The sequence below is a fragment of the Lysobacter sp. Soil_C_15 genome (assembly GCF_057657315.1).
Window position 1 is genome coordinate 449,493 of sequence record NZ_JBDGIR010000004.1, and the last position, 54,465, is coordinate 503,957.

Sequence of the window (54,465 nt, forward strand, 5' to 3'; positions counted from 1 at the left end):
CGCCGCCCAGGCACTCGGTGACGTCCTCGCCGGTCAGCTCCAGGTGCACGCCGCCCAGGCGCGTACCGGCCGCGGCGTGCAGCTCGAACGCGGTCTCGATCTCGGCGCGGATGTTGCGGAAGCGGCGGGTCTTGTAGCCGTTGCTGGTGCTCTCGGTGTTGCCGTGCATCGGGTCGCAGACCCACAGCACGCGGCGGCCGTCGCGGCGCATCGCCTCGAGCAGGGTCGGCAGCTTGTCGGCGATCTGGCTGGCGCCCATCCGGTGGATGAAGGTCAACCGGCCCGGCTCGTCGTCCGGATTGAGCAGGTCGACGGTCCGCAGCAGTTGGTCCGGCGTCACCGACGGGCCGACCTTGAGCGCGATCGGGTTGCGGATGCCGCGGAAGTATTCGGCATGGGCGCCGTCGACCGCCGCGGTGCGCATGCCGATCCACGGGTAATGGGTGCTGAGGTTGAACCAGCCCCAATGGCGCGGCACCTGCCGGGTCAGCGACTCCTCGTACGGCAACAGCAGGGCTTCGTGCGAGGTGTAGAAGTCGACCCGGTTGAGGTTGTGCACTTCCGACCCGGACAGGGTCTCCATGAAGCGCACCGCGTCGCCGATCGCATTGACCATGCGCCGGTATTCGTCGGCCAGCGGCGAGTGGCCGACCCAGCTCAGGTTCCAGTACTCGGGGTGGTGCAAGTCGGCGAAGCCGCCGTCGATCAGCGCGCGGACGAAGTTCATCGTCATCGCCGAACGCGCATGCGCCTTGATCATCCGGCGCGGGTCGGGCTTGCGCGCGGTCTCGTTGAAGGCCGGGCCGTTGACCATGTCGCCGCGGTAGCTCGGCAGAGTCACCCCGTCGATGGTTTCGGTGTCGGCCGAACGCGGCTTGGCGTACTGGCCGGCGAACCGGCCCACCCGCACCACCGGCTTGCGCATGCCGTGCACCAGCACCAGGCTCATCTGCAGCAGCACCTTGAGCCGGTTGGAGATCACATCCGAGCTGCACTGGTCGAAGCTCTCGGCGCAATCCCCGCCCTGCAGCAAAAATCGCTTGCCCTCCTGCGCCTCGGCCAGTTGCTGCTTCAGCGACAGGATTTCCCACGAGGTCACCAGCGGCGGCAGGTGGCGCAGTTCCTGCAGGGCGCCGTCCAACTCGGCCGCGTCCGGATAGTTCGGCAACTGCAGTGCGGTGCGCTCGCGCCAGGAGGTCGGGCTCCAGTCGGCGGGCAGATTGACGGCACGGAGGTTGCTGCGATCGGAGGCGCTCATTTCCTTGGTTCCGGTTGGACTTGCGAGAGAGGGATGGGTCGGGGGTGGATGGAAGGGTGGCGGCGAAACGGGTGACGCTATATCCGGGTCAACGGCCGCGGAACGCGGCATAGGCCGCCCACAGCGCGAGCACGATGAAGCAGATCAGGCTCCAGGCCGGCATCGCCAAGCCGAGGAAGCTCCAGTCGACGGCGGCGCATTCGCCCGAGCCGGTCATGACCTTGCGGATCACCCCGGCGATCGGCATCGCCTCGAGCATGTAGTCCAGGCCCGGGCCGCAGGCCGGAACCTGGTCCGGCGGCAGGTGCTGCAGGCGGACGTGGTTGCCGGCCACGGCGATGCCGCCGAGCGAGGCCAGCAGGGCCAGCACGCCGTAGGCACGGCGGCCGCCGGGTTTGCGCGGGCCGTGGATCGCGCCGAGCAGGAACACCAGCCCCAGGGCGAAGAAGCCCACGCGCTGGAAGATGCACAGCGGGCACGGTTCCAGGTGCTGATAGAGCTGGAGGTAGAAGGCATAGCCCAGCAGCCCGGCACAGGCCAGGAAACCGAGCAGAAACTGGACGCGGAAGGAGGCTTTGAAAGGGTTCATGTACACACCATACGGGTCGGGGTCGGGTCGTGCCAATGTCCGATCGGCATCAGTCGGGGCAAACGCTGTGTCGCGCCGCAGCCCAGATGGACTGCGCCAGCGGCGCGAAAGTTGCCGCCCTGCGACGATGGGTCCGGCGACCCGAAATGGCGGACCGAAGCGGCCCGCGACCGTCTTCCCGAAAACCTCCTGCGTGCGTGGCTGCGACCATACCGGCTGGCGACGTTTACTGCGGTAACCGTTGCCGGCGTAACCGTCGCCGGAAAGCAAAAACCCCGACCTTTCGGCCGGGGTTCTCGCTCGCAAGGACCCCGACCGCCGTGCGGCCGAGACCCAGTGTGCTGGCTGTTCGTCGCGCCGGCTGCGGCGCGGACGTTATTACTCGGCCGCCGCTTCCGGACGGTCCACCAGTTCGACATAGGCCATCGGCGCGTTGTCGCCGGCGCGGAAACCGCACTTGAGGATGCGCAGGTAGCCGCCCGGACGGCTCGCGTAGCGCGGGCCCAGGGTGGTGAACAGGGTGCCGACGGCTTCCTTGTCGCGCAGGCGCGAGAAGGCCAGGCGGCGGTTGGCGACGCCGTCCTGCTTGGCCAGGGTGATCAGCGGCTCGGCGACGCGGCGCAGTTCCTTGGCCTTGGGCAGGGTGGTGCGGATCAGGCCGTGCTTGATCAGCGAGGCCGCCATGTTGGTGAACATGGCATCGCGGTGGGCGCTGGTGCGGCTGAACTTACGACCGGCTTTCTGGTGGCGCATGACTGTGGTTCCTGATGAATGTTGGGACGGTTGGACTTCGCTGTCGCCATCCAGGCGTTGGAGCATTGGACTGCGGATGGTCCGAACCGGCCTTCCTTGACCGGCGGGCCGCGGACTTGGGTCCGTCGGCGGTGGTGCGTGTTGCGGTGTTGCGGTGCTACTGAGGCAGGGAATCCACGCTTCGGCTGACCTCGGCGTGGACTCCTGTCGTTCCCCGGCCCGGCGCAGCGCGCCGGGCGTTCGCCCCGGCCGCGCGGCAGTGCCGCGCAGCGAGGCCGGGACTCACCCCATCATCCCGTGCGAAGCGATGCCGGCCGGCGGCCAGTTCTCGAGCTTCATGCCGAGGGACAGGCCGCGCTGAGCCAGCACTTCCTTGATCTCGGTGAGCGACTTCTTGCCCAGGTTCGGGGTCTTGAGCAGTTCGACTTCGGTCTTCTGGATCAGATCGCCGACGTAGTAGATGCTCTCGGCCTTGAGGCAGTTGGCCGAACGCACGGTCAGCTCGAGGTCGTCGATCGGACGCAGCAGGATCGGGTCGATGCCGCTGGTGGCCGGCTTCTGCGCACCGCGGTCGCGGTGGGTGAAGTCGCCGAACACCGACAGCTGGTCGGTGAGGATGTCGGCGGCGGTGCGCACGGCTTCCTCGGCGTCGATCGTGCCGTTGGTTTCGATGTCCAGCACCAGCTTGTCGAGGTCGGTGCGCTGTTCCACGCGCGCGGCTTCGACGGCGTAGGCGACGCGACGGACCGGCGAGAAGCTGGCGTCCAGCATCAGGCGGCCGATGGCGCGGGTTTCTTCGTCCGGACGGCGACGCGCAGCGGCCGGCTGGTAGCCGAAGCCGCGCTCGATCTTCAGACGCATGTTGATCGCCGTATCCTTGGTCAGGTGGCAGATCACATGGTCGGTGTTGAGGATTTCGACGTTGTGGTCGGTCTTGATGTCGCCGGCGGTGACGATGCCGGGGCCCTGCTTGGCCAGCGACAGCGTCGAGGACTCGCCGGTGTGCATGCGGATGGCGACGTCCTTCAGGTTCAGCAGAACCTCGAGCACGTCCTCTTCCAGACCTTCGACCGTGGTGTACTCGTGCAGCACGCCGTCGATTTCGACCTCGGTGATGGCGAAACCCGGGATCGAAGACAGCAGCACGCGGCGCAGCGCGTTGCCCAGCGTGTGGCCGTAGCCGCGCTCCAACGGTTCGATCACGACTTTCGCGCGATTGCCGTTGAGGCGTTCGATCTGCGGACCACGCGGGCGCAGTACCTGGTTGGCGGTAACCGTCATGTTTCGGTGTCTCCAATGACCTCCGCCGGGGGGCGACGGAAGGCTTTAGCTCTTGGAGCCCCCTCGGTTCGAGGGAGCGGCCGGCGCGTATGCCGCGCCGACCTGGGTTGCCGGCGGAGGCGGTGCCGTTGCGGAACCGCCTGCGCCCTGCACTATTACTTGCTGTACAACTCGACGATCAGCGCTTCGTTGATGTCGGCCGGCAGGTCCGCGCGATCCGGGACAGCCTTGAACACGCCGCTGAACTTCTTGCTGTCGACTTCGACCCACGACGGCGACAGGTCCATCTGCGAGGAAACGGTCAGCGATTCCTGCACGCGCAGCTGCTTCTGGGCGCGTTCGGAAAGGGCGATCGCGTCGCCGGCCTTGACCTGGTACGACGGCAGGTTGACCGACTTGCCGTTGACCGTGACGCCGCGGTGCGAGACCAGCTGGCGGGCGGCCGGACGGGTGACGGCGAAGCCCATGCGGTAGACGACGTTGTCCAGACGGGTTTCCAGCAACTGCAGCAGGTTCTCGCCGGTGTTGCCCTTCTTGGTCGAGGCCTTCTTGTAGTAGTTGCGGAACTGACGTTCCAGCAGACCGTAGATGCGCTTGACCTTCTGCTTTTCGCGCAGCTGGGTGGCGTAGTCGGACAGCTTGCCCTTGCGGGCGGTCGGGCCATGCTGGCCGGGCTTCTGCTCGAGCTTGCACTTCGAGTCGAGCGCGCGCGCGGACGACTTCAGGCCGAGGTCGGCGCCTTCGCGACGGGCGAGCTTACAGGTGGGGCCAATATAACGAGCCATGGTTCTTCAGCTCCTCAGACGCGACGCTTCTTCGGCGGACGGCACCCGTTGTGCGGGATCGGCGTCACGTCGATGATGTTGATGATCTTGTAACCGACGTTGTTCAGCGAACGAACGGCGGACTCACGACCCGGGCCCGGGCCCTTGATGCGGACTTCCAGCGACTTGACGCCGTAGTCGAGCGCAGCACGGCCGGCCTTTTCGGCGGCGACCTGGGCGGCGAACGGGGTGGACTTGCGCGAACCGCGGAAACCCGCGCCGCCCGAAGTCGCCCACGACAGCGCGTTGCCCTGGCGGTCGGTGATCGTGATGATGGTGTTGTTGAAAGAAGCGTGGACGTGGGCGATGCCGTCGGTGACGACTCGCTTGATCTTCTTCTTGGTCTTGGCAGCTGCCGGCTTGGCCATGGTCTAGGTCCCCTTACTTCTTGATGGCCTTGCGCGGACCCTTACGGGTGCGAGCATTGGTCCGGGTACGCTGACCGCGCAGCGGCAGGCCGCGACGGTGACGCAGGCCGCGGTAGCAGCCCAGGTCCATCAGACGCTTGATGGCGATGCCGATTTCGCGGCGAAGGTCGCCTTCGACCACGAACTTGCCGACTTCGGCGCGCAGACGCTCGACTTCCGGCTCGGACAGGTCACGGATCTTGGTCGTCGAGGTCACACCTGCGGTTTCGCAGATCTGCTTCGAACGGGTACGGCCGATGCCGTAGATGCTTTGCAGCCCGACCCAGACATGCTTCTGGGCAGGCAAATTGACGCCCGCAATACGCGCCATAACGCGATCTCCAACTGGTTTGGCGGCCAGGACGGATTAATCCTGGCGGAGTGAACTGGAAATTGTATCTAGGTCTCGGGTTAATAGGAAGCCCCGCGGCACCAGAGGCGCCACGGAACTCCGGCATGGGGAGTGTGCCCATGCTCCGGCGACGAGTCTGAACTGGCTGAACGAGGCGATGCCCTGCCCCCCTCAGCCCCGCGCGCTACTCTGGCGCGCGAACCGGTCCTGACTCACCCGCGCGCGAGACCGCCGCGCGAGCCGCCCTTCAAGTTCGCTTTCTTCAACAGGCTTTCGTACTGATGCGACATCAGATGAGCCTGGATTTGAGCGATGAAATCCATCACCACGACCACCACGATCAGCAGCGAAGTGCCGCCGAAGTAGAACGAGGTGCCCAGTTGGGTACGCATGACCTCCGGCAGGAGGCAGACGATCACCAAGTAAATCGCGCCGGCCGCGGTCAAGCGGGTCAGCACGCCGTCGACGTAATCCGCCGTCGCCTTGCCCGGGCGGATGCCCGGAATCAGCGCGCCCGACTTCTTCAGGTTGTCGGCGGTTTCCTGCGAGTTGAACACCAGCGCCGTGTAGAAGAACGCGAAGCCGATGATCAGACCAGCATACAGGATCATGTGCACGGGTTCACCCGGATTCAGCCATTGGCTGAGCCGCTGGAGGAACCCGGAGAAGCCGCTGCCGCTGTTGTTCTGGGCGAACCAGGTCGCGGCGGTGGCGGGGAACATGACGATGCTGGAGGCGAAGATCGCCGGGATCACGCCCGCCATGTTGAGCTTCAGCGGCAGGAACGACGCCTGGTTCATGTAGGCGTTGCGCCCGCCCTGGCGCCGGGCGTAGTTGACCGTGATCCGGCGCTGGCCGCGTTCGACGAACACCACCAGGTAGGTGAAACCGACCACCAGCAGGACCACGGCGATGGCCGCGATCGCGCTCATGTCGCCGTTGCGGATCTGCTCGAACATCTGCAGCAGCGCGGCGGGCAGGCCCGCGACGATACCGGCGAAGATGATCAGCGAAACGCCGTTGCCGACGCCGCGCTCGGTGATCTGCTCGCCCAGCCACATCAGGAACATGGTGCCGGCGGTCAGCGCGATCACCGCGGTCAGGATGAAGCCCATGCCCGGCGCGTACACCACCGGAACGCCGTTGGGCGCCATGCTGGACTGCAGGCCGGCGGCGATGCCCCAGGCCTGGAACACCGCCAGCGGAATCGCGCCCATCCGCGACCACTGGTTGATCTTGCGCCGGCCCGACTCGCCTTCCTTCTGGATGGCCTTCAGGCTGGGCACGATCTGCACCAGCAGCTGGACGATGATCGACGCCGAGATGTACGGCATCACGTTCAGCGCGAACAGGCTGAAGCGATGCAGGGCGCCGCCCGAGAACATGTTGAACATGTCCACGATCGTGCCCTGCTTGGTCGACATGAATTCGACCATCGCCTGAGGGTTGACGCCCGGCACCGGGATGTAGCTGCCGATGCGGTAGACGATCAAAGCGCCGATCACGAACAGCAAACGTTGACGCAGCTCGGTGAACTTACCGAGCCCGCCACCGAGGCCAGCCATCGCGTTGCCGCTCCGCGCCATGCGTCGTTTACTCCTCGACCTTGCCGCCGGCCGCTTCGACGGCGGCCTTGGCGCCGGCCGTAGCCAGCACGCCCTTGAGCACGAACTTCTTGGTCAGCTCGCCCTTCTTGACGATCTTGGCCTGCTTGGCCGTGCTCGGAACGAGCTTGGCGGCCTTGAGGGCGGCGAAATCGATCTCGCCGGCTTCGAGCTTGTCCAGCTGGTACAGCAGCACTTCGGCCGTGTCGTTCTTCAGCTTGGAGCGGAAGCCGATCTTCGGCAGGCGACGCTGCATGGGCATCTGGCCGCCTTCGAAACCGGCCTTGATCTTGCCCTTGCCGGCGCGCGCGAACGAACCCTTGTGACCGCGACCGGCGGTCTTGCCCAGGCCCGAACCGATGCCGCGACCGACGCGAGTACGCTCCTGACGAGCGCCGTCGGCCGGCTTGAGAGTGTTGAGACGCATGTTGATTACTCCTCGACCTGGACGAGGTAGTGAACCTTGTTGATCAGACCGCGCACCTGCGGGCTGTCCTTCAGTTCACGCACATCGTTGAGCTTGTTCAGGCCCAGCGCCTTCACCGACAGGCGGTGACGCGACTGGGTGCCACGCAGACCCTTGACCAGACGCACCTTGACGGTGCCGGTACCGGCTTCGTTCTTAGCCATTGAGGAGTTCCTCCACCTTCTTGCCGCGCTTGGCCGCGATCTTGGCCGGCGAATGCATGTCGGTCAGGCCCTTGAGCGTGGCGCGCACCAGGTTGATCGGGTTGCGCGAACCCACGGCCTTGGCCAGCACGTTCTTGACGCCGACCGCTTCGAGCACGGCGCGCATCGCGCCGCCGGCGATCACGCCGGTACCTTCCGAAGCCGGCTGCATGAACACGCGAGCAGCGCCGTGGCCGGCCTTGACCGAGTGCCACAGGGTGCCGTTGTTGAGCTCGACGTTGGACATGCTCTTGCGGGCGTATTCCATCGACTTCTGGATCGCGACCGGCACTTCGCGCGCCTTGCCGTAGCCGAAGCCGACCTTGCCGTTGCCGTCGCCCACCACCGTCAGCGCGGTGAAGGTGAACTGGCGACCGCCCTTGACGGTCTTGCTGACGCGGTTGACCGCGATCAGCTTCTCGATCATGCCGTCGTCGATCTCTTCGCGGTTGCGATCGCGATCGCGACCCCGCGGTTCACGTTCGTTAGCCATTGCTATATCTCTGTAGTTGAAAGGATTTGCGGCTTGGCCGCTTATCGTTGTGAGCTGCAGCGGGTGCTTCGCCGTCGGGGCACGAATCCCGGCGGCGCCCGACCCAAGACCCGGGCCGGCGGGGAATGCATTGAGGCGTGGGGGCGAGCCCCCACGCCTTCAAGCCTTAGAACTGCAGGCCGCCTTCGCGGGCGGCTTCGGCCAGCGCCTTGATGCGGCCGTGGTAGCGGTAGCCCGAGCGGTCGAACGCGACCTTCTCGATGCCCGCGGCCTTGGCGCGCTCGGCGATGACTTGGCCGACCTTGGCCGCGGCGTCGGCGTTCTTGCCGTTCTTCAGGCCTTCCTTGACTTCGGCCTGCACGGTCGAGGCCGAAGCCAGGACGCGCGAGCCGTCGTGGGTGAAGACCTGGGCGTACAGGTGCTGGCCGGTGCGCAGCACGGTCAGGCGCGGCACGCCGAGTTCACGGATGTGCGCGCGGGTCGACTTGGCGCGGCGCAGGCGAGCGATGTTCTTCTTCATGATCTGGTCTCCGAAAGCTGAAAGCTTGGTGTCTCGGGGCCGGTCCGGGACCGGCGCCCTACCCGTTAGGCCTTCTTGGCTTCCTTACGGATGATGACTTCGCCGGCGTACTTCACGCCCTTGCCCTTATAGGGCTCCGGCGGACGGAAACCGCGAATCTTGGCGGCGACTTCGCCGACGCGCTGCTTGTCCGCGCCCTGGACCAGGATCTCGGTCTGGGTCGGGGTGGCCAGCGTGATGCCTTCCGGCGCCTTGAACACGACCGGATGGGAGAAGCCCAGGGCCAGGCTCAGGTCCTTGCCCTGCATCGAGGCGCGGTAACCGACGCCGACCAGCTCGAGCTTGCGCTCGAAGCCTTCCGACACGCCCTTCACCATATTGGCGAGGATGGCGCGCAGGGTGCCGGTCAGCGGGATCAGCGCGGCGTCTTCGGTAACGAAGAGCGCCTCGTTGTTCTCGACCTTCAGGTTGATGGCGGCGGGCTTGGCGATCGACAGCGAGCCCTTCGGGCCCTTGGCGACGACGGCGTCGGCCTGCACGTTGATTTCGACGCCCTTCGGCAGGGCGATCGGCTTCTTGGCAACTCGGGACATGGGTCTATTCCTCCCTTAGGCCACGAAGCACAGGACTTCACCGCCGACGCCCTGCTGGCGCGCCTGCGCATCGGTCATGATGCCCTTCGAGGTGGAGATGATGGCCACGCCGAGGCCGCCGAGGACCTTGGGCAGCGCGTCCTTGCCGCGGTACTGGCGCAGGCCCGAACGGGAGTAGCGCTCCAGGCGCTCGATCACCGGCTTGCCTTCGTAGTACTTCAGCGAGATTTCGAGTTCGGACTTGCCGCCACCGAGTTCGGTGACGCGCGAATCCAGGATGTAGCCCTCGTCCTTCAGCACGGCGGCGATGGCCACCTTCACCTTGGACGACGGCATCTTCACCGTCTGCTTGCGCACAGCGGCCGCATTCTTGATGCGGACCAGCATGTCGGCGATGGGATCAGTCATGCTCATTAAAAGTCACCTATGAGTAGCACCGATATCCGCGGAATTGCGAATTTCAGTTGTGTTTGCAGCGTTACAACAACGCCAGCGCGGCCCGGAGGCCGCGCTGGGTGATCCGTCCCCGGGCCGGAGCCCGGGGAGCCGGCAAGCATAACAGACTTTTACCAGCTTGCCTTGCGCAGGCCCGGAACGTCGCCGCGCATGGTGGCTTCGCGCAGCTTGTTGCGGCCCAGGCCGAACTTGCTGTACACGCCACGCGAGCGGCCCGACAGGGCGCAGCGGTTGCGCTGACGGCTCGGCGAAGAGTCGCGCGGCAGCTTCTGCAGCTTGACCACGGCGTCCATCTTGTCTTCGTACGAGGCCGATTCGCTGGAGATGATCTTCTTCAGCGCTTCGCGCTTGGCGGCGAACTTCTTCACCAGCTTGGTCCGCTTGAGGTCGCGGTTGACCATGGAGGTCTTAGCCATTGTTCAATCCTAGCCTCAGTTGCGGAACGGGAAGCGGAAGGCTTCGAGCAGGGCCTTGGCCTCGGCGTCGGTCTTCGCGGTCGTGGTGATCGCGATGTCCATGCCGCGCAGGGCGTCGACCTGGTCGAAGTCGATTTCCGGGAAGATGATCTGTTCCTTCACGCCCATGTTGTAGTTGCCGCGGCCGTCGAACGAACGGCCCGACACGCCGCGGAAGTCGCGGACGCGCGGCAACGAGATGTTGACCAGGCGGTCAAGGAACTCGTACATCTTGGCGCGGCGCAGGGTGACCTTGGCGCCGATCGGCCAACCGTCGCGGATCTTGAACGAAGCCACCGACACGCGGGACTTGGTCACGATCGGCTTCTGGCCGGCGATCTTGGTCATGTCGGCGACGGCATTTTCCAGGATCTTCTTGTTGGTGGCGGCTTCGCCCACGCCCATGTTCAGCGTGATCTTGACGAGGCGCGGCACTTCCATCGGGTTCTTGTAGCCGAACTTTTCAGTCAGCGCCGGAACCACTTCTTTCTTGTAGAACTCTTCGAGCCGGGTGGTCATTTCAGCATTCCTCAGGCGTCGACCGCCTCACCGCTGGAGCGGAACACACGCAGTTTGCGTCCATCCTCCAGCACCTTGAAACCGATGCGTTCGCCCTTGCCGGTGGCCGGGTTGAACAGCATGACGTTGGAAATGTGGATCGGCGCTTCGCGCTCGACCACGCCGCCCGGCTGGTTGGCCTGCGGGTTCGGCTTGGTGTGGCGCTTGACGACGTTGATGTTCGCCACGACGACCTTGTCGCCGAGCACGCGCACCACGTCGCCCTTCTTGCCCTTGTCCTTGCCGGCGGTGACGATCACCTGATCGCCCTTCTTGATACGGTTCATGGTCTAGTTCCTCCGCTCAGAGCACTTCGGGCGCGAGCGAAACGATCTTCATGAACTTCTCCGAGCGCAGCTCGCGAGTCACGGGCCCGAAGATACGGGTGCCGATCGGCTCATGCTTGTTGTTGAGCAACACCGCAGCGTTGCCATCGAAGCGGATCAGCGAGCCGTCCGGGCGGCGAACGCCCTTGCGGGTGCGGACCACGACGGCGTCGTAGACGTCGCCCTTCTTGACCTTGCCGCGCGGAATCGCGTCCTTCACGGTGACCTTGATGATGTCGCCAATGTGCGCGTAACGGCGCTTGGAGCCGCCGAGCACCTTGATGCACATCACTTCCTTGGCACCGGAGTTGTCGGCCACGTCGAGGTAGCTTTGCATCTGGATCATGGTTCAGCCCTCCTCTTATTCGGCCGCGCGGCTGACGATCTCAACCACGCTCCAGTTTTTGGTCTTGGACAGCGGAGCGATCTCCTTCACGCGCACGATATCGCCTTCCTTGCAGGCGTTCTCGGCGTCGTGAGCGTGGAGCTTGGTCGAGCGACGGATGTACTTGCCGTACAGCGCGTGCTTGACCTGGCGCTCGACGAGCACGGTGACGGTCTTGTCCATCTTGTTGCTGACGACCCGGCCTTCAACCGTGCGCAGCGCCTTCTCTGTCTTGTTGTCGGTCATGGCGGATCCTTACTTCTTCTCGCCCAGCAGCATGTTCACGCGAGCGATCTCGCGGCGAACACGGCGGGCCTCGTGGGTCTTAGCGAGCTGACCGGTGGCCTTCTGCATGCGGAGGGCGAAGCCCTCCTTGTGCAGCTCGACCAGGTGAGCCTTGAGCTCGTCGGCCGACTTCTCGCGCAGTTGCTTGAGTTCCATTAGCGCACCGTCCGGGTAACGAAAGTGGTGGTCACCGAGAGCTTGGCGGCGGCCAGGCGGAACGCTTCGCGCGCCACGTCTTCGGCCACACCTTCGATCTCGTAAATCATTCGACCGGGCTGGATCTGGGCGACCCAGTACTCGACGTTGCCCTTACCGGAGCCCATTCGGACTTCGATCGGCTTCTTGGTGATCGGCTTGTCCGGGAACACGCGGATCCACATCTTGCCGCCGCGCTTGACGTAACGGCTGATCGAGCGGCGGGCCGCTTCGATCTGACGCGCGGTCAGCTGGCCGTGAGCGGTCGCCTTGAGGCCGTATTCGCCGAAGCTGACGGCGTTGCCGTTCCAGCTCAGGCCCTCATTGCGGCCCTTGTGTACCTTGCGGTACTTGGTTCGCTTGGGTTGCAACATGGCGGATTACCTCTGTTCGCGGGCAGGACGGCCCGGGCGGTCGTTACGATCACCGCGATCGCCGCGGTCACCACGCTCGCTGCGCGGCGAATCGTCCTGCTTCTCCTGGCCGACCTGGGAGAAGTCGAACACTTCGCCCTTGTAGATCCAGGTCTTGATGCCGATGATGCCGTAGGTCGTCTTGGCTTCGGCGAAGCCGTAGTCGATGTCGGCGCGCAGGGTGTGCAGCGGCACGCGGCCTTCGCGGTACCACTCCGAACGCGCGATCTCGGCGCCGTTCAGACGGCCGGCGACGTTGACCTTGATGCCCAGGGCGCCGAGGCGCATCGCGTTGCCGACAGCGCGCTTCATCGCGCGGCGGAACATGATGCGACGCTCGAGCTGCTGCGCGATCGACTCGGCGACCAGCTGCGCGTCGAGTTCCGGCTTGCGGACCTCGGTCACGTTGATGTGCGCCGGGACGCCCATCAGCGCGCTGACTTCCTTGCGCAGCTTCTCGATGTCCTCGCCGCGCTTGCCGATCACCACGCCCGGACGGGCGGTGTGGATCGTGACGCGGGCGTTGTTGGCCGGACGCTCGATGAAGATCTTCGAGATGCCGGCCTGAGCCAGCTTCTTGCGCAGCATTTCGCGAACCTTCAGGTCAGCCGCCAGGTACTCGGCGTACTGCTTCTTGTTGGCGAACCACTTGGAATTCCAATCCTTGGCGATGCCCAGGCGGATTCCGGTCGGATGAACTTTATGACCCATTGTCTACTCCGCCTTACTTGCCGGCGCCCACAACCACAGTGATGTGGCTGGTGCGCTTGAGGATGCGGGTGCCGCGGCCCTTCGCACGCGCCATGAAGCGCTTCAGTGCGGGACCCTCGTCAACCATGATGGTCTTGACCTTGAGATCGTCGACGTCGGCGCCCTGGTTGTTCTCGGCGTTGGCGATGGCGGACTCCACGACCTTGCGGATCAGTGCAGCAGCCTTCTTGTCCGAGAACTTCAGCAGGTTGACGGCGCGCTCGGCGGACAGACCGCGCACCTGGTCGGCGACCAGGCGGGCCTTCTGCGGGGAGATGCGCGCGGTGCGCAGGATGGCTTTCGCTTCCATGGTCATCTCCTTACTTGCCCGACTTCTTGTCGCCGCCGTGACCCTTGAACGTACGGGTCAGGGCGAATTCGCCAAGCTTGTGGCCAACCATGTTCTCGTTGACCAGCACCGGGATGTGGTTCTTGCCGTTGTGGACGGCGATCGTGAAGCCCACCATCTCCGGCAGCACCATCGAGCGGCGCGACCAGGTCTTGATCGGCTTCTTGTTGTTGCCCGCCGTTTCGACCTTCTTCATCAGATGATGGTCGACGAACGGGCCCTTCTTCAGTGAACGTGCCATGTTCGATTAACCCCTGCGATCGCGCACGATGAATTGCGTGGTGCGCTTGTTCTTGCGCGTCTTGTAACCCTTGGTCGGAACACCCCACGGGGTGACCGGATGCGGGTTGCCCTGGCCGGCCTTCGCCTCACCGCCACCGTGCGGGTGGTCGACGGGGTTCATGGCCGCGCCGCGAACGGTCGGCTTGATGCCGCGCCAACGCTTGGCGCCAGCCTTGCCGAGCTTCTCCAGGTTGTGCTCGTCGTTGCCGACTTCGCCGATGGTGGCGCGGCATTCGACCGGCACCTTGCGCATTTCGCCGGAGCGAAGACGCAGCGTGGCGTAGCCCTGCTCGCGAGCCACCAGGTAGGCGCTGGCGCCGGCCGCGCGGGCCAGCTGGGCGCCCTTGCCCGGCTTCATTTCGACGCAGCACACGGTGGAGCCGACCGGGATGTTGGTCAGCGGCAGCGTGTTGCCGACGCGGATCGGGGCGTCGCGGCCCGCGATCACCTGGTCGCCGTCCTTCAGGCCCTTCGGGGCGATGATGTAACGGCGCTCGCCATCGACGTAGCACAGCAGCGCGATGTGCGCGGTGCGGTTGGGATCGTATTCGATCCGCTCCACGCGCGCCGGAATGCCTTCCTTGTCGCGCTTGAAGTCGATGATGCGGTAGTGCTGCTTGTGACCGCCGCCGATGTGGCGGGTGGTGATGCGGCCGTGGTGGTTACGACCGCCGCTCTTGCTCTGCTTTTCGACCAGCGCCGCGTGCGGCGCGCCCTTGTGCAGGCCCGGCGTCACGACGCGAACCGCGTTGCGGCGGCCGGCGGAAGTGGGCTTGAAAGTCATCAATGCCATGGATCTTTCCTCAGGCCTTGGCCATCACGTCGATCGACTGGCCTTCGGCCAGCTTCACGTACGCCTTGCGCCAGTCGCCGCGACGGCCCATGCGGAAACGGAAGGCCTTGTTCTTGCCCTTCACGTTGACCACGTTGACCGCCTCGACCTTGACGTCGAACAGCTTTTCCACGGCGACCTTGATGTCGGCCTTGGTAGCTTCCGTCGAGACTTCGAAGACGTATTGGTTGGAAACTTCCTGCAGGCGCGCGGTCTTTTCGGACACGCGCGGCGCGCGGATGATGCTGTAGAGCTTGGCGTCGTTCATGCCAGCCACTCCTCGATCTTCTTGACCGCCTCGGCGGTGAACACGACCGAGTCGGCGCCGACGAGGGCGACCGGATCCAGGCCCTGGACATCACGCACTTCGACGTACGGCAGGTTGCGGGCCGAGAGGTACAGGTTCTCGGTCGCGTCTTCGGTGACGATCAGCGGACGCTGGCCGACCGACAGACCCTTCAGCTTCTCGATCAGGCCCTTGGTCTTCGGAGCGTCGAGATCGAAGCTCTCGACGACCGTGATCCGGCCCTGGCGGTTCAGCTCGGAAAGGATCGCGGCGATCGCGGCGCGATACATCTTGCGGTTGACCTTCTGCGCGAAGCTGCGCGGCTTGGCCGCGAAGGTCACGCCGCCGCCGACGAAGATCGGAGCCGTCAGCGCGCCATGACGCGCGCCGCCGCCCTTCTGCTTCTTCGACTTCTTGGTCGTGCCGTTGACTTCGGCGCGGGTCTTCTGCGCCTTGGTGCCGGCGCGACCGGCGTTGCGGTAGGCAACGACCACCTGGTGGACCAGGTCTTCGCTGAACTCGCGGCCGAAGATCGCGTCGGAGACCGACAGCGTCTTGCTGCTGTTGTTGATGGTGAGTTCCATCGTCATCTCTCCTTATGCCTTGCTCGAGGGACGGACGATGACGTCGCCACCCGGCGCGCCCGGCACGGCGCCCTTGATCGCGATCAGGCCGCGCTCGGCGTCGACCTTGACCACTTCAAGACGCTGGGTGCTCTGCTGCACGGCGCCCATGTGGCCGGACATCTTCTTGCCCGGGAAAACGCGGCCCGGCGTCTGGCGCTGGCCGATCGAGCCCGGAGCGCGGTGCGACAGCGAGTTACCGTGCGTCGCGTCGCCCATGCGGAAGTTCCAGCGCTTGATCGTGCCCTGGAAGCCCTTGCCCTTGGTGACGCCCTGGACGTCGACCAGCTGGCCGGCCTCGAAGATGTCGGCCTTGATCTCGCCGCCGACTTCGAAAGCGCCGATCTGATCGGCTTCCACGCGCAGCTCCCACAGGCCGCGACCGGCTTCGACCTTCGCCTTGGCGAGGTGACCGGCTTCCGGCTTGTTGACGAGCGCAGCGCGGCGCACGCCGACCGTGACCTGCACGGCGCTGTAGCCGTCGCTGTCTTCGGTCTTGATCTGGGTGATGCGGTTCGGGGTCGCCTCGATCAGGGTCACCGGAACCGACTTGCCGTCTTCAGTGAAGAAACGGCTCATGCCGGCCTTGCGACCGACGATGCCCAACGAATACTTCTTCGCGGTCATGGTGGTTGCCTCAGGTCAGCTTGATCTGGACGTCGACGCCCGCCGCGAGTTCGAGCTTCATCAGCGCGTCCACGGTCTTGTCGTTGGGGTCGACGATGTCGAGCACGCGCTTGTGCGTGCGGGTCTCGTACTGGTCGCGCGCGTCCTTGTCGACGTGCGGGGAGACGAGAACGGTGTAACGCTCGATCTTGGTCGGCAGCGGGATCGGGCCGCGCACTTGCGCGCCGGTCCGCTTGGCCGTCTCGACGATCTCGCTGGCCGAGCGGTCGATCAGACGATGATCGTACGCCTTCAGCCGGATCCGGATCTTTTGGTCCGCCATGACGGAATTCCTTGGTTAAAAGAGCGACGGGACGGCTTCTGGGTGCGCCGGCCCCACGAAAACGCAAACACTCCAGAGCAACACCCTCGCTCCGGAGCTTCCTTGCCTGGAAAAGCTAAGGCGGCCCGGTCACCCGGCCCGCCCAGACTGAGTAGAACGCACGAAGCGCCCCGTCTAGCGTTCCTTGGAAGCCCCTGGGGGCCCGGAACGTACGGAGCGCGGCCGTGCGACATATCCCTGTCTGGCGAATACGAGGCGCGTCCTGCCCCTCATTTCGCTGGTTGCGCCGCCCGGAAAAGCAAGGACGGCACAGTGGTCGCGCATTCTACACGCACTCGTGCGGGCAACGCAACACATGGCTTCGGTGGGCGCCAGGCGGGGCGTCCAGGGGCGCCGGCGTGGGTTCCTGCACGACCGGAAGTCGGCGGCGGCGTCGGGATGGCCGGCACTCGACCGTCTCGCCCACGCGCCCGGCCCGGGCTAGAGCGGCAGGGACTCGACCGCGGGCAGCCACGCGGCGGCTCGGCATTGGGCTCGCGGCTTCGATTCGCCCGGGAGGCGGGCGACGAGCGGGCCAGGCCGTTGCGGCGGGCGCGCATTGTAGCGGCAGCGCCGGCCGCCCGGGAGACTCCGCCGCGCCGGCCCGCCGAACGGGCGCCCCGAACCCGGGGCGCCCGCGGCGGATCGGACCGCCGGCCTTAGCGGTACGCCGTCAGCGAATGGGTCCAGGTGTGGCCGCCGCCCTTGATCGCCCAGTCGTGGCGTACCCAGGAGTTGCCCTCGCCCGGCCAGGGGTCGGCCAGGGTCACGTGGCCGACCCCATCGAAGGTCTGGTAGCCGTAGATGGCCAGGATGTGCCCGCCGCCGCCGTCCCAGCCCCAGCGCACCGCCAGCGGCCCGCGGGTGTCGATCTGGGTGGCGATCTCGGAATAGCTCAATGAGCGGCCGTAGCTGACGGTCGAAACGCCCCAGTTCCACAAGATCCGGTCGACGCCGTCGCTGGAATGGCCGTACAGGTAGTTCGGCCGGTTGGCGCTGTCGTTCCAGTCGAACGGCTGGCTTTGACAGGCGTAGTTGATGCCGTAGTCGTAATTGACCGTGGCGCACTGGCTGACGTTGGCGCCGTGGAAACGCAGGATGGCGGTGGCGGTCGCCGCCCAGCACCACTGGCTGTGCTGCTGCTCCTGGGTCGACCAGTTCACCAGGTAGCCGGCCTGGGCCGGGACCAGCGCGGCCAGGGCCAGCGCCAACGGCGCGAGGACGGAGCGGATGCGGTTGCGATTGGACATGATCGGTTGCTCCTGCGGGCTCATGGACGCTTGAGGGCTGCGGCCACGGCGGCACGCAAGGCGGGGGTGGCCTGGGCGGCGGTCAGCGCTCGCGAGGCGTCGGCGTTCGCATCCAGGGCCAGGTTGGCGCGCGCCGCGGCCAGCGGCACATAACGCGCGGCCCGGCCGGCGTCGCGCAGCTCGAGGAAATCGGCTACGCCCTGGCGGCTGCGCACCAGGCGCAAGCCGCCCTGCCCGCGTTGCTGCAGGGCGACGGCCTCGATCTCGTTGGCCAGGCCGGCGGCGCCGATGCCGACCACCTGGTAGCGCCCCTTGGCGTCGGGCTCGAGGGTGGCCAGGCCGACCGGGGTCTGCCCGTTCCACAGCACGTAGCGCAGGGTCGAGGCGCTTTGCGCGGCCTGGGCGATATCGCGGCCCGTCAGCAGCAGCTGCGGATCGACGAATGCGACCGACACCCCCCGGCCGACCCGCAACCCGCGCAGCGACTGCTCGCCGTCCAGGCTCAGCACGCTGACCAGGCTCGCCGCCTGTTCGGCCGAGACCGAGCGCGCGGCGATCCAGCCCTGGATCAGGTGACGGGCCTGCGCATCCGCCAGGACCGGGGCGGCCGCAGTCGCGCGGGCCTGCTGCGCCTGCACCGGCGATGGCGCCTGCAGCGCCAGGCCCAAGGCGAGGGCATAACCGAGACACACATACTTCATGGAAAAACTCCTTTCGTCGTTCAGGGGAAAGTGCGCGGCCGCGCCCCGCGACGAAAGTTAGTTTCTCCGTAACGACGGTCAAGCGAAAATTGATTAACTACGTGAACACCCTGGAATTACCATTATTTAATCGACCCTCTGCTCAATGACACCGTGACGCGCTAAGCCAAACGCTCAACCCCGGCATTGCCGCGCAGCATAGTTTCAATTGAGTAGTAAATGAAGCGCATTAGGGGAAAACCCCTATGGAATCAGGCATTTTTTGAAAATGATTATCGAACCAAATAACCGCAAGCGCGCTGCGGCCGAGCTTCCATATTCGCCGCCGGTCGATAATCGCTCCCCTGCGGCCCAAACCGCACGGCACTGAAAAGAGCCGCCTCCATTGGGGCCACTTTCCTGCAACCCCAGGATCCAAGGCGCGCAAGCGCCGTCGCCGACCGCAAAAAACCGAACCGGATCGACTGCGTCCGCAGCGCATCCGAGAATCGACGCCACGTCTGGCTCGCGTTTTTTGAAACCGATCGATTCGCCGCCGAAGTCGAACGCATGCAGCCGCCCGGGGGCCATGGGGCGCCCCACCCTCGCACGATCGCCGGGATCGGCGGCTTGCAGCGGACGTTTGCGGCGGCCGCAAGCCGCCCCTCCGCACCTGGCGCGCCGGCGCAGCGCGCACAGGCTTACGCCGCGCGCTGGCGCCCTGCTTCGCCCTTCTTGCCCGTACCTGCTCGCCGGATAGCCGCGCCACAGCATCCCCCGCCGCGCGCCCGGCCGCGCGGCGGGGAAGTCTCGGCGACCGGCTCGTCGTCCCGCCCGCGTGGCCCAGCCGAAAATCGAACCCCCAAAACGACGCTGGCGGCCCGAAGGCCGCCAGCGCGAGCGGCGAACCGGGAGCCCGGCGCGCCGCGGATTGCTCTACCGCGAATTACTTGATGATCTTCGCCACCACGCCGGCGCCGACGGTACGGCCGCCTTCGCGGATCGCGAAGCGCAGGCCTTCGTCCATCGCCACCGGGTTGATCAGGGCGACGGTCATCTTGATGTTGTCGCCCGGCATGACCATCTCGACGCCTTCCGGCAGGGTCACCGCACCGGTGATGTCGGTGGTACGGAAGTAGAACTGCGGACGGTAGCCCTTGAAGAACGGGGTGTGGCGGCCGCCTTCGTCCTTCGACAGCACGTAGACTTCGGCTTCGAACTCGGTGTGCGGGGTGATCGAACCCGGCTTGGCCAGCACCTGGCCGCGCTCGACGTCGTCGCGCTTGGTGCCGCGCAGCAGCAGGCCCGCGTTGTCGCCCGCCTGGCCCTGGTCCAGCAGCTTGCGGAACATTTCCACGCCGGTGACCGTGGTCTTCTGGGTCGGGCGGATGCCGACGATTTCGATTTCGTCGCCCACCTTGATGATGCCGCGCTCGATACGGCCGGTCACCACGGTGCCGCGGCCCGAGATCGAGAACACGTCTTCCACCGGCATCAGGAACGGCTTGTCGATCGCGCGCTCCGGCTCCGGAATGAAGGTGTCCAGCGCGTCGACCAGCTTCAGGATCGCCGGCACGCCGATTTCGCTCTGGTCGCCTTCCAGCGCCAGACGGGCCGAGCCGTGGATGATCGGGGTGTCGTCGCCCGGGAACTCGTACTTGGTCAGCAGCTCGCGCACTTCCATCTCGACCAGCTCGAGCAGCTCGGCGTCGTCGACCATGTCGGCCTTGTTCAGGAACACGACGATGTACGGCACGCCGACCTGACGCGACAGCAGGATGTGCTCGCGGGTCTGCGGCATCGGGCCGTCAGCGGCCGAGCACACCAGGATCGCGCCGTCCATCTGCGCCGCGCCGGTGATCATGTTCTTCACGTAGTCGGCGTGGCCCGGGCAGTCGACGTGCGCGTAGTGGCGCGAAGCCGATTCGTATTCCACGTGCGCGGTCGAGATCGTGATGCCGCGAGCCTTTTCTTCCGGCGCCGCGTCGATCGCGTCGTACGCCTTGAATTCGCCACCGAAACGCTCGGCGCCGACCTTGGTCAGAGCGGCCGTCAGCGTGGTCTTGCCGTGGTCGACGTGACCGATCGTGCCGACGTTCACGTGCGGCTTGGTGCGCTCGAATTTACCCTTAGCCATGGTTGTCTCTCTTTAAATTGCGGTGATTCGTGGTTTGGGATCCGGGATCCGCGAGCGCGTCTCCCGACCCCGTTGTCTGCGATCGGATTCGGGCCGACCGGACCCGGAACTCGCGTTGCGAATCCCGGATCCCGATCGCCGAATCCCGGCTTGATCAGCCCTTCTTGATCACGGTCTCGGCGATGTTGTTCGGCGCTTCGGCGTAGTGATCGAATTCCATCGTGAACGTCGCGCGACCCTGGGTCAGCGAGCGGATGGTGGTCGCATAGCCGAACATTTCGCCCAGCGGCACCATCGCGTTGATGGTCTTGCCCGACGGCGTGTCGTCCTGGCCCTGGAGCAGGCCGCGACGACGGCTCAGGTCGCCCATCACGTCGCCGACGTACTCTTCCGGCGTCACGACTTCGACCTTCATCATCGGCTCGAGCAGGACCGGATCGGCCTTGCGGAAGCCTTCCTTGAAGGCCATCGACGCGGCGAGCTTGAACGCCATTTCCGACGAGTCGACGTCGTGGTAGGAACCGAACACGAGCTTGACCTTGACGCCCACGACCGGGAAGCCGGCCAGCGGGCCGCTGGTGATGGTCTCGCGCAGGCCCTTCTCGACCGCCGGGATGAATTCCTTCGGAATCACGCCGCCGGTGATGTCGTTGACGAACAGGAAGTCGTTCTCGACGTCCGGATTGGCGCGGTCCTTCTCGTTCATCGGCGACAGCTCGATCACCACGTGACCGTACTGACCCTTACCGCCGGACTGCTTGGCGTGCTTGTAGTCCGACTTGACGTCCGACTTGCGGATCGTCTCGCGGTACGCCACCTGCGGCTTGCCGACGTTGGCTTCGACGTTGAACTCGCGCTTCATGCGGTCGACGAGGATGTCCAGGTGCAGCTCGCCCATGCCGGCGATGATGGTCTGGCCCGATTCCTCGTCGGTGCGCACGCGGAACGAAGGATCTTCCTGCGCCAGGCGGCCCAGGGCGATGCCCATCTTTTCCTGGTCCGACTTGGTCTTCGGCTCGACCGCCATCGAGATGACGGGCTCCGGGAACACCATGCGCTCAAGGGTGATGATGTGGTCCTGCGCGCACAGCGTGTCGCCGGTGGTCACGTCCTTCAGGCCCACGGCCGCGGCGATGTCGCCGGCGCGGACTTCCTTGATTTCGTCGCGCTGGTTGGCGTGCATCTGCAGGATGCGGCCGACGCGTTCCTTCTTCGACTTGACCGGGTTGTACACCTGGTCGCCCGAGTTCAGCACGCCCGAGTAGACGCGGAAGAAGGTCAGCGAACCCACGAACGGGTCGGTCATGATCTTGAACGCCAGCGCCGAGAACGGCTCGGTGTCGGACGCCTTGCGGGTGTCTTCCTTCTCGTCCTCGTCGATGCCGGCGACCGGCGGACGGTCGGACGGCGACGGCAGCAGGTTGATCACGCCGTCGAGCATGGCCTGCACGCCCTTGTTCTTGAACGCCGAGCCGCAGAACACCGGCACGATCTCGACCTTCAGGGTGCGCTCGCGCAGACCGGCGATGATTTCGGCCTCGGTCAGCTCTTCGCCGCCCAGGTACTTCTCCATCAGGTCTTCCGAGGCTTCCGCTGCGGCTTCGATCATGAAGCTGCGGGCTTCCTCGGCCTTGGACTGCAGCTCGGCCGGGATGTCGCGGTACTCGAACTTGGTGCCCTGCGAAGCGACGTCCCAGTGGATCGCCTTCATCTTCAGCAGGTCGACCACGCCTTCGAAGCCGTCTTCGGCGCCGATCGGCACCTGCATCGGCACGGCGTAGGCGCCCAGGCGGGCCTTCAGCTGTTCGACGACCTTATCGAAGTTGGCGCCGGTGCGGTCCATCTTGTTGACGAACGCCATGCGCGGAACCGAGTACTTGTTGGCCTGGCGCCAAACGGTCTCGGACTGCGGCTGCACGCCGCCGACGGCGCACAGCACGAACACCGCGCCGTCGAGCACGCGCAGCGAGCGCTCGACTTCGATGGTGAAGTCGACGTGCCCGGGGGTGTCGATGATGTTGAAGCGATGCTCCGGCAGGGACTTGTCCATGCCCTTCCAGAACGCGGTCGTCGCGGCCGACGTGATGGTGATGCCGCGCTCCTGCTCCTGCTCCATCCAGTCCATCGTCGCGGCACCTTCGTGCACTTCGCCGATCTTGTGGCTGACGCCGGTGTAGAACAGGATGCGTTCCGACGTGGTGGTCTTGCCGGCATCGATGTGGGCCATGATGCCGAAGTTGCGGTAACGCTCGATGGGAGTGGTGCGAGCCACGGGACCCTCTCGTAAGTTTTCGAATTCCAGATGGCCGGACGCCGCCTTATCGGCGGCCTCCGGTTCGCTAGGCGGCCTCGAAGCCGCCGCGGCAACATCTCATGCGGATGTTGCGAAGGCCCTGTCGTCAGGGCGCCGCGATCACCAGCGGTAGTGAGCGAACGCGCGGTTCGCTTCCGCCATGCGGTGGGTTTCTTCGCGCTTCTTGATCGCCGCGCCGCGGTTCTCGGAAGCGTCGAGCAGTTCGGCGGCGAGCTTGCGCGGCATCGAGCTTTCGCCGCGCTTGCGGGCCGACTCGATCAGCCAGCGCATGGCCAGCGCCATGCGGCGCGAGGAGCGCACTTCGACCGGCACCTGGTAGGTGGCGCCGCCGACGCGGCGCGACTTCACTTCGACCGACGGCGAAACGTTGGTCAGCGCCTTCTCGACCAGCTCGAGGGCGTTCGGATTCTTTTCGCCGATGACGTCCATGGCGCCGTAGACGATCTTCTCGGCGACGGACTTCTTGCCGCTCTGCATGACCATATTGATGAAGCGCGCGATCGTCTCGCTGCCGTGCTTGGGATCGGGCAGAACCGAACGCTGCGGGGTGGAACCTTTACGCGACATGGTGCGTACCTATTTTCGTGATTCTGGACAGACGTGCTTGCGGGCGGCGGCGCGATGCGCGCGCCTGGGCAGCGACGCGCTTAGGACTTCGGACGCTTGGCGCCGTACTTGGAACGGCCCTGGCGGCGCTTGGCGACGCCGGCGGCGTCGAGCGAGCCGCGCACGGTGTGGTAACGCACGCCCGGCAGGTCCTTGACGCGGCCGCCGCGGATCAGCACCACCGAGTGCTCCTGCAGGTTGTGGCCTTCGCCGCCGATGTACGAAATGACTTCGTAACCGTTGGTCAGGCGCACCTTGGCGACCTTGCGCAGCGCCGAGTTCGGCTTCTTCGGGGTGGTGGTGTAGACGCGGGTGCAAACGCCGCGACGCTGCGGGCAGTTCGCGAGCGCCGGCGAGGTGCTCTTGTAGGTGGTCGCCTGCCGCGGCTTGCGGACGAGCTGATTGATGGTTGCCATCTGGAACTCTTGATTGAGGGGCCGGGCGGCCGCTTCGTGAGAAACGAACGGCAAGCCGAATGCACCCGACCCGCCGAGACGAAAAAGTATAGCCCGCGCTTAACGTTTCCGTCAACGCAGGCAGCGCGAACAGGCGAAGCCAGCGCTGCGGCAGCGCCAGATTCGTTCCTAATTCGATGATCCCGCCCTACCCTGGGCCGAACACTAGGCGCTCCCTGCGCCTAATTTCGTGATCTGGGAATGCGACCCATAGGGTCCAATCCGATTCGCGAGCATAGCAGGTTTTGCCGGACTTGCCATCCCCCGCCCGCCCGGAGCGGCCCCGGGGCCGCGGCGATCGGGCAAAAAACAAGGCGGGCATCGCTGCCCGCCTTGCCTGCAACCTCGGCTTTGCCGGCGCCGGCCCGGCCTGGCGGCCGGACCGGGCGCGGCGAACGCCGCTTACTCGGCGTCGTCGCCGGCGACCGTTTCGGCCGCGGCCGGAGCCTCGACCGCCACGCTCACCGGGCCTGCCAGCGCTTCCATCTCCGAGTCGGTCAGACCCGAAGCGTTCTTGCGCCGCTGGGTGTGGTACGCCAGGCCGGTACCGGCCGGGATCAGGCGACCGACGATCACGTTCTCCTTCAGGCCGCGCAGGCCGTCGCGGGTGCCGCGGACCGCCGCCTCGGTGAGGACGCGGGTGGTTTCCTGGAACGAAGCCGCCGAGATGAACGACTCGGTCGCCAGCGAGGCCTTGGTGATGCCGAGCAGGACCGGGTCGACCTTGGCGACGATCTCGCTGCGGGCGGCCAGGCGCGCGTTCTCTTCGATCAGGCGCTGACGCTCGACCTGCTCGCCGTTGAGGAACTTGCTGTCGCCCTGATCGACGATCTCGACCTTGCGCAGCATCTGGCGAACGATCACCTCGATGTGCTTGTCGTTGATCTTCACGCCCTGCAGGCGGTAGACGTCCTGGATTTCCTTGGTCAGGTACACCGCCAGCGGCTCGACCCCGAGCAGGCGCAGGATGTCCTGCGGGCTCGGTTCGCCGTCCACCACGGTCTCGCCCTTCTCCACGTGCTCGCCTTCGAACACGATGATCTGGCGGTACTTGGGAATCAGCTCCTCGTGCTCGCTGCCGTCGGCCTGCTTGATGATCAGGCGCTGCTTGCCCTTGGTGTCCTTGCCGAAGCTGACGATGCCCGAGACTTCGGCCAGGATCGCCGGGTCCTTGGGCTTGCGCGCTTCGAACAGGTCGGCCACGCGCGGCAGACCGCCGGTGATGTCGCGGGTCTTGGACGCTTCCTGCGGGATCTTGGCGACCACGTCGCCGACGCCGACCGGCGCGCCGTCCTGCAGGTTGACGATCGAGCGCGGCGGCAGCAGGTACTGCGCCGGCAGGTCGGTACCCGGGATCTGCAGATCCTTGCCGTTCTTGTCGACGATGCGGACGATCGGACGCAGGTCCTTGCCCTGCGAGCCGCGACGCTTGGGATCGGTGATCTCGCGCGAGGCCAGGCCGGTCAGTTCGTCGGTCTTCTCGATGACGGTGACGCCGTCGACGAAGTCGATGAAGCGGACGAAGCCGGCCACTTCCGAGACGATCGGGTGGTTATGCGGATCCCAGTTGGCGACGGTCTGGCCGGCCTTGATCTCGGCGCCGTCCTTGACGCTGACCGTGGCGCCGTACGGCAGCTTGTAGCGCTCGCGCTCGCGGCCGTGCGGGTCGAGCACCGACAGTTCGCCCGAACGCGAGACCGCGACCAGATGGCCGTTGGCGTGTTCGACGTGCTTGAGGTTGTTGAACTTGATCGAACCGGTGGTCTTGACCGTGACGTTGTCGATCGCCGCCGCTCGCGAAGCCGCGCCGCCGATGTGGAACGTACGCATGGTCAGCTGCGTGCCGGGCTCGCCGATCGACTGCGCGGCGACGACGCCGACCGCTTCGCCGTGGTTGACCAGGTGGCCGCGGCCGAGGTCGCGACCGTAGCAGTGCGCGCACACGCCGAAGCTGCTTTCGCAGGTGATGGTCGAACGCACCTTGATCGACTGGACGCTGGCGTCCTCGAGCTTCTGCACCCAGGCTTCGTCGAGCAGGGTGTTGCGGGTGACGATCGGATCCTCGTCGTTGCCGGGCAGGAACACGTCCTCGGCCACGACGCGGCCGAGCACCCGGTCGCGCAGCGGTTCGACCACGTCGCCGCCTTCGACGATCGGGGTCATGGTCAGACCCTCGACGGTGCCGCAGTCGGTTTCGGTGATCACCACGTCCTGGGCCACGTCGACCAGTCGACGGGTCAGGTAACCCGAGTTCGCGGTCTTCAGCGCGGTATCCGCCAGGCCCTTACGGGCGCCGTGGGTCGAGATGAAGTACTGCAGAACGTTCAGGCCTTCGCGGAAGTTCGCGGTGATCGGGGTCTCGATGATCGAGCCGTCCGGACGCGCCATCAGGCCGCGCATGCCGGCCAGCTGACGGATCTGCGCCTGCGAACCGCGGGCGCCGGAGTCGGCCATGATGTAGATCGAGTTCATCGACTTCTGCGGGACCGACTCGCCCTTGGCGTTGGTCACGGTGTCGGTGCCGATCGCGTCCATCATCGCCTTGGCCACGCGCTCGTTGGTGCGCGACCAGATGTCGACGACCTTGTTGTAGCGCTCGCCCGCGGTGACCAGGCCGGACTGGTACTGCTGCTGGATTTCCAGCACTTCCGACTCGGCCTCGGCCAGGATGCCCTTCTTCTCGCCCGGGATGATCATGTCGTCGATGCCGATCGACACGCCGGCGCGGGTCGCGTAACCGAAGCCGGTGTACATCAGGCGGTCGGCGAACACGACCGTGTCCTTCAGGCCGAGCATGCGGTAGCACGAGTTGATCAGGCGGCTGATGTTCTTCTTGGTCAACTCGGTGTTGGCCAGGGCGAACGGCAGGCCTTCCGGCAGAATCTCGCGCAGCAGGGCGCGGCCGACGGTGGTGTCGACGACCGAGGTCTTCGGCGAGCGGGTGCCGTCCTCGTTGATCACGGTCTCGCTGATGCGGACCTTGACCTTGGCGTGCAGCTGCACGACGCGGTTGTCGTAGGCGCGCTTGACTTCGGCCACGTTGGCGAACGCCATGCCCTCGCCCGCCTTGTTCTCCAGGGCGCGGGTCATGTAGTACAGGCCGAGCACGACGTCCTGCGACGGCACGATGATCGGCTCGCCGTTGGCCGGCGACAGGATGTTGTTCGACGCCATCATCAGCGCGCGCGCTTCCAGCTGGGCCTCCAGGCTCAGCGGCACGTGCACGGCCATCTGGTCGCCGTCGAAGTCGGCGTTGAACGCGGTGCAGACCAGCGGGTGCAGCTGGATCGCCTTGCCTTCGATCAGCACCGGCTCGAACGCCTGGATGCCGAGGCGGTGCAGGGTCGGGGCGCGGTTCAGCAGCACCGGATGCTCGCGGATCACCTCTTCCAGGATGTCCCAGACTTCCGGCTCTTCGCGCTCGACCAGCTTCTTGGCCGCCTTGATGGTGGTGGCCAGGCCGCGACGCTGCAGCTTGGCGAAGATGAACGGCTTGAACAGCTCCAGCGCCATCTTCTTCGGCAGGCCGCACTCGTGCAGGCGCAGGGTCGGACCGACCACGATGACCGAACGGCCCGAGTAGTCCACGCGCTTGCCGAGCAGGTTCTGGCGGAACCGGCCCTGCTTGCCCTTGATCATGTCGGCCAGCGACTTGAGCGGGCGCTTGTTGGTGCCGGTGATGGCGCGGCCGCGGCGGCCGTTGTCCATCAGCGCGTCGACCGATTCCTGCAGCATGCGCTTCTCGTTGCGCACGATGATGTCGGGCGCGTTGAGTTCGAGCAGGCGGCGCAGGCGGTTGTTACGGTTGATGACGCGGCGGTACAGGTCGTTCAGGTCGGAGGTCGCGAAGCGGCCGCCGTCCAGCGGCACCAGCGGACGCAGGTCCGGCGGCAGCACCGGCAGCACGGTCATGACCATCCACTCCGGACGGTTGCCGGACTCGAGGAAGGCTTCGACCAGCTTGATCCGCTTGGTCAGGCGCTTGAGCTTGGTTTCGCTGTTGGTCGAGGCGATCTCTTCCTTCAGCTGCAGCATTTCCGACTGCAGGTCGATGGTGCGCAGCAGGTCGTAGACCGCCTCGGCGCCCATCGCGGCCTCGAAGTCGTCGCCGTGCTCCTGGCGCGCCTGCAGGTACTGCTCTTCGGTCAGCAGGTTGCCGCGCTCCATCGGGGTCAGGCCCGGCTCGGTCACCACATAGGCTTCGAAGTACAGGATCCGCTCGATGTCGCGCAGGGTCATGTCCAGCATCAGGCCGATGCGCGAGGGCAGCGACTTGAGGAACCAGATGTGCGCGACCGGCGAGGCCAGGTCGATGTGGCCCATGCGCTCGCGGCGCACCTTGGCCAGGGTCACTTCGGTGCCGCACTTCTCGCAGACCACGCCGCGGTGCTTCATGCGCTTGTACTTGCCGCACAGGCACTCGTAGTCCTTGATCGGACCGAAGATGGCGGCGCAGAACAGGCCGTCGCGCTCGGGCTTGAAGGTGCGGTAGTTGATGGTTTCCGGCTTCTTCACTTCGCCGAACGACCACGAACGGATCAGGTCCGGCGAGGCCAGCGCGATCTTGATCGCGTCGAAGTCCAGCGCGGGGCGCTGCTGGTTGAAGAGATTGAGCAAGTCTTTCATTTGAACTCTCCGGGAATCGGGAATCGAGAATGGGGAATGGTTGGAGCGGGTTTCGGGACGGGGACGGGGCGCTTTTGCGACTCCCTATTCCCCGGTCCCGATTCCCGGCATTCCTCAGTTCTCTTCCAGCTCCATGTTGATGGCCAGCGAGCGGATTTCCTTCACCAGCACGTTGAAGGACTCCGGCATGCCGGCGACCATCTCGTACTCGCCGTCGACGATGTTCTTGTACATCTGGTTGCGGCCCTGCACGTCGTCGGACTTCACCGTCAGCATTTCCTGCAGGGTGTAGGCCGCGCCGTAGGCTTCCAGCGCCCAGACTTCCATTTCGCCGAAACGCTGGCCGCCGAACTGCGCCTTGCCGCCCAGCGGCTGCTGGGTGACGAGCGAGTACGGGCCGGTCGAACGGGCGTGCATCTTGTCGTCGACCAGGTGGTTCAGCTTCAGCATGTGCATGTAGCCGATGGTCACCGGACGCTCGAACGCCTCGCCGGTGCGGCCGTCGTGCAGGATGGTCTGGCCGCCGGTCGGCAGGTCGGCGAGTTCGAGCATCTTCTTGATCTCGACTTCGGCCGCGCCGTCGAACACCGGGGTCGCCATCGGCACGCCGTCGGTCAGGTTGCGCGCCAGGGTCAGCAGTTCCTCGTCGCTGAACTGCTTCAGGTCGACGCGCTGGCCGTGCAGCTTGTTGTCGTGGTTGTAGATCTCGTCGAGGAACTTGCGCAGTTCGGCGATCTTCTGCTGCGCCTCCAGCATGCGCTGGATCTTCTGGCCCAGGCCCTTGGCGGCCCAGCCCAGATGCACCTCGAGGATCTGGCCGATGTTCATACGCGACGGCACGCCCAGCGGGTTCAGCACGATGTCGACGGTCTGGCCGTCGGCGGCGTACGGCATGTCCTCGACCGGCACGATGGTCGACACGACGCCCTTGTTGCCGTGGCGGCCGGCCATCTTGTCGCCCGGCTGGATGCGGCGCTTAACGGCCAGGAACACCTTGACCATCTTCAGCACGCCCGGAGCGAGGTCGTCGCCCTGGGTGATCTTGCCGCGCTTGTCGGCGAAGCGGCGCTCGAACTCCTTCTGGTGGACTTCGATCTGCTTCTGCGCGCGCTCGATCGCCTCGATCGCTTCCTCGTCCTTCATGCGCAGGGTGAACCAGTCGGACTTCTTCAGGCCGTCCAGCACCAGCGAGGTGACGGTGTCGCCCTTCTTCAGGCCGGCGCCGCCGTTGGCGACCTTGCCGATCAGCTGCGAGCGCAGGCGGTCGTAGATCGCCGCCTCGAGGATCCGGAACTGGTCGTCGAAGTCCTTCTTGACCCGGCGGATTTCCGACTCTTCGATCTGGCGGGCGCGCTTGTCCTTCTCGATGCCGTCGCGGGTGAAGACCTGCACGTCGATGACGGTGCCGTCCATGCCCGGCGGCACGCGCAGCGAGCTGTCCTTAACGTCGGAGGCCTTCTCGCCGAAGATCGCGCGCAGCAGCTTCTCTTCCGGAGTCAGCTGCGACTCGCCCTTCGGGGTGACCTTGCCGACCAGGATGTCGCCGGCGCGCACTTCGGCGCCGATGTAGACCACGCCCGACTCGTCGAGGCGGTTCAGCGCCTGCTCGGAGACGTTGGGGATGTCGGCGGAGATTTCTTCCGGCCCCAGCTTGGTGTCGCGCGCGACGCAGGTCAGCTCTTCGATGTGGATCGTGGTGTAGCGATCCTCTTCGACCACGCGCTCGGAGAGCAGGATCGAGTCTTCGAAGTTGTAGCCGTTCCACGGCATGAACGCGACCAGCATGTTCTGGCCCAGCGCCAGCTCGCCGATGTCGGTCGAGGGACCGTCGGCCAGCACGTCGCCGCGCGCCACCACGTCGCCCACCTTCACCAGCGGACGCTGGTTGATGCAGGTGTTCTGGTTGGAGCGGGTGTACTTGATCAGGTTGTAGATGTCGACGCCCGCGTCGGTGACGCCGGAGATCTCCTCTTCGACCACCTTGACCACGATGCGGCCGGCGTCGACCTGCTCGATCACGCCGCCGCGCTTGGCGTTCACGGTCACGCCCGAGTCGCGCGCCACGGCGCGCTCGATGCCGGTGCCGACCAGCGGCTTCTGCGCGCGCAGGGTCGGAACCGCCTGACGCTGCATGTTCGCGCCCATCAGCGCGCGGTTGGCGTCGTCGTGCTCCAGGAACGGAACCAGCGCGGCCGCGACCGACACGGTCTGCATCGGCGAGACGTCCATGAAGTGGATCTCGCTCGGCGGCTTGAGCAGGGTTTCGCCCTGGAAGCGGCAGGCGACGAACTGGGCGGTGATCATGCCCTTCTCGTCCTGCGGCGCGTTGGCCTGGGCGATGACGTACTCGTTCTCCTCGATCGCCGACAGGAACTCGACGTCGTCGGTGACCTTGCCGTCCACGACCTTGCGGTACGGCGTCTCCAGGAAGCCGTACTGGTTGGTGCGGGCGAACACCGCCAGCGAGTTGATCAGGCCGATGTTGGGGCCTTCAGGCGTTTCGATGGTGCAGACGCGGCCGTAGTGGGTCGGGTGCACGTCGCGCACTTCGAAGCCGGCGCGCTCGCGGGTCAGGCCGCCCGGGCCCAGCGCCGAGACGCGGCGCTTGTGGGTGACTTCCGACAGCGGGTTGTTCTGGTCCATGAACTGCGACAGCTGCGAGGAGCCGAAGAACTCCTTGATCGCGGCGGCCACCGGCTTGGCGTTGATCAGCTCCTGCGGGGTCAGGCCTTCGGACTCGGCCATCGACAGGCGCTCCTTGACCGCGCGCTCGACGCGGACCAGGCCGACGCGGAAGGTGTTCTCGGCCATTTCGCCGACCGAACGCACGCGGCGGTTGCCCAGGTGGTCGATGTCGTCGACCACGCCGCGGCCGTTGCGGATCTCGGTCAGGACGCGGATCACGTCGAGGATGTCCGAGGTCTGGCCGAGGTCGTTGCGCAGGCGCACCGATTCGTCGTCCTTGCGGTCGGCGAAGTACTTGGCGTCGTACAGCACCGAAGCGCCGGTGGTTTCCTTGCGGCCGATGCGGCGGTTGAACTTCATCCGGCCGACGCCCGACAGGTCGTAGCGCTCGAAGGTGAAGAACAGGTTGTGGAACAGGTTCTGGGCGGCGTCCTTGGTCGGCGGTTCGCCCGGACGCATCATCCGGTAGATCTCGACCAGCGCTTCCAGCTGCGTCTTCGACGGGTCGATGCGCAGGGTGTTGGAGATGTACGGACCGCGGTCGAGGTCGTTGACCCAGATGGTGCCGACCGACTCGATGCCGGCGCGACGGAACGCGACCAGGTGATCGTCGTGGATTTCGTCGTTGGCCGAGGCCAGCAGCTCGCCCGACTTGGTGTCGACCACGTCGTGGGAGAGGATGCGGCCGACCAGGTAGCTGTCCGGCACGGCCAGGGCTTCGATGCCCGACTGCTCGAGCTGCTTGACGTGGCGCGCGGTGACGCGCTTGCCCGCCTCGACGATGACGCGGTCGCCGTCGGCCAGATCGAAGTCGAGGGTTTCGCCGCGCAGGCGCTCGGAGACCAGCTCCCACTGCACGCCCTCGGGCATGATGTGGAAGGTGTTGATCTCGAAGAACTCGTTGAGCATCTCCTCGTTGTTGTAACCGAGCGCGCGCAGCAGCACGGTCACCGGCAGCTTGCGGCGACGGTCGATACGGGTGAACAGCGCGTCCTTCGGGTCGAACTCGAAGTCCAGCCAGGAGCCGCGGTAGGGGATGATGCGGGCGCTGTACAGCAGCTTGCCCGAGCTGTGGGTCTTGCCGCGGTCGTGATCGAAGAACACGCCCGGCGAACGGTGCAGCTGCGAGACGATGACGCGCTCGGTGCCGTTGACGATGAAGGTGCCGTTGTCGGTCATGAGCGGAATTTCGCCCATGTAGACTTCCTGCTCCTTGACGTACTTGATGGCCTTGGTCGACGACTCGCGGTCGTAGATCACCAGGCGCACGGTCACGCGCAGCGGGGCGCCGTAGGACAGGCCGCGGTTGCGGCATTCGCGCTCGTCGAACACCGGGTCGCCGAGCTTGTAGCCGACGTACTCGAGCGCGGCGTTGCCGCTGTAGCTGGAAATCGGGAACACCGACTTGAGGGCCGCGTGCAGGCCGCGATCGGCGCGCTTGGCCGGGTCGGTGTGTTCCTGCAGGAATTCGCGGTAGGAATCGACCTGGATCGCGAGCAGGAAGGGAACTTCGAGGATGGACTTGCGCTTGCCGAAGTCCTTGCGGATTCGCTTCTTTTCGGTGAACGAATAGTTCGTGGAAGCTGTGGTCATGGTGAGCTACCGCCTCGATTAGCTAATGGGCCGGGAAACCCGCCGCAGGCGGATCTCCGGGCGAACCGCGCGTCCGCGGCTCGTGGGGACTAATGACGTAAAAATTGCCAGTGGGAAGTCGCTGGTATTGCCGGCACCAGCACGCCCTCTCCCGCTACTTCCGACTGACAACTCGGGTGGAGCCGGGAATCGGGAATGGGGAATGGAGAATCGGTAAGAGCCGAAGGCTGCTTCTGCGATTCCCTATTCCCCATTCCCAATTCCCTTGGAACGGCCAAAGGCCGGGGACTTACGTCCCCAGCCTTCGGTGGTCGCCAAAGAGAAACGGCGACGCAAGTAACGCTTACTTGACTTCGACGGTCGCACCAGCGGCTTCGAGGTCCTTCTTCATCTTGGCAGCGTCGTCCTTGGAGACGGCTTCCTTGACGGTCTGCGGAGCGCCTTCGACCAGGTCCTTGGCTTCCTTCAGGCCCAGGCCGGTGATGGCGCGGACGGCCTTGATGACCTCGACCTTCTTGTCGCCGGCAGCCTTCAGGATGACGTTGAACTCGGTCTGCTCTTCGACCGGAGCGGCGTCGGCGGCCGGGCCGCCCTGCATGACGACCGGAGCGGCGGCGGTGACGCCGAACTTCTCTTCGATCGCCTTGACCAGCTCCATGACTTCCATCAGGGTCTTTTCGGCGATGGCGTCGACGATCTGTTCGTTGGAAAGGGACATGTGTATTACCTCAGGAAATTGTGATCTTTCGAATCGGGTTCAGTGAAGCGGTCGCGAATGCGGGCCGGCGATCAGGCCGGTTCCGCCTCGGCCGGCGCTTCGGCAGCGACTTCGCCGCCGCCCTGCTTGTCGGCCACGGCCTTGACGGCGCGGGCGAACATGCTGGCGGGCTCGGACAGGACGCGGGCCAGCATGGCCAGGGCCTGGTCGAGGGTCGGCAGCGAGGCGAGGACTTCGACGTGGCTGGCCGGATAGACCTGGCCGCCCATGGCGACGACCTTCGGCTGCAGCTTGTCGTTGCCCTTGGCGAATTCCTTGATCAGACGCCCGGCGGCGCCGGGTTCTTCGGTCGAGAACGCATACAGCAGCGGACCGACGAGCTTGTCCTGGACGCACTCGTATTCGGTACCGGCCACGGCGCGCGAGGCCAGGGTGTTCTTGACGACACGCAAGTACACACCGGTTTCGCGAGCCTTCTTGCGCATCGCGGTCATCTGACCGACCGTGATGCCTGCGTACTCGGCAGCAACCAAGGAGTGGGCCTTCGCGGCGACTTCTGCCAGCTCGGCGACTACTTCTTGCTTCTGAGACAGATTAAGAGCCATTGCACTCCTCCTAAAGCCGGGACTCGGGACTCGGGATCCGGGACTCGCCTTGCGATTCCCCGTACCCCATCCCCAACTCCCCGCTCCTTCTATTCCGCTTACGGCTCCTGCCGCTTGCGGTCCTGGGCGGCGACGGATCCTTGTCGCCGGGGATGCCCGCGGGCATCCCGGGTGGTGGCCTTTCCTGAAAAGACTTCAGGGGCGGCACCATCTACGCCGGCCCGGCTCCGAAGAGTCCGAATTAAGCGGTCTTGCCTGCATCGACGGCGACTCCCTGCCGTGTCGAGCTTCCATGCCCGTCGTCGATGCGCGCGCGACCGCGCCTGCGGTCTTTGACGGCGATCGCTTCGGGTTTCCCCTGGCGATTGCCCTCAAAAAGCTAGGAGCGAGTTGGGAGCAGTGAGAACCGAGTAAGGGCGAATGCGGCTTTTCGCTCACTCCTCACTTCTCTTCGCTCACTCCTGTTATTCGTTGCTGCAAATTCGGTGAATCCCTGGATCCCCGCTTTCGCGGGGATGACGCTTCGGCAAAGGCGCTCGCGCTAGGCGCGAGCGCGCCGATGCGTCACTTCAGGGTCAGCGAGGTCTGATCGACGATCACGCCCGGACCCATGGTCGAGCTGATCGAGATCTTCTGCAGGTACTGGCCCTTGGCGGCGGACGGCTTGGCCTTGATCAGGTCGAGCAGCAGCGCCTGCAGGTTGTCCTTCAGCGAGCCGTCTTCGAACGAGACCTTGCCGATGGTGCAGTGGATGATGCCGGCCTTGTCGGTGCGGTAGCGCACCTGGCCGCCCTTGGCGTTCTTGACCGCTTCGGCCGGGTTCGGCGAGACGGTGCCGACCTTCGGGTTCGGCATCAGGCCGCGCGGGCCCAGCACCTGGCCGAGCTTACCGACCACGCGCATGGCGTCCGGGGTCGCGATGACGACGTCGTAGTTCAGGTCGCCGGCCTGCATCTTCTCGGCCAGGTCGTCCATACCGACGGCTTCGGCGCCGGCGGCCAGGGCTTCGTCGGCCTTGGCGCCCGCCGGGGCGAACACCGCCACGCGCACGCTCTTGCCGGTGCCGGCCGGCAGCACGGTCGAGCCGCGCACCTGCTGGTCGGACTTCTTCGCGTCCACGCCCAGGCGCACGGAGACGTCGACCGACTCGACGAACTTGGCCTTGGTGGCGGTCTTGACGATCTTCACCGCTTCATCGAACGGATAGGCCTTGCCCGGAACCACGGCAGCCTTGATTGCTTTTTCGCGCTTGGTCATCGCCATGTCTTAACCCTCCACCACCAGGCCCATGCTGCGGGCCGAACCCGCAATCGTCTTCACCGCCGCTTCCAGGTCGGCCGCCGTCAGGTCGGCTTCCTTCTGCTTGGCGATGGCTTCGAGCTGGGCGCGGGTGACCTTGCCCACCTTCTCGGTGTTCGGACGCTTGGAGCCCGAGGTGATGCCGGCGGCCTTCTTCAGCAGCACCGACGCCGGGGTCGACTTGGTGACGAAGGTGAAGGTACGGTCCGAGTAGGCCGTGATGATGACCGGGGTCGGCAGACCCGGCTCGAGCTTGGAGGTCGCGGCGTTGAACGCCTTGCAGAACTCCATGATGTTCAGGCCGCGCTGACCCAGCGCAGGACCGACCGGCGGCGAGGGGTTGGCCTGACCGGCCTTGACCTGCAGCTTGATGTAGCCGACTACTTTCTTTGCCATTGATGTGCTCTCCGGGTGCTAGCGCCTTGACCGCAGGCTCCCCATCGGGCCGGAAATCGCGCGTTCCGGCATCGCGTTTGAATGCTGCGCCCGCTGCAACCGGGCTTTCCCGCCTGCCGCCCCCCCCTGGACCAGGGAAGCCTGAACCAGGATTCGGATAGCTGAACAGGCAAAGCTCGCCACAACCAGGGTAGCGAGCCGCACACTATATCAGATTTTTTGGGCTGTGCAGCCCAGAAACCGGCCCGAAGGCCGGCCGGGCTCAGGTCGCCTTTTCGACCTGGCCGAATTCCAGCTCGACCGGGGTCGAACGGCCGAAGATCAGCACCGCGACGCGCAGGCGGCTCTTCTCGTAGTTGATTTCCTCGACCACGCCGTTGAAGTCGACGAACGGGCCGTCGATGACCCGGACCATCTCGCCGGCCTCGAACAGCACCTTCGGACGCGGCTTCTCGACGCCTTCCTGAACGCGCTGCAGGATGCGGTCGGCCTCGTTGTCCTGGATCGGCAACGGGCGGTCGGCGGTGCCGCCGATGAAACCCATGACCTTCGGGGTTTCCTTGATCAGATGCCAGCTTTCGCTGTCGATGCGCGGAATCCCGCCTTCGTCGTGGGTGGCGATCTGGACCAGGACGTAGCCCGGGAAGAACTTGCGTTCGGAACGGCGCTTCTGGCCGGAACGCATCTCCACGACCTCTTCGGTCGGGACCAGGACGTCGCCGAAGCGGTCCTGCATTTCGAAACGAACGATGCGGTCGCGCAGCGCCTGCGCCACCGACTTCTCGAATCCGGAGTACGCGTGAACCACGTACCAGCGCTTGTTTTCGTGAGAATTCACGTCGGTCGTCTCCTCAACGCGACAGCAGGAACTTGACCGCGGCCTGGATCAGGTAATCGAAACCGGACAGGATCAGGCTAAGGATCGCGACGGCGATCATGACCACCCAGGTGGTCTTCAGCGCTTCGTCGCGGGTCGGCCAAACGACCTTGCGCAGTTCGAAACGGGATTCGGACAGGAATTCGCGGGTCTGCGCGCCCTTGGCGGTCAGCATGAACACCGCGGCGCCCGCGAGCAGGCCGGCCACGACCGCGCCAGCGCGCAACGGACCGCTCCAGTTCTCGAACCACAGATAGGCGAACACGCCGCCGGCCGCGAGCAACAGGGCCACTGCGTACTTGGCGATATCGCCGGCACCGCCGCCGGATTTGGTTTGTTCGGCCTTGCTGTTCATTCTCGGGGCGATTCCCTCGCGAAAGCCCGCCCATCCCTGCGCGGCCCTTTCAATAGCTATCCAGTCGCCGGGTCGTCCGACACGGCTCGGTAACGAGTGGCACGCCAGGAGGGACTCGAACCCCCAACCTGCGGTTTTGGAGACCGCTGCTCTGCCAATTGAGCTACTGGCGTACGTCTTGAAATCTTAGGCCCGATTCGGCGCACCGCAAGGGGGCGGCCGGCGGCCAGTTGACGGGTGTTGCAAACAACGAAGGCGGACCGGGTTGCCGGCCCGCCGTTCGCGGCTTGCGGCGACCCGGAGGCCGCCGCGATACAGCTATTACTTGATGATCTTCGCCACCACGCCGGCGCCGACGGTACGGCCGCCTTCGCGGATCGCGAAGCGCAGGCCTTCGTCCATCGCCACCGGGTTGATCAGGGCGACGGTCATCTTGATGTTGTCGCCCGGCATGACCATCTCGACGCCTTCCGGCAGGGTCACCGCACCGGTGATGTCGGTGGTACGGAAGTAGAACTGCGGACGGTAGCCCTTGAAGAACGGGGTGTGGCGGCCGCCTTCGTCCTTCGACAGCACGTAGACTTCGGCTTCGAACTCGGTGTGCGGGGTGATCGAACCCGGCTTGGCCAGCACCTGGCCGCGCTCGACGTCGTCGCGCTTGGTGCCGCGCAGCAGCAGGCCCGCGTTGTCGCCCGCCTGGCCCTGGTCCAGCAGCTTGCGGAACATTTCCACGCCGGTGACCGTGGTCTTCTGGGTCGGGCGGATGCCGACGATTTCGATTTCGTCGCCCACCTTGATGATGCCGCGCTCGATACGGCCGGTCACCACGGTGCCGCGGCCCGAGATCGAGAACACGTCTTCCACCGGCATCAGGAACGGCTTGTCGATCGCGCGCTCCGGCTCCGGAATGAAGGTGTCCAGCGCGTCGACCAGCTTCAGGATCGCCGGCACGCCGATTTCGCTCTGGTCGCCTTCCAGCGCCAGACGGGCCGAGCCGTGGATGATCGGGGTGTCGTCGCCCGGGAACTCGTACTTGGTCAGCAGCTCGCGCACTTCCATCTCGACCAGCTCGAGCAGCTCGGCGTCGTCGACCATGTCGGCCTTGTTCAGGAACACGACGATGTACGGCACGCCGACCTGACGCGACAGCAGGATGTGCTCGCGGGTCTGCGGCATCGGGCCGTCAGCGGCCGAGCACACCAGGATCGCGCCGTCCATCTGCGCCGCGCCGGTGATCATGTTCTTCACGTAGTCGGCGTGGCCCGGGCAGTCGACGTGCGCGTAGTGGCGCGAAGCCGATTCGTATTCCACGTGCGCGGTCGAGATCGTGATGCCGCGAGCCTTTTCTTCCGGCGCCGCGTCGATCGCGTCGTACGCCTTGAATTCGCCACCGAAACGCTCGGCGCCGACCTTGGTCAGAGCGGCCGTCAGCGTGGTCTTGCCGTGGTCGACGTGACCGATCGTGCCGACGTTCACGTGCGGCTTGGTGCGCTCGAATTTACCCTTGGCCATGGCTGTCGCTTCTCGTATGTGGGTCTAAGTGTCGCGGTGGCTGTTGGTAAAGCAGCCGGTACTGCAGTGAATGGTGCTCACGAAAGGAATCGAACCTTCGACCTCCTCCTTACCAAGGAGGTGCTCTACCGACTGAGCTACGTGAGCGAAACTTGTTGCTGCGCCGAACGGCTTTCGTTCAATGGAGCGGGAGACGGGAATCGAACCCGCACCATCAGCTTGGAAGGCTGAGGTTCTACCATTGAACTACTCCCGCGCCGCGTACTGCCGTTACAGCGTTGGAACCTGCATAACTTCTAATCTGCCGCTTCAAGCCGGCCTTGATACCCGCTTGAAGCGCCGCGCCGAATCTTACAACCGATCGCCGCGTCGAACCTGGTGGAGGGAGGTGGATTCGAACCACCGAAGGCGTGAGCCAGCAGATTTACAGTCTGCCCCCGTTGGCCGCTTGGGTATCCCTCCGAAGAGCCCGTAATTCTGGCGTGCGATTTCCGACTTGTCAACGCGTTTTCACGCAAACTTTTTCGGAACCGCCGCCGTCGCCGGCCGCCCTGCCCGGCGCCCGAAACCGGGCCGCCGCGCGAGGCCGCACAGTCTACTCAAACATTGAACCGGAAGTGCAACACATCGCCTTCCTGGACGCGATATTCCTTGCCTTCCAGGCGCAGGCGCCCGGCGTCGCGGGCGCCGGCCTCGCCCTTGTACTTGATGAAATCGTCATAGGCGATGGTTTCGGCGCGGATGAAGCCCTTCTCGAAGTCGGTATGGATGACCGCGGCGGCCTGCGGCGCGGTCGAACCGGCCCGGACCGTCCAGGCGCGGACTTCCTTGACCCCGGCGGTGAAGTAGGTCTGCAGCCCGAGCAGGGCGTAGCCGGCGCGGATCAGGCGGTTCAGGCCCGGCTCGTCCAGGCCCAGGTCGGCCAGGAAGGCGTCGCGGTCCTCGTCGTCGAGCTGGCTCAGCTCTTCCTCGATCGCCGCCGAGATCGGCACCACCTGGGCGCCCTCGGTCGCCGCGCGGGCGCGCACGGCGTCCAGGTGCGGGTTGTTCTCGAACCCGTCCTCGAGCACGTTGGCCACGTACATGACCGGCTTGAGGGTCAGCAGGAACAGGTCGCGCAGGGCGGCCTTGTCGTCCTCGGACAGATCCAGCGCGCGCGCCGGCTTGCCGGCGTCCAGGCCGGTGCGGACCCGGCCGAGGATCTCCTTGCGCGCCACCGCCTCCTTGTCGCCGGTCTTGGCCGAGCGCTCGGCTCGCTGCAGGGCCTTCTCGACGCTTTCCAGGTCGGCCAGGGCCAGCTCGGTGTCGATGGTCTCGATGTCGGCGATCGGGTCGACCTTGTTGTTGACGTGGATCACGTCCGGGTGCTCGAAGCAGCGCACCACGTGGGTGATCGCGTCGACCTCGCGGATGTGGGCCAGGAACTTGTTGCCCAGGCCCTGGCCGCTGGCCGCGCCGGCGACCAGGCCGGCGATGTCGACGAACTCGACCGCGGTCGGGATCAGCTTCTGCGGCTTGACGATCTCGGCCAGCGCGTTGAGGCGCGGATCCGGCACCGGCACCGCGCCGACGTTCGGCTCGATGGTGCAGAACGGGAAGTTGGCCGCGGCGATGCCCGCCTTGGTCAGCGCGTTGAAGAGGGTCGACTTGCCGACGTTGGGCAGGCCGACGATGCCGCATTTGATGCCCATGGCTTCAGGTCCGGGAATAGGGAGTCGAGAATCGGGAATGGAGAAAAGCGGAACGGTCGAGCCGATACCCGACCCCATTCCCGATTCACGTCCGAGGGGTGTGCAGACGCGTCATCGCGTCCAGGAAATTGCCCTGCACGGCCAGCGGCATGACGTCGATGGCGTCGTCGATGGCGCGCAGGATCGTGGCCTCGTCGTCCTTGCCGGGACGGCCGAGCACCCACGGGGTGACCTTGTCCTTGTGGCCGGGATGGCCGATGCCCAGGCGCAGGCGGTGGAACTTGCCGTGGCCCAGGTGCTGGACGGTGTCGCGCAGGCCGTTCTGGCCGCCGTGGCCGCCGTCGAACTTGAGCCGCGCCGTGCCCGGCGCCAGGTCGAGCTCGTCGTGCGCCAGCAGCGCCTCGTCCGGCTCGATCTTCCAGTAGCGCAGCGCCGCGGCCACCGATTTGCCGGAGAGGTTCATGAAAGTGGCCGGCTTGAGCAGCCAGACCGGACGGCCGGCGATCTCGACCTTCGAGGTTTCGCCGAACAGCTTGGACTCCAGGCCGAAGCGGCCGCCGAACTTTTCGTTCAGGGCGTCCACAAACCAAAACCCGGCGTTGTGCCGGGTCCGGGTGTATTCGACGCCGGGATTCCCCAGGCCGACGATCAGGCGCAGTCCCGCCATGGATCAAGACAATCCGCGAACGCGAACCGGCGCGCCCGTCGGGGCGCGCCGGCCTGCGATCACTTCTTGTCTTCGTCCTTCTTCGAGACCTTGGCGGCCGGCACTTCGGCGGCCGGAGCCTCGGCGTCGGAGACGGCCTCTTCCTTGCCGTGCTTGGCGATCACGACGGCGACGTCGTGTTCCTTGCCCAGCTTCAGCTCGGGGATTTCCACGCCGGCCGGCAGCTTGAGCTCGGACAGGTGGACGATGTCGCCGACCTTGAGCGCCGACAGGTCGACCTCGATGAACTCCGGCAGATCCTTAGGCAGGCAGCTGACTTCGACTTCGTTGAGCTCGTGGGTGACCACGACGTCGGCGGACTTGCCGGCCGGCGACTTGTCTTCGTTGAGGAAGTGCAGCGGCACGGCCACGCGCAGCGCCTGGTTGGCGTCGACGCGCTGGAAGTCCAGGTGCATGATGATCTGCTTGAACGGATGGCGCTGCATGTCGCGCAGCAGGACCTGCTGCACCTTGCCGTCCAGGTCCAGGCTCAGGATCGAGGAGTAGAACCACTCGTGCTGGCTGGCCAGCCAGATCTTCTCGTGGTCGAGCTGGATCGGCTGCGGAGCGGCTTCGCCGCCGTAGACGATGGCCGGGATGCTGGCGGCACGACGCAGGCGGCGGCTCGCACCCTTCCCCTCGACGTTGCGGCCAGTGGCCTTGATGATGTGTTCGGACATTTTCGTTACTCACTTTGCAGCGTTAGGACCGCCTCGCGGCGGTTTGGAGACTCCCCCGCGACCAGGGGAGTCCGGGTCGGGACTCGGGACTCGGGACTCGGGACTCGAAAAAGCAGGAGCGACGCCGCCCATGGCTTTTCGAGTCCCGAGTCCCGAGTCCCGCAATTCTCAATCCACGTACAACGAGCTGACCGACTCGCCGAAGGCGATGCGACGGATCGTTTCGGCCAACAGCTCGGCGACGCTGAGCTGGCGGATGCGGCCGGTGGCGCGGGCCGCGGCGGTCAGCGGGATGGTGTCGGTCACCACCAGCTCGTCCAGCTGCGACTTGGTCACGTTGTCGATGGCCGCGCCCGACAGCACCGGATGGGTGCAGTAGGCCACGACCTTTTGCGCGCCCTGCGCCTTGAGCGCCGCCGCGGCGGCGCACAGGGTGCCGGCGGTGTCGACGATGTCGTCGACCAGCACGCAGGTCTTGCCCGACACGTCGCCGATGATGTTCATCACCGTGGCGACGTTGGCGCGCGGGCGGCGCTTGTCGATGATCGCCAGGTCCGCGTCGTCCAGGCGCTTGGCGATCGCGCGGGCGCGCACCACGCCGCCGACGTCCGGGGACACGACGATCAGGTTGTCGGTGCCGTGCGCGCGCCAGATGTCGGCGAGCAGCAGCGGCGAGGCGTAGACGTTGTCGACCGGGATGTCGAAGAAGCCCTGGATCTGATCCGCATGCAGATCGACCGTGAGCACCCGGTCGGCGCCGACCGCGCCGAACATCTTGGCCGCGACCTTGGCCGTGATCGGCACGCGCGAGGAGCGCGGGCGGCGATCCTGGCGGGCGTAGCCGAAATACGGCACCACCGCGGTCACGCTGGCCACCGAGGCGCGCTTGAGCGCGTCGATCAGGACCAGCAGCTCCATGAAGTTCTCGGCCGTCGGCGCGTTCGTCGGCTGAATGACGAACACTTCCTGACGACGCACGTTCTCTTCGATCTCGACCTGCACCTCGCCGTCGGAGAAGCGGCCCACGAGGGCCTTGCCGAGCCGGATGCCGAGCTCCTTGCACACCGCTGCAGCAAGCGGACGGTTGGCGTTGCCGCTGAACACCAACAGGTTGCGATCGTTTTGCACTGTCTTTACTCCGCTTCGCTCTGACCGGGCGGCGTTGTAGCCGGGATTCGGGATTTGGGATTCGGGAATCGCCAGGCGCGCGTCCTGCGAATCCCGAATCCCAAATCTCCAATCCCGCGGGTAACACTGGCAGGGGCGGTAGGATTCGAACCTACGAATGCCGGGATCAAAACCCGGTGCCTTGGGCCACTTGGCGACGCCCCTGTGCGGTTTACGTTTTTGCTTCGAGCGCGTCGCGCAGCGGCGAATGCGCCGCGCCGCCGGCCGTCCAGGCCCGCAGGCCGGAAGGCAGTTCCGCCAGCGCCGCCTGCGCCGATTCGCGGGTCGCGAATTCGACGAAACAGCCGCTGCCGGACCCGGTCAGGCGTGGCGAACCGATCCGCGACAAGGCGGCGAAGGCGGCCTCGACGGCGGCCTCGCGCTGACGCAGCACCGGCTCGAACGCATTCCCGAGCGGTGAACCCGAAACGAAGTCCGACATTGTCGCGGGCGCAGCATCCCGCGTCAATTCAGGCGATTGAAACAGAGCCGCGGTCGGGGCGTGGACGCCCGGATCGGCCAGCACGTACCAGGCCGGGGCCAGCGCGATCGGGCGCAGATCCTCGCCCACCCCCTCGGCCCAGGCGTTGTCGCCGCGCACGAACACCGGCACGTCGGCGCCCAGGCGCAGGCCCAGCGCGGCCAGGCGCTCGACCCCCAGGCCGGTGCCCCAGAGCGCGTCCAGGGCCACCAGCACGGTCGCCGCGTCGGACGAACCGCCGCCGAAACCGCCGCCGGCCGGGATGCGTTTTTCGATGACGATGTCCGCGCCTTGGCCGCAATTGGACTCCACTTGCAGCAGTCGTGCGGCGCGTACCGTGAGGTCGTCGGCCTCGGCGACGCCGGCCACCGAGCCACCGTGGCGCACCACCCGGCCGTCGCTGCGCGGGCGCAGGCGGATGCTGTCTCCCCAGTCCAGGAGACGGAACACGGTCTGCAGCAGGTGGTAGCCGTCGGCGCGGCGGCCGACGATGCGCAGGAACAGGTTCAGCTTGGCCGGAGCGGGCCAGAGCGACCAGCCGGACTCGGCGCCGGCGGCAGGAGAAAGCGGGTCGGACATGGCGGTCGGGGCAACGGCAGGCCGGGCTGCGGATAAGGAGGGAACGATCAGCGACCGGCGGCGGACGGATGCGCGCGCCGCCAGTCGCTCAAGGCCCGGTTGTAGGCGGCCGCGTAGGCCCGGGCCTGCTCGATCAAGCGCTGGTGGCGCTCGCCTTCGATCACGTCGCCGGTGCCGGACAGGATCCGCATGGCCCGCAGCTCGGGCTGCTCGCCTTGGGCTAGGCCCGGCGCCAGGCAGGCGAAACCGCAGACGCCGATCGGGCGCAGGTCGCCCTGGGCGATATTGCGGCGCAGGTCGGCGGCCGGATCGGCCAGATCCAGCTGCGACAGCTCGCGTTGCAGGCGCTCGGTCTGGCTTTCCTCGGCCGGCGGCGCGCTCGCCCCGCCCTGCCACTGATCCACGATCAGCCGCACCCGCGCGCCGTCGCGGCGCGCGTCCAGCCGCGACGGCAGGTCGCCGGTCGCGGGCCATTCGTAGCCGATCCGCCAGCCGCCCTGCTCGATCGCCTGCGGCCGGCCGTCGGCGCCCGGCGCGACCTGCGCCTGCGGGCCGCCCTGCGCCGGCAGCGCGCGCAGCCAGTCGGCCAGGGCCGCGACCGGAATCTCCCAACCGGTGGCCTCGCGCAGCAACCCGGCGGCATCGCCGCCCTCGCGCGGACCGCCGTCCAGGCCTTCCAGGCGCGCCGCGCCGGGGCCGCCGCTCAGGCGCCAGCTCTGCCGGGTCACCGGCGCGCTCAGCGCGACTTCGAAGGCGGCGTCGCGCTGGCTCCATTCGATCCGGCCGCTGCCGCCCTTGCCGGCGTTGGACACGGCGATGCGACCGTTCAGCGACCAATCGGCCTGGCTGCGCAGACGGGCGACGCGCGCGGTTTCGCGCGCTGCGGCGTCGGCCGCCGGCACCACCGTCGCGGCCGGCGGCGAGCGCCGACCGGGCTGGCTGGCGCAGGCGCCGAGCAACAACGCCAGCGCGACCGCGCCGGCCAGGCGCGCCGCGACGCGCGGCGTGGGGACGATCCGGGCGGCGCTCACAGACCCAACTTCTTCAGCGCGCGCAACAGCGAGCGGTTGTCGGGGTCGATCTGGCGCGCCTGCTCGAAATACTTGCGCGCTTCCTCGCGCTTGCCGGCCTGCCACAGCACCTCGCCCAGGTGGGCGGCGACTTCGGCGTCCTTCTGCAGGGTCAGGGCCCGGCGCAGTTCGGTTTCGGCCTCGGCCATCCGGCCCAGGCGGTAAAGCACCCAGCCGTAGCTGTCGATCACCGCGTAGTTGTCGGGCTCGGCGGCGCGGGCGCGCTCGATCAGCTCCAGCGCCTCCTGGTAGCGGGTGGTGCGGTCGGCCAGGGTGTAGCCGAGCGCGTTGAGCGCGGCGCTGTTGTCCGGCTCGGCGACCAGGATCCGGCGCAGGTCGGCCTCGGCACGGGCGATGTCGTCGCGCCGCTCCCAGCTCAGGGCGCGGGCGTAGAGGATTTCCGGCTCGTCCGGGAACGCAGCCAGGCCGCGGGCGAAGGCGTCGCTCTCGCCGGCGTCGTTCTTGTCGTCGGCGCGCAGGTTGGCTTCCAGCAGATAGGCGTCGCGGCGGGCGTCGTCCTGGATCGCCGCGTCGGCCTGCATCGCGCGCAGGTTGGCGTAGGCCTCGCCGGCGCGATCGAGCTTGTGCAGGACGTTGCTGCTGCGCAGGCGCGCCAGCGAGCGCTGCGAGCCGCCCGGCACGCCCTGGTACCAGGCCAGCGCTTCTTCGTTGCGCTCCAGGAATTCGGCCAGTTGCCCCAGCAGCAGGCGCCGCGCCGGGTCGGGCTTGGCCGCGCTGGCGCGCAGTTCGTCGTAGAGCTTGGTCAGGGTCGGCTTGTCTTCGGCGCGGGCCAGGTAGGACGCGCGCAGCGCATAGGTCTGCTCGTCCTGCGGGCCGCGGCCGAGCACGGCGGCGACCTGCTGGAAATCCTTCAAGGCCTCGTACTGCTCGGCGATCAGCGCGCGCAGGCTGTTGTCGCGCTCGGCCTGCGGCTCCAGGGCCTGCAGCAGCTTGCGCGCCTCGTCGGGCTTGCCGTCCTCGCGCAGCTGGCTGGCCCGCAGCAGGGCCACGCGCGGCTCGCCGGGGAAACGCTCGACCACTTCCTCGACGATGCGCTCGGTCAGCTTGGGCCGGTCCAGGCGCTGCGACAGGCCGCCGAAGGCGACCCAGGCCATCAGGTTGCGCTGCGGGATCTTGCCGCCGTCGACGATCTTCTCCAGCACGCGCCCGGCCTGCGCCGGGTCCTTCGAGCCGGTGGTCAACACCACCAGCACCTGGCGCCAGCCGGCCTCGGGGTCGGCGGCCATCAATTCGTTGAGCTGGCGCAGAGCGGCGCGGTCGTCGCCGCGGCGCAGCGACAAGGTGGCCTCGGCGGCGGCCACCCCGCTGCCCTGGCCGCCGAGCTTGCGCCACAGCGCCAGCGCCTCGCCGGCGACCTGGTCCTGCTTGGCCAGCACGGCGATGCTGGTCGCGCGCTCGGCCAGGCCGGCGTCGCCGGCGGCGCGCGCGGCCTTGAGATAAGCCGTGGCGGCATCGTTCAGCTTGCCGGCCTGGAGGGCGAATTCGCCGCTCATCAGCGCTTCCAGCGACGAGCCGGTCGGATCGGCCGCGGCGCGTTCGCGGATGGTCGCCTGGGCGGCGGCCAGGGCCGCGGCCGACGGCCCCGGCGGCAGCGCCGCGGCCCGCACCGGAGCTGCCAGCAGCGCGCCGAACAGGCCGACGCCGAACAGGACGGCGCCGATCCGCCGGACCAGGGTGTCGGCGCGCGGCGCGGCAGCGCCGCCGCCGCGGTCGTAGGCAGCGTCTATTGGACCGATCGGGCAAATCGAATGGTAGAAAACCACGTCGGGACCAGTGGGCCGGTAGAATGGCGGCCTTCAGCAGCCCGCAGCTTATCGCAAGCACCTGAACCGATGTCCCGCCGCACTCGCCGACCGATGAAACTTTTTCGCTGCGTTGCGACGGCCATGCCGCGCGCCGCGGCGACGAGCGGAAACCGCGCGCGCCGATGAGCCTGTTCGTGCTCGGCATCAACCACCAGACCGCGCCGGTCAGCCTGCGCGAACGGGTGGCGTTTTCGGGCGAGACGGTGCCGGCGGCGCTGGCCGCGCTGCGCGGCTTGGCGCCGGTGCGCGAAGTCGCCTTGCTGTCGACCTGCAACCGCACCGAGGTTTACGCGGTCGCCGACGACGACGGCAGCGCCCTGGCCGAATGGCTGGCGACCCATCCCGACGACGCCGGCGACCTGCACGCTTATCTGTACCGGCACCGCGACGCCGATGCGGTGCGTCACCTGTTCCGGGTCGCCACCGGGCTGGATTCGCTGGTGCTCGGCGAGCCGCAGATCCTCGGCCAGGTCAAGGACGCCTGGGCGGTGGCGCGCGCCGCCGGCAGCCTCGGCGGCCAGCTCGACCGGTTGTTCCAGCAGGCGTTCTCGACCGCCAAGCGCGCCCGCACCGATACCCGCATCGGCGCCAACCCGGTCTCGGTGGCTTCGACGGCGGTGCGGCTGGCGCAGGAATCCTTCGCCCGCCTGGAAGACTCGACCGTGCTGCTGATCGGCGCCGGCGAGACCATCGAGCTGGCCGCGCGCCACCTGGTCCAGGCCAGGGCCAAGCGCCTGCTGATCGCCAACCGCACCCTCGCCCACGCCCAGGACCTGGCCAGCCGCCACGGCGGCTTCGCCCTGCCGCTGAGCGAACTCGACCGCCACCTGGCCGAGGCCGACGTCGTGTTGTCGGCCACCGCCAGCCGCGAACCGATCCTGCGCCGCGCCGACGTCGCCGCCGCGCGCGCGCAACGCAAGCACCGGCCGATGCTGCTGCTCGACCTGGCCGTGCCGCGCGACATCGCCGCCGACGTGGCCGAGCTGGAAGACGTGTTCCTGTACACCGTCGACGACCTGGAACGGGCGATCGAAGACAATCGCCGCAGCCGCCGCGAAGCGGCGAGCGAAGCCGAGGCGATCGTCGAACTGCAGGTCGCGCGCTTCGTCGAAACCCTGGCCGCCAGCACCCGCACCGCGCCGATCAAGCGCCTGCGCGACCACGGCGAAGCCGCGCGCGCCGAGGTGCTGGCCAAGGCCCAGGCGCAACTGGCCGCCGGCCAGGACCCGGCGCAGGTGCTGGCCTTCCTCGCCAACACCCTGACCAACCGCCTGCTGCACGCGCCCACCGTGGCCCTGCGCGAAGCCGCGCTGAGCGGCAACCCGGAGTTGGCGCGGGCCGCCGACAAGCTGTTTCCGGCGGTGGGACTCGGAACTCGGGACTCGGGACTCGAAGAAGCCGGAGCCGGCGATACGGAATCGAACGACGACCGTTAGCGACGCGCTACGAGTGCCCCGCTCCGCTGTTGCCGTTACGAATCCCGAGTCCCCAGTCCCGAGTCCCGCCCCATGTCGCCCACCCTGCGCCGCAAGCTCGAAGCGCTCGTCGAACGCCGCGAAGAACTCGAACGCCTGCTCGCCGATCCCGGCGTGATCGGCGACAGCGCGCGTTTCCGCAAGTTCTCGCGCGAGTTCTCCCAACTCGAACCGGTGGCGTTGGCGCTGGCCGAGGAAACCCGGGCCAAGGCCGACCTGGCCGCGGCCGAGGCGATGCGCGCCGATCCGGAGTTGCGCGAGCTGGCCGAGGAAGAAATCGGCGCGGCGCAGGAGCGGCTGCGGCGGCTGGACGTGGAACTGCTCGCCCACCTGATTCCCAAGGACCCGCGCGACGAGGGCGACCTGTACCTGGAAGTGCGCGCCGGCACCGGCGGCGACGAGGCGGCGATCTTCGCCGGCGACCTGTTCCGGATGTACGCGCGCTATGCCGAGCGCCAGGGCTGGAAGGTCGAGATCGAATCGGCCAACCCGGGCGAACACGGCGGCTACAAGGAAATCATCGCCCGGGTCGAGGGCCGCGGCGCCTATTCCAAGCTCAAGTTCGAGTCCGGCACCCACCGCGTGCAGCGGGTGCCGGAAACCGAGTCGCAGGGACGCATCCACACCTCGGCGGCGACGGTGGCGATCATCGCGGTGGAGCCGGAAGGCGAGCCGATCGAGATCAACCCGGCCGACCTGAAGATCGACACCTTCCGCTCCTCCGGCGCCGGCGGCCAGCACGTCAACAAGACCGAGTCGGCGATCCGCATCACCCACGTCCCGACCGGCACGGTGGTCGAGAACCAGACCGAACGCAGCCAGCACGCCAACCGCGACAAGGCGCTCAAGCGCCTGCAGGCGATGCTGGCCGACGCCGCGGCGGCGAAGGCCGCGGCGGCGCAGGCCCAGGACCGGCGCCTGCAGGTCGGCAGCGGCGACCGCAGCCAGCGCATCCGCACCTACAACTTCCCGCAGGGCCGGATCACCGACCACCGGGTCGAAGGCCTGACCCTGTACGACCTGCCCAACATCGTCGCCGGCGACCTCGACGCGCTGATCGGCCGGCTGATCCACGAGCACCAGGCCGACGAACTGGCGCGCCTGTCGGCCGATTGAATGGCCCCTCTGTAGGAGCGGCGCAAGCCGCGGCAACCGCAGCGACGCACGACAGCGAACGATCCCAAGCCCGGAAGATCGGTTGGTTTTCCGGCCATGCGCTCGCCGCCCGGTCTTCGGCCGCACCGCTCGCGCGCACCGCTGCGATGGGTCGCGGCTGATGGCCAGAGAAAACCCCGCAGGACGCCGCTGCTACAAAGTCGCTACAGATCCGCAGCCGGCGGTCATGACGCCGCGCGACGGCTGCGGCCATAATCGGCCACTCCCTCTCGGACCGCCTCCCGCATGAGCCTTTCCGTCCGCCGCGCCGGCCCCGACGACCTCGAGCTGCTGGCGCCGCTGTTCGAGCGCTACCGCTTTTTCTACACCCGACGCGAGGACGCGCAGGCTTCGCGCGCCTTCATCGGCGAACGCCTGCAACGCGGCGACTCGGCCGTGTGGCTGGCCCGCCTGGACGGACGCGACGGCGCCGGCTTCGTCCAGCTCTACCCGACGTTTTCCTCGGTACGCGCGGCGCGGGTGTGGGTGCTCAACGATCTCTACGTCGAAGCCGACGCGCGCCGCCGCGGCGTCGCCCGCGCCCTGCTCGACGCCGCAGCCGGCTTCGCCCGCGCCGACGGCGCGGTGCGGCTGGAGCTGGAAACCGATCACGACAATCGCCAGGCGCAGGCGCTGTACGACGAGGCCGGTTGGCAGCGCTACGACGGCACCCAGCGCTACCACCTGCCGTTGAGCGCGGTTTGAACCTCGCTCCGGGACTGCCGCGATGAACGATCCGCGCCTGCCGCTGCGCCAGGCCCTGCAACGCAACCCGGGCGATGCGATGGCCTGGATAGTGTTGGCCGAGCACGAACTCGATGCCGGCGACGCGCGCAGCGGCGAGGCCGCGGCGCGGCGCGCGCTGGCCTTGCGTCCCGGGCACCCGGAGGCGCTGGCGCGGCTGGGCCGCGCGCAATGGATGCTGGGCCGGCGCGAGGACGCCGTCGCCAGCCTCGGCGAGGCGGCGCGCGCGGCGCCGCAGCATCCCGGCATCGCGGTCTGGCTGGCGCATGCGCTGGAAGACGTCGGCGATGCCGAGGGCGCGCTCGGCGCCTATGGGCGCGCCTACGCGCTGGCGCCGCGCGAGCCCCAGCTGGCGGCGTATCTGCTGGCCTGGCGGCGCAAGCTGTGCGATTGGCGCGATTTGCCGGCGCTGTCGCAGCAGGTGCGCGACGCGGTGGCGCAGGGCCGCGCCTCGGTCGAGCCCTTCGCCTTTCTCAGCGAGGACGCCAGCCCCGCCGAACAGCGCCGTTGCGCCGGCTTGCGCGCGCAACTGGTCGCGCAGTCGGTGCGCGCGCTGCCGCCGGCGCCGGCGCGCGAGACCGCGGCGCCGGTGCGCGCCGGCTTTTTGTCCAACGGTTTCGGCGCCCACCCCACCGGCCTGCTGACCGTGGCCCTGTTCGAGGCCCTGCACCGCCGCGGCGGCCTGGCGGTGCACCTGTTCGCGCTCAACCGCGACGACGGCAGCGCGATCCGGCGCCGCCTGCACGCCGCCTCCGACGCCCTGCACGACGTCTCGCAGCAGCCGCACGCGCAGATCGCCGCGACCATCCGCCGCGCCGGCATCGACGTGCTGTTCGACCTGCGCGGCTGGGGCGGCGGCGGCACGCCGGAAGTGCTGGCGATGCGGCCGGCGCCGGTGCAGGTCAATTGGCTGGCCTATCCGGGCACCTCCGGCGCGCCGTGGATCGACTACGTGCTCGCCGACCGCTACGTGCTGCCCGAATCGCTGGCCGCCGATTTCAGCGAAACCCCGGCCTGGCTGCCGCGCTGCTTCCAACCCTCCGACACCCGCCGGGTGCCCGCGCCGATGCCCTCGCGCGCGGACTGCGGACTGCCCGCAACCGGCGTGGTGTTTTGCTGCTTCAACAACAGCTACAAGTTGAACCCGCGCAGCGTCGCACGCCTGCTGGCGGTGCTGCGCGCCGTGCCCGGCAGCGTGCTGTGGCTGCTGTCGGGCCCGGGCCGCGCCGACCAGCGCCTGCGCGAATTCGCCGCCGCCCAGGGCTTGGCGCCGGAGCGATTGGTGTTCATGCCCAAGCAACCGCAGGCCGAGTACCTGGCGCGGCTGGGCCACGCCGATCTGTTCCTCGATACCGCTCCCTACAACGCCCACACCACCGCCTCCGACGCGATCTGGGCCGGTTGCCCGGTGCTGACCGCGCCCGGCGCGGCCTTCGCCGCGCGCGTGGCCGGCAGCCTCAACCACCACCTCGGCCTGGACTCGCTCAACCTCGCCGACGATGCGGCCTTCGTCGACCGCGCCGCCGCGCTCGGCAACGACCCCGCCGCCCTCGCCGCCTTGCGCGCCGAACTGGCCGAGCGCCGCCGCAGCAGCGGCTTGTTCGACATGGACGGCTTCGCGGTCGACTTCGCCGCGATGACCCTGGCGATGGCGCGACGCCAACGCAAGGGCTTGGCCCCGGCGCCGCTGCAGGGACCGGAGCGCTGACCCGCGCGGCCCATTTCGCCGCGCGCGTTTTGCGCTAGGCTGCGCCCATGACCGCCGAACGCGATTTCATTGCCCTGAACCTGTGCGTGTTGACCGTGTCGGACACGCGCAGCCTGGCCGAGGACAGCTCCGGCGACTATCTGGTGCAGTCGCTGACCGAGGCCGGCCATCGCCTGGCCGAGCGCGCGCTGCTGCCCGACGACCGCTACCGGATGCGCGCGACGGTATCGCAGTGGATCGCCGATCCTGCGGTCGACGGCATCCTGGTCACCGGCGGCACCGGCTTCACCGGCCGCGATTCCACCCCCGAGGCGCTGCTGCCGCTGCTGGACAAGGAAATGCCGGGTTTCGGCGAGCTGTTCCGCGCGATCAGCTTCGACGAGATCGGCACCTCGACCCTGCAGTCGCGCGCCTTCGCCGGCCTGGCCAACGCCACCTTCCTGTTCTGCCTGCCGGGTTCGACCTCGGCCTGCCGCACGGCCTGGGAAAAGATCGTCCGCGCCCAACTCGACGCGCGCACCAGGCCGTGCAACCTCGCCACCCTGCGTCCGCGCCTGAAGGAGTGATCGGCATGTCGTTGGATACGACCCTGCGTTTGCTGGCCAAGGCCAGCGGCCTGAGCGTCGCCGACCTGGCCACCGCGATCCCGCGCGCCGGCGCGGCCACGGTCAGCGCCTGGCTGCGCGGCGAGAAGCTGCCCGGCAAGGACCAGCTCGACGCGCTGGCGCGCGCCTTCGGCGTGCCGGCCGGCGCCTTGTTGGCCGAACTGGCCAGCACCCTGGACCCGGCCCGCACCCAGGGCGAGCACGACCTGCTCGCCGCCTACCGCGCACTCAGCGCGCGCCAGCAAGGCGCCCTGCTCGAAGTCGCCACCGGCATGGCCGGCACCCGCCGCAGCGCGCCGCCGCGCGCGCCGCGCAAGCGCGCGGCCAAGAAGGCGGCCGGGCGATGAGCAAGCCGCTCAAGCGCAAGGAATACGAGGCCCAGCTCGAACCCCTGCAGCTGGAACTGGTGGCGATGGCGCGCTGGCTGCAACGCAGCGGCCGCCGCGTGGCGGTGCTGCTGGAGGGCCGCGACACCTCCGGCAAGGGCGGCGTCATCGGCGCCCTGTCCGACCACCTCAATCCGCGCCAGTGCCGCATCGTCGCCCTGTCCAAGCCCAGCGAGCGCGAGAGCGGGCAGTGGTATTTCCAGCGCTACGTACCGCACCTGCCCGCGGCCGGCGAGATCGTCCTGTTCGACCGCAGCTGGTACAACCGCGCCGGGGTCGAACGGGTGATGGGCTTCGCCACGCCGGAGCAGGTCCAGGCTTTCCTGCGCCAGGCGCCGACCTTCGAGCGGCTGTTGGTCGACGACGGCATCCTGCTGTTCAAGTACTGGCTGTGCTGCGACCAGGAGCAGCAGGAGCAGCGCTTCGCCGAGCGCCTGGACGATCCGCTCAAGCGCTGGAAGCTGTCGCCGATCGACCTGGAAGCGCGCAAGCATTACGACGATTACACCCACGCCCGCGAGGCCATGCTCGCGGCGACCCACACCGAACATGCGCCGTGGACCCTGGTCGACTTCAACGACCAGCGCCAGGGCCGGCTGAGCCTGATCCGCGACCTGCTCGCGCGCCTGCCCGACACCCGGGTCGAGCCCGCGCCGCTGAAGTTCCCCAAGCTGAAGGGCAAGCCGTCGACGGAAAAATACGGCGTGCTGCAGCCGATTCCTGCGACCGGCAACAAGCGCAAGAAGGCCGATTGACGCCGCCCTTGTGTAGGAGCGGCGTGAGCTGCGACAACAGAAGAGGTGCCCGAAAGCGCGCTTCCCGAAGCCCGGACCCGCGGCCGCGCTTCGGCGAATCCAAAACCCGCATCCGGTCTTCGGCCGAAACGCTGGCGTACACCGCTGCGGTTGGTCGCGGCTCACGCCGCTCCTACAGAAAGGCGGACAACGCGAGACGCCGCCTCGCCGATCAGCCCGACGGCTGCGATCAGTCGCCCTGCGCCGGCAACAAGCGCAAGAAGGCCGATTGACGCCGCCCTTGTGTAGGAGCGGCGTGAGCCGCGACAACGGAAGAGGTGCCCGAAAGCGCGCTTCCCGAAGCCCGGACCCGCGGCCGCGCTTCGCCGAATCCAAAGCCCGCATCCGGTCTTCGGCCGAAACGCTGGCGTACACCGCTGCGGTTGGTCGCGGCTCACGCCGCTCCTACAGAAAGGCGGACAACGCGAGACGCCGCTTCGCCGATCAGCCCGACGGCTGCGATCAGTCGCCCTGCGAACGCCGGAACGGGTGGAACAGTTGCAGCAGCCAGGGCTTCTGCGCCAACACCAGGCTGACCCCGACCCGCTCCTGCGCGCTCAAGGCCGCGTCCCGCGCCAGCAAGGCGTCGAACTCGCGCGCGACTTCGCCCAGGCGCTGCCTGAGCTCGCGGATGCCGGCGGTGCTCAACGCGCCGCTGAGCAGCAACAGCACGTCCTGCTCGCCGTCGAAGGGATCGGCGAAGAAGTCGCCGAGCAGGTGGTGGCGGAAATAGCGCTCCATCGGCCCGTCGGCGCGCCAGCGGA

At 67.1% G+C, this 54,465-nt stretch carries 58 protein-coding genes, 5 tRNA genes and 1 pseudogene (2 of these 64 running past the window's edge); 7 read left to right on the forward strand and 57 right to left on the reverse strand.

The window, feature by feature from the left end:
- From AC3A57_RS12385 to AC3A57_RS12660, 56 genes and pseudogenes are all read right to left on the reverse strand, one after another.
- Positions 1-1,258 carry the 5' portion of a class II 3-deoxy-7-phosphoheptulonate synthase gene (locus AC3A57_RS12385; RefSeq protein WP_487579197.1) on the reverse strand. The gene continues 134 nt to the left of window position 1, outside the view, so 1,258 of the gene's 1,392 nt are visible here — the first part of the coding sequence; the start codon lies at positions 1,256-1,258; its stop codon lies off the left edge, out of view.
- Positions 1,259-1,346: 88 nt separating this feature from the next.
- A complete protein-coding gene (locus AC3A57_RS12390; RefSeq protein WP_221671609.1) occupies positions 1,347-1,847 on the reverse strand; it encodes a disulfide bond formation protein B in 501 nt (166 codons plus the stop codon).
- A gap of 378 nt (positions 1,848-2,225) precedes the next feature.
- Positions 2,226-2,600, reverse strand: a complete 375-nt coding sequence (rplQ, locus tag AC3A57_RS12395; protein ID WP_064747302.1) for a 50S ribosomal protein L17 — start codon at positions 2,598-2,600, stop codon at positions 2,226-2,228.
- Positions 2,601-2,882: 282 nt separating this feature from the next.
- Positions 2,883-3,881, reverse strand: a complete 999-nt coding sequence (locus AC3A57_RS12400; protein ID WP_064747303.1) for a DNA-directed RNA polymerase subunit alpha — start codon at positions 3,879-3,881, stop codon at positions 2,883-2,885.
- Positions 3,882-4,036: 155 nt separating this feature from the next.
- Positions 4,037-4,666: a 30S ribosomal protein S4 gene (rpsD, locus tag AC3A57_RS12405; RefSeq protein WP_036111747.1), complete on the reverse strand. Its 630-nt coding sequence runs from the start codon at positions 4,664-4,666 to the stop codon at positions 4,037-4,039.
- Between the two features lie 14 nt (positions 4,667-4,680).
- Positions 4,681-5,073, reverse strand: a complete 393-nt coding sequence (rpsK, locus tag AC3A57_RS12410; protein ID WP_031373814.1) for a 30S ribosomal protein S11 — start codon at positions 5,071-5,073, stop codon at positions 4,681-4,683.
- Positions 5,074-5,086: 13 nt separating this feature from the next.
- Complete coding sequence (gene rpsM / locus AC3A57_RS12415) at positions 5,087-5,443, reverse strand: 30S ribosomal protein S13 (RefSeq protein WP_064747304.1); 357 nt, start codon at positions 5,441-5,443, stop codon at positions 5,087-5,089.
- 233 nt (positions 5,444-5,676) lie between these two features.
- Positions 5,677-7,050, reverse strand: coding sequence for a preprotein translocase subunit SecY (secY, locus tag AC3A57_RS12420; protein ID WP_221671608.1), 1,374 nt, complete (start codon positions 7,048-7,050; stop codon positions 5,677-5,679).
- A 7-nt stretch (positions 7,051-7,057) separates the two neighbouring features.
- Positions 7,058-7,501: a 50S ribosomal protein L15 gene (rplO, locus tag AC3A57_RS12425; protein WP_221673612.1), complete on the reverse strand. Its 444-nt coding sequence runs from the start codon at positions 7,499-7,501 to the stop codon at positions 7,058-7,060.
- Positions 7,501-7,698, reverse strand: a complete 198-nt coding sequence (gene rpmD, locus AC3A57_RS12430) for a 50S ribosomal protein L30 (protein WP_064747307.1) — start codon at positions 7,696-7,698, stop codon at positions 7,501-7,503. Before rpmD ends, rplO begins: the two co-directional genes overlap by 1 nt.
- The gene (rpsE, locus tag AC3A57_RS12435) at positions 7,691-8,230 is read right to left on the reverse strand and encodes a 30S ribosomal protein S5 (protein WP_487579198.1); all 540 of its coding nucleotides are present in this window, start codon (positions 8,228-8,230) and stop codon (positions 7,691-7,693) included. The genes rpmD and rpsE overlap by 8 nt, the downstream gene beginning before the upstream one ends.
- 166 nt (positions 8,231-8,396) lie before the next feature.
- Positions 8,397-8,750, reverse strand: a complete 354-nt coding sequence (rplR, locus tag AC3A57_RS12440; protein WP_487579199.1) for a 50S ribosomal protein L18 — start codon at positions 8,748-8,750, stop codon at positions 8,397-8,399.
- Between the two features lie 65 nt (positions 8,751-8,815).
- Positions 8,816-9,343 (reverse strand): 50S ribosomal protein L6, encoded by a 528-nt coding sequence (gene rplF / locus AC3A57_RS12445; protein ID WP_221671605.1) that lies wholly within the window; start codon positions 9,341-9,343, stop codon positions 8,816-8,818.
- Positions 9,344-9,358: 15 nt separating this feature from the next.
- Positions 9,359-9,757: a 30S ribosomal protein S8 gene (gene rpsH, locus AC3A57_RS12450; protein WP_221671604.1), complete on the reverse strand. Its 399-nt coding sequence runs from the start codon at positions 9,755-9,757 to the stop codon at positions 9,359-9,361.
- Positions 9,758-9,909: 152 nt separating this feature from the next.
- Complete coding sequence (gene rpsN / locus AC3A57_RS12455; protein WP_221671603.1) at positions 9,910-10,215, reverse strand: 30S ribosomal protein S14; 306 nt, start codon at positions 10,213-10,215, stop codon at positions 9,910-9,912.
- Between the two features lie 15 nt (positions 10,216-10,230).
- A complete protein-coding gene (gene rplE, locus AC3A57_RS12460) occupies positions 10,231-10,773 on the reverse strand; it encodes a 50S ribosomal protein L5 (RefSeq protein WP_031373824.1) in 543 nt (180 codons plus the stop codon).
- Between the two features lie 11 nt (positions 10,774-10,784).
- The gene (gene rplX, locus AC3A57_RS12465) at positions 10,785-11,099 is read right to left on the reverse strand and encodes a 50S ribosomal protein L24 (RefSeq protein ID WP_064747313.1); all 315 of its coding nucleotides are present in this window, start codon (positions 11,097-11,099) and stop codon (positions 10,785-10,787) included.
- Between the two features lie 16 nt (positions 11,100-11,115).
- Positions 11,116-11,484, reverse strand: a complete 369-nt coding sequence (gene rplN / locus AC3A57_RS12470) for a 50S ribosomal protein L14 (protein WP_064747314.1) — start codon at positions 11,482-11,484, stop codon at positions 11,116-11,118.
- 15 nt (positions 11,485-11,499) lie between these two features.
- Positions 11,500-11,769 carry a 30S ribosomal protein S17 gene (rpsQ, locus tag AC3A57_RS12475; RefSeq protein WP_064747315.1) on the reverse strand — a complete coding sequence of 90 codons (270 nt, stop codon included), beginning with the start codon at positions 11,767-11,769 and terminating at the stop codon, positions 11,500-11,502.
- 9 nt (positions 11,770-11,778) lie between these two features.
- A complete protein-coding gene (gene rpmC / locus AC3A57_RS12480; RefSeq protein ID WP_074872140.1) occupies positions 11,779-11,964 on the reverse strand; it encodes a 50S ribosomal protein L29 in 186 nt (61 codons plus the stop codon).
- Positions 11,964-12,377 carry a 50S ribosomal protein L16 gene (gene rplP / locus AC3A57_RS12485; RefSeq protein ID WP_055902334.1) on the reverse strand — a complete coding sequence of 138 codons (414 nt, stop codon included), beginning with the start codon at positions 12,375-12,377 and terminating at the stop codon, positions 11,964-11,966. The genes rpmC and rplP overlap by 1 nt, the downstream gene beginning before the upstream one ends.
- A 6-nt stretch (positions 12,378-12,383) precedes the next feature.
- Positions 12,384-13,127 carry a 30S ribosomal protein S3 gene (rpsC, locus tag AC3A57_RS12490; protein WP_064747317.1) on the reverse strand — a complete coding sequence of 248 codons (744 nt, stop codon included), beginning with the start codon at positions 13,125-13,127 and terminating at the stop codon, positions 12,384-12,386.
- A 13-nt stretch (positions 13,128-13,140) separates the two neighbouring features.
- Positions 13,141-13,476: a 50S ribosomal protein L22 gene (gene rplV, locus AC3A57_RS12495; RefSeq protein WP_055902442.1), complete on the reverse strand. Its 336-nt coding sequence runs from the start codon at positions 13,474-13,476 to the stop codon at positions 13,141-13,143.
- 10 nt (positions 13,477-13,486) lie between these two features.
- Positions 13,487-13,756, reverse strand: coding sequence for a 30S ribosomal protein S19 (gene rpsS / locus AC3A57_RS12500; protein ID WP_057943874.1), 270 nt, complete (start codon positions 13,754-13,756; stop codon positions 13,487-13,489).
- A 6-nt stretch (positions 13,757-13,762) separates the two neighbouring features.
- Complete coding sequence (rplB, locus tag AC3A57_RS12505) at positions 13,763-14,590, reverse strand: 50S ribosomal protein L2 (RefSeq protein WP_221671602.1); 828 nt, start codon at positions 14,588-14,590, stop codon at positions 13,763-13,765.
- A gap of 10 nt (positions 14,591-14,600) precedes the next feature.
- Positions 14,601-14,897, reverse strand: a complete 297-nt coding sequence (rplW, locus tag AC3A57_RS12510; protein WP_064747320.1) for a 50S ribosomal protein L23 — start codon at positions 14,895-14,897, stop codon at positions 14,601-14,603.
- Positions 14,894-15,499, reverse strand: coding sequence for a 50S ribosomal protein L4 (rplD, locus tag AC3A57_RS12515; RefSeq protein ID WP_221671601.1), 606 nt, complete (start codon positions 15,497-15,499; stop codon positions 14,894-14,896). Before rplD ends, rplW begins: the two co-directional genes overlap by 4 nt.
- A 12-nt stretch (positions 15,500-15,511) precedes the next feature.
- Positions 15,512-16,165 carry a 50S ribosomal protein L3 gene (rplC, locus tag AC3A57_RS12520; protein WP_221671600.1) on the reverse strand — a complete coding sequence of 218 codons (654 nt, stop codon included), beginning with the start codon at positions 16,163-16,165 and terminating at the stop codon, positions 15,512-15,514.
- Positions 16,166-16,175: 10 nt separating this feature from the next.
- Entirely contained in the window at positions 16,176-16,487 is a 312-nt protein-coding gene (rpsJ, locus tag AC3A57_RS12525) for a 30S ribosomal protein S10 (RefSeq protein ID WP_022968186.1), read from the reverse strand.
- A gap of 698 nt (positions 16,488-17,185) precedes the next feature.
- Entirely contained in the window at positions 17,186-17,776 is a 591-nt protein-coding gene (locus AC3A57_RS12530) for a papain-like cysteine protease family protein (protein ID WP_487579200.1), read from the reverse strand.
- A 20-nt stretch (positions 17,777-17,796) separates the two neighbouring features.
- A complete protein-coding gene (locus AC3A57_RS12535) occupies positions 17,797-18,477 on the reverse strand; it encodes a hypothetical protein (RefSeq protein WP_487579201.1) in 681 nt (226 codons plus the stop codon).
- A gap of 925 nt (positions 18,478-19,402) precedes the next feature.
- A complete protein-coding gene (gene tuf, locus AC3A57_RS12540) occupies positions 19,403-20,593 on the reverse strand; it encodes an elongation factor Tu (RefSeq protein ID WP_487579202.1) in 1,191 nt (396 codons plus the stop codon).
- Positions 20,594-20,747: 154 nt separating this feature from the next.
- Entirely contained in the window at positions 20,748-22,865 is a 2,118-nt protein-coding gene (fusA, locus tag AC3A57_RS12545; RefSeq protein ID WP_487579203.1) for an elongation factor G, read from the reverse strand.
- 141 nt (positions 22,866-23,006) lie between these two features.
- A complete protein-coding gene (gene rpsG / locus AC3A57_RS12550; protein WP_064746582.1) occupies positions 23,007-23,474 on the reverse strand; it encodes a 30S ribosomal protein S7 in 468 nt (155 codons plus the stop codon).
- A gap of 80 nt (positions 23,475-23,554) precedes the next feature.
- On the reverse strand, positions 23,555-23,929 hold the full coding sequence (rpsL, locus tag AC3A57_RS12555; protein ID WP_064746583.1) for a 30S ribosomal protein S12: 375 nt from the start codon (positions 23,927-23,929) through the stop codon (positions 23,555-23,557).
- A 441-nt stretch (positions 23,930-24,370) separates the two neighbouring features.
- The gene (gene rpoC, locus AC3A57_RS12560; protein ID WP_487579204.1) at positions 24,371-28,594 is read right to left on the reverse strand and encodes a DNA-directed RNA polymerase subunit beta'; all 4,224 of its coding nucleotides are present in this window, start codon (positions 28,592-28,594) and stop codon (positions 24,371-24,373) included.
- Between the two features lie 114 nt (positions 28,595-28,708).
- Positions 28,709-32,872 carry a DNA-directed RNA polymerase subunit beta gene (gene rpoB / locus AC3A57_RS12565; protein WP_487579205.1) on the reverse strand — a complete coding sequence of 1,388 codons (4,164 nt, stop codon included), beginning with the start codon at positions 32,870-32,872 and terminating at the stop codon, positions 28,709-28,711.
- Positions 32,873-33,215: 343 nt separating this feature from the next.
- Positions 33,216-33,590 (reverse strand): 50S ribosomal protein L7/L12, encoded by a 375-nt coding sequence (gene rplL, locus AC3A57_RS12570; protein ID WP_487579206.1) that lies wholly within the window; start codon positions 33,588-33,590, stop codon positions 33,216-33,218.
- 71 nt (positions 33,591-33,661) lie between these two features.
- Positions 33,662-34,195 (reverse strand): 50S ribosomal protein L10, encoded by a 534-nt coding sequence (gene rplJ / locus AC3A57_RS12575; protein WP_487579207.1) that lies wholly within the window; start codon positions 34,193-34,195, stop codon positions 33,662-33,664.
- Positions 34,196-34,759: 564 nt separating this feature from the next.
- The gene (gene rplA, locus AC3A57_RS12580; RefSeq protein ID WP_487579208.1) at positions 34,760-35,458 is read right to left on the reverse strand and encodes a 50S ribosomal protein L1; all 699 of its coding nucleotides are present in this window, start codon (positions 35,456-35,458) and stop codon (positions 34,760-34,762) included.
- A 3-nt stretch (positions 35,459-35,461) separates the two neighbouring features.
- On the reverse strand, positions 35,462-35,890 hold the full coding sequence (gene rplK, locus AC3A57_RS12585; protein ID WP_487579209.1) for a 50S ribosomal protein L11: 429 nt from the start codon (positions 35,888-35,890) through the stop codon (positions 35,462-35,464).
- 262 nt (positions 35,891-36,152) lie between these two features.
- Positions 36,153-36,728, reverse strand: a complete 576-nt coding sequence (gene nusG, locus AC3A57_RS12590) for a transcription termination/antitermination protein NusG (protein ID WP_487579210.1) — start codon at positions 36,726-36,728, stop codon at positions 36,153-36,155.
- Between the two features lie 13 nt (positions 36,729-36,741).
- Positions 36,742-37,122, reverse strand: coding sequence for a preprotein translocase subunit SecE (gene secE / locus AC3A57_RS12595; RefSeq protein ID WP_221671588.1), 381 nt, complete (start codon positions 37,120-37,122; stop codon positions 36,742-36,744).
- Positions 37,123-37,219: 97 nt separating this feature from the next.
- Positions 37,220-37,295 (reverse strand) — tRNA-Trp (locus AC3A57_RS12600).
- 148 nt (positions 37,296-37,443) lie between these two features.
- Positions 37,444-38,634, reverse strand: a complete 1,191-nt coding sequence (tuf, locus tag AC3A57_RS12605; RefSeq protein ID WP_487579202.1) for an elongation factor Tu — start codon at positions 38,632-38,634, stop codon at positions 37,444-37,446.
- Between the two features lie 71 nt (positions 38,635-38,705).
- Positions 38,706-38,781: transfer RNA gene (locus AC3A57_RS12610), tRNA-Thr, on the reverse strand.
- Positions 38,782-38,816: 35 nt separating this feature from the next.
- Positions 38,817-38,890 (reverse strand) — tRNA-Gly (locus tag AC3A57_RS12615).
- 120 nt (positions 38,891-39,010) lie between these two features.
- A tRNA-Tyr gene (locus tag AC3A57_RS12620) sits at positions 39,011-39,096 on the reverse strand.
- Between the two features lie 137 nt (positions 39,097-39,233).
- On the reverse strand, positions 39,234-40,325 hold the full coding sequence (ychF, locus tag AC3A57_RS12625) for a redox-regulated ATPase YchF (RefSeq protein ID WP_487579211.1): 1,092 nt from the start codon (positions 40,323-40,325) through the stop codon (positions 39,234-39,236).
- 85 nt (positions 40,326-40,410) lie between these two features.
- Positions 40,411-40,992, reverse strand: coding sequence for an aminoacyl-tRNA hydrolase (gene pth / locus AC3A57_RS12630; protein ID WP_487579212.1), 582 nt, complete (start codon positions 40,990-40,992; stop codon positions 40,411-40,413).
- A 59-nt stretch (positions 40,993-41,051) separates the two neighbouring features.
- A complete protein-coding gene (locus AC3A57_RS12635) occupies positions 41,052-41,711 on the reverse strand; it encodes a 50S ribosomal protein L25/general stress protein Ctc (protein WP_221671584.1) in 660 nt (219 codons plus the stop codon).
- Positions 41,712-41,879: 168 nt separating this feature from the next.
- Entirely contained in the window at positions 41,880-42,839 is a 960-nt protein-coding gene (locus AC3A57_RS12640) for a ribose-phosphate diphosphokinase (protein WP_221671583.1), read from the reverse strand.
- A 127-nt stretch (positions 42,840-42,966) separates the two neighbouring features.
- Positions 42,967-43,043: transfer RNA gene (locus AC3A57_RS12645), tRNA-Gln, on the reverse strand.
- A 7-nt stretch (positions 43,044-43,050) separates the two neighbouring features.
- Positions 43,051-43,938 carry a 4-(cytidine 5'-diphospho)-2-C-methyl-D-erythritol kinase gene (gene ispE, locus AC3A57_RS12650; protein WP_487579213.1) on the reverse strand — a complete coding sequence of 296 codons (888 nt, stop codon included), beginning with the start codon at positions 43,936-43,938 and terminating at the stop codon, positions 43,051-43,053.
- A gap of 392 nt (positions 43,939-44,330) precedes the next feature.
- Positions 44,331-44,924 (reverse strand): annotated as a pseudogene (lolB, locus tag AC3A57_RS12655) (lipoprotein insertase outer membrane protein LolB); the annotation flags it as partial.
- A 41-nt stretch (positions 44,925-44,965) separates the two neighbouring features.
- Positions 44,966-46,636, reverse strand: a complete 1,671-nt coding sequence (locus AC3A57_RS12660; protein ID WP_487579244.1) for a tetratricopeptide repeat protein — start codon at positions 46,634-46,636, stop codon at positions 44,966-44,968.
- Between the two features lie 320 nt (positions 46,637-46,956).
- Here AC3A57_RS12660 and hemA point away from each other — a divergent pair, with 320 nt between their 5' ends.
- The 7 genes from hemA to ppk2 all read left to right on the forward strand — a co-directional run bounded on the left by hemA (position 46,957) and on the right by ppk2 (position 53,662).
- Positions 46,957-48,270, forward strand: coding sequence for a glutamyl-tRNA reductase (hemA, locus tag AC3A57_RS12665; RefSeq protein WP_487579214.1), 1,314 nt, complete (start codon positions 46,957-46,959; stop codon positions 48,268-48,270).
- Positions 48,271-48,342: 72 nt separating this feature from the next.
- Positions 48,343-49,425 (forward strand): peptide chain release factor 1, encoded by a 1,083-nt coding sequence (prfA, locus tag AC3A57_RS12670; RefSeq protein WP_487579215.1) that lies wholly within the window; start codon positions 48,343-48,345, stop codon positions 49,423-49,425.
- 285 nt (positions 49,426-49,710) lie between these two features.
- Positions 49,711-50,169 (forward strand): N-acetyltransferase family protein, encoded by a 459-nt coding sequence (locus AC3A57_RS12675; protein WP_487579216.1) that lies wholly within the window; start codon positions 49,711-49,713, stop codon positions 50,167-50,169.
- Positions 50,170-50,191: 22 nt separating this feature from the next.
- On the forward strand, positions 50,192-51,916 hold the full coding sequence (locus tag AC3A57_RS12680) for an O-linked N-acetylglucosamine transferase, SPINDLY family protein (RefSeq protein ID WP_487579217.1): 1,725 nt from the start codon (positions 50,192-50,194) through the stop codon (positions 51,914-51,916).
- A 47-nt stretch (positions 51,917-51,963) separates the two neighbouring features.
- On the forward strand, positions 51,964-52,482 hold the full coding sequence (moaB, locus tag AC3A57_RS12685) for a molybdenum cofactor biosynthesis protein B (RefSeq protein WP_487579218.1): 519 nt from the start codon (positions 51,964-51,966) through the stop codon (positions 52,480-52,482).
- 5 nt (positions 52,483-52,487) lie between these two features.
- Positions 52,488-52,868, forward strand: a complete 381-nt coding sequence (locus AC3A57_RS12690; protein WP_487579219.1) for a helix-turn-helix domain-containing protein — start codon at positions 52,488-52,490, stop codon at positions 52,866-52,868.
- Positions 52,865-53,662: a polyphosphate kinase 2 gene (gene ppk2, locus AC3A57_RS12695; RefSeq protein ID WP_487579220.1), complete on the forward strand. Its 798-nt coding sequence runs from the start codon at positions 52,865-52,867 to the stop codon at positions 53,660-53,662. The genes AC3A57_RS12690 and ppk2 overlap by 4 nt, the downstream gene beginning before the upstream one ends.
- A gap of 501 nt (positions 53,663-54,163) precedes the next feature.
- On the opposite strand, the gene AC3A57_RS12700 is transcribed toward ppk2, so the two are convergent.
- Positions 54,164-54,465, reverse strand: partial view of a helix-turn-helix domain-containing protein gene (locus tag AC3A57_RS12700; RefSeq protein ID WP_487579221.1) — the 3' end only. The gene runs 442 nt beyond the window's last position; the window shows 302 of its 744 coding nt (coding positions 443-744); its start codon lies off the right edge, out of view; the stop codon is at positions 54,164-54,166.

Coding starts and splice junctions, on each gene's coding strand:
- AC3A57_RS12390 (WP_221671609.1), bottom strand. CDS start 1,847: ATGAACCCTTTCAAAGCCTCCTTCCGCGTCCAGTTTCTGCTCGGTTTC.
- rplQ (WP_064747302.1), bottom strand. CDS start 2,600: ATGCGCCACCAGAAAGCCGGTCGTAAGTTCAGCCGCACCAGCGCCCAC.
- AC3A57_RS12400 (WP_064747303.1), bottom strand. CDS start 3,881: ATGACGGTTACCGCCAACCAGGTACTGCGCCCGCGTGGTCCGCAGATC.
- rpsD (WP_036111747.1), bottom strand. CDS start 4,666: ATGGCTCGTTATATTGGCCCCACCTGTAAGCTCGCCCGTCGCGAAGGC.
- rpsK (WP_031373814.1), bottom strand. CDS start 5,073: ATGGCCAAGCCGGCAGCTGCCAAGACCAAGAAGAAGATCAAGCGAGTC.
- rpsM (WP_064747304.1), bottom strand. CDS start 5,443: ATGGCGCGTATTGCGGGCGTCAATTTGCCTGCCCAGAAGCATGTCTGG.
- secY (WP_221671608.1), bottom strand. CDS start 7,050: ATGGCGCGGAGCGGCAACGCGATGGCTGGCCTCGGTGGCGGGCTCGGT.
- rpmD (WP_064747307.1), bottom strand. CDS start 7,698: ATGGCTAAGAACGAAGCCGGTACCGGCACCGTCAAGGTGCGTCTGGTC.
- rpsE (WP_487579198.1), bottom strand. CDS start 8,230: ATGGCTAACGAACGTGAACCGCGGGGTCGCGATCGCGATCGCAACCGC.
- rplR (WP_487579199.1), bottom strand. CDS start 8,750: ATGAAGAAGAACATCGCTCGCCTGCGCCGCGCCAAGTCGACCCGCGCG.
- rplF (WP_221671605.1), bottom strand. CDS start 9,343: ATGTCCCGAGTTGCCAAGAAGCCGATCGCCCTGCCGAAGGGCGTCGAA.
- rpsH (WP_221671604.1), bottom strand. CDS start 9,757: ATGAGCATGACTGATCCCATCGCCGACATGCTGGTCCGCATCAAGAAT.
- rpsN (WP_221671603.1), bottom strand. CDS start 10,215: ATGGCTAAGACCTCCATGGTCAACCGCGACCTCAAGCGGACCAAGCTG.
- rplE (WP_031373824.1), bottom strand. CDS start 10,773: ATGACCACCCGGCTCGAAGAGTTCTACAAGAAAGAAGTGGTTCCGGCG.
- rplX (WP_064747313.1), bottom strand. CDS start 11,099: ATGAACCGTATCAAGAAGGGCGATCAGGTGATCGTCACCGCCGGCAAG.
- rplN (WP_064747314.1), bottom strand. CDS start 11,484: ATGATCCAGATGCAAAGCTACCTCGACGTGGCCGACAACTCCGGTGCC.
- rpsQ (WP_064747315.1), bottom strand. CDS start 11,769: ATGACCGACAACAAGACAGAGAAGGCGCTGCGCACGGTTGAAGGCCGG.
- rpmC (WP_074872140.1), bottom strand. CDS start 11,964: ATGGAACTCAAGCAACTGCGCGAGAAGTCGGCCGACGAGCTCAAGGCT.
- rplP (WP_055902334.1), bottom strand. CDS start 12,377: ATGTTGCAACCCAAGCGAACCAAGTACCGCAAGGTACACAAGGGCCGC.
- rpsC (WP_064747317.1), bottom strand. CDS start 13,127: ATGGGTCATAAAGTTCATCCGACCGGAATCCGCCTGGGCATCGCCAAG.
- rplV (WP_055902442.1), bottom strand. CDS start 13,476: ATGGAAGCGAAAGCCATCCTGCGCACCGCGCGCATCTCCCCGCAGAAG.
- rpsS (WP_057943874.1), bottom strand. CDS start 13,756: ATGGCACGTTCACTGAAGAAGGGCCCGTTCGTCGACCATCATCTGATG.
- rplB (WP_221671602.1), bottom strand. CDS start 14,590: ATGGCATTGATGACTTTCAAGCCCACTTCCGCCGGCCGCCGCAACGCG.
- rplW (WP_064747320.1), bottom strand. CDS start 14,897: ATGAACGACGCCAAGCTCTACAGCATCATCCGCGCGCCGCGCGTGTCC.
- rplD (WP_221671601.1), bottom strand. CDS start 15,499: ATGGAACTCACCATCAACAACAGCAGCAAGACGCTGTCGGTCTCCGAC.
- rplC (WP_221671600.1), bottom strand. CDS start 16,165: ATGACCGCGAAGAAGTATTCGTTGGGCATCGTCGGTCGCAAGGCCGGC.
- rpsJ (WP_022968186.1), bottom strand. CDS start 16,487: ATGGCGGACCAAAAGATCCGGATCCGGCTGAAGGCGTACGATCATCGT.
- AC3A57_RS12530 (WP_487579200.1), bottom strand. CDS start 17,776: ATGTCCAATCGCAACCGCATCCGCTCCGTCCTCGCGCCGTTGGCGCTG.
- AC3A57_RS12535 (WP_487579201.1), bottom strand. CDS start 18,477: ATGAAGTATGTGTGTCTCGGTTATGCCCTCGCCTTGGGCCTGGCGCTG.
- tuf (WP_487579202.1), bottom strand. CDS start 20,593: ATGGCTAAGGGTAAATTCGAGCGCACCAAGCCGCACGTGAACGTCGGC.
- rpsG (WP_064746582.1), bottom strand. CDS start 23,474: ATGTCGCGTAAAGGTTCCACCCCGCAGCGTTCGGTTCTGCCCGATCCC.
- rpsL (WP_064746583.1), bottom strand. CDS start 23,929: ATGGCAACCATCAATCAGCTCGTCCGCAAGCCGCGGCAGGCGACCACC.
- rpoC (WP_487579204.1), bottom strand. CDS start 28,594: ATGAAAGACTTGCTCAATCTCTTCAACCAGCAGCGCCCCGCGCTGGAC.
- rpoB (WP_487579205.1), bottom strand. CDS start 32,872: ATGACCACAGCTTCCACGAACTATTCGTTCACCGAAAAGAAGCGAATC.
- rplL (WP_487579206.1), bottom strand. CDS start 33,590: ATGTCCCTTTCCAACGAACAGATCGTCGACGCCATCGCCGAAAAGACC.
- rplJ (WP_487579207.1), bottom strand. CDS start 34,195: ATGGCTCTTAATCTGTCTCAGAAGCAAGAAGTAGTCGCCGAGCTGGCA.
- rplA (WP_487579208.1), bottom strand. CDS start 35,458: ATGGCGATGACCAAGCGCGAAAAAGCAATCAAGGCTGCCGTGGTTCCG.
- rplK (WP_487579209.1), bottom strand. CDS start 35,890: ATGGCAAAGAAAGTAGTCGGCTACATCAAGCTGCAGGTCAAGGCCGGT.
- secE (WP_221671588.1), bottom strand. CDS start 37,122: ATGAACAGCAAGGCCGAACAAACCAAATCCGGCGGCGGTGCCGGCGAT.
- tuf (WP_487579202.1), bottom strand. CDS start 38,634: ATGGCCAAGGGTAAATTCGAGCGCACCAAGCCGCACGTGAACGTCGGC.
- ychF (WP_487579211.1), bottom strand. CDS start 40,325: ATGGGCATCAAATGCGGCATCGTCGGCCTGCCCAACGTCGGCAAGTCG.
- pth (WP_487579212.1), bottom strand. CDS start 40,992: ATGGCGGGACTGCGCCTGATCGTCGGCCTGGGGAATCCCGGCGTCGAA.
- AC3A57_RS12635 (WP_221671584.1), bottom strand. CDS start 41,711: ATGTCCGAACACATCATCAAGGCCACTGGCCGCAACGTCGAGGGGAAG.
- ispE (WP_487579213.1), bottom strand. CDS start 43,938: ATGTCCGACCCGCTTTCTCCTGCCGCCGGCGCCGAGTCCGGCTGGTCG.
- hemA (WP_487579214.1), top strand. CDS start 46,957: ATGAGCCTGTTCGTGCTCGGCATCAACCACCAGACCGCGCCGGTCAGC.
- prfA (WP_487579215.1), top strand. CDS start 48,343: ATGTCGCCCACCCTGCGCCGCAAGCTCGAAGCGCTCGTCGAACGCCGC.
- AC3A57_RS12675 (WP_487579216.1), top strand. CDS start 49,711: ATGAGCCTTTCCGTCCGCCGCGCCGGCCCCGACGACCTCGAGCTGCTG.
- AC3A57_RS12680 (WP_487579217.1), top strand. CDS start 50,192: ATGAACGATCCGCGCCTGCCGCTGCGCCAGGCCCTGCAACGCAACCCG.
- moaB (WP_487579218.1), top strand. CDS start 51,964: ATGACCGCCGAACGCGATTTCATTGCCCTGAACCTGTGCGTGTTGACC.
- AC3A57_RS12690 (WP_487579219.1), top strand. CDS start 52,488: ATGTCGTTGGATACGACCCTGCGTTTGCTGGCCAAGGCCAGCGGCCTG.
- ppk2 (WP_487579220.1), top strand. CDS start 52,865: ATGAGCAAGCCGCTCAAGCGCAAGGAATACGAGGCCCAGCTCGAACCC.